At 71.7% G+C, this 57,461-nt stretch carries 50 protein-coding genes and 1 tRNA gene (1 of these 51 running past the window's edge); 15 read left to right on the top strand and 36 right to left on the bottom strand.

The window, feature by feature from the left end:
• Positions 1-472: DUF3459 domain-containing protein (locus H7A73_RS10230; protein ID WP_259362825.1), on the top strand; the 472-nt coding region annotated here is incomplete at its 5' end.
• A gap of 105 nt (positions 473-577) precedes the next feature.
• On the opposite strand, the gene H7A73_RS10235 is transcribed toward H7A73_RS10230, so the two are convergent.
• The 8 genes from H7A73_RS10235 to H7A73_RS10270 form a co-directional block, all read right to left on the bottom strand.
• Positions 578-1,372: a polyprenol monophosphomannose synthase gene (locus tag H7A73_RS10235; protein ID WP_209133493.1), complete on the bottom strand. Its 795-nt coding sequence runs from the start codon at positions 1,370-1,372 to the stop codon at positions 578-580.
• A 45-nt stretch (positions 1,373-1,417) separates the two neighbouring features.
• Positions 1,418-2,152 (bottom strand): class F sortase, encoded by a 735-nt coding sequence (locus tag H7A73_RS10240; RefSeq protein ID WP_182065867.1) that lies wholly within the window; start codon positions 2,150-2,152, stop codon positions 1,418-1,420.
• A complete protein-coding gene (locus H7A73_RS10245; RefSeq protein WP_182065868.1) occupies positions 2,149-3,303 on the bottom strand; it encodes a glycosyl hydrolase family 8 in 1,155 nt (384 codons plus the stop codon). The genes H7A73_RS10240 and H7A73_RS10245 overlap by 4 nt, the downstream gene beginning before the upstream one ends.
• A 99-nt stretch (positions 3,304-3,402) precedes the next feature.
• Positions 3,403-4,227: a DUF4397 domain-containing protein gene (locus tag H7A73_RS10250; RefSeq protein WP_182065869.1), complete on the bottom strand. Its 825-nt coding sequence runs from the start codon at positions 4,225-4,227 to the stop codon at positions 3,403-3,405.
• A 418-nt stretch (positions 4,228-4,645) separates the two neighbouring features.
• Positions 4,646-6,634 (bottom strand): ArnT family glycosyltransferase, encoded by a 1,989-nt coding sequence (locus H7A73_RS10255; protein WP_182065870.1) that lies wholly within the window; start codon positions 6,632-6,634, stop codon positions 4,646-4,648.
• Positions 6,631-8,148, bottom strand: a complete 1,518-nt coding sequence (locus H7A73_RS10260) for a glycosyltransferase (protein WP_182065871.1) — start codon at positions 8,146-8,148, stop codon at positions 6,631-6,633. Before H7A73_RS10260 ends, H7A73_RS10255 begins: the two co-directional genes overlap by 4 nt.
• Positions 8,145-8,669 carry a GtrA family protein gene (locus H7A73_RS10265; RefSeq protein ID WP_182065872.1) on the bottom strand — a complete coding sequence of 175 codons (525 nt, stop codon included), beginning with the start codon at positions 8,667-8,669 and terminating at the stop codon, positions 8,145-8,147. The genes H7A73_RS10260 and H7A73_RS10265 overlap by 4 nt, the downstream gene beginning before the upstream one ends.
• Before the next feature lie 190 nt (positions 8,670-8,859).
• Positions 8,860-9,864 carry an aldo/keto reductase family protein gene (locus H7A73_RS10270; RefSeq protein ID WP_071405490.1) on the bottom strand — a complete coding sequence of 335 codons (1,005 nt, stop codon included), beginning with the start codon at positions 9,862-9,864 and terminating at the stop codon, positions 8,860-8,862.
• Positions 9,865-10,506: 642 nt separating this feature from the next.
• Here H7A73_RS10270 and H7A73_RS10275 point away from each other — a divergent pair.
• From H7A73_RS10275 to H7A73_RS10290, 4 genes are all read left to right on the top strand, one after another.
• Positions 10,507-11,238 carry a hypothetical protein gene (locus H7A73_RS10275; protein ID WP_182065873.1) on the top strand — a complete coding sequence of 244 codons (732 nt, stop codon included), beginning with the start codon at positions 10,507-10,509 and terminating at the stop codon, positions 11,236-11,238.
• A gap of 109 nt (positions 11,239-11,347) precedes the next feature.
• Positions 11,348-11,908 (top strand): YceI family protein, encoded by a 561-nt coding sequence (locus H7A73_RS10280; RefSeq protein WP_027464630.1) that lies wholly within the window; start codon positions 11,348-11,350, stop codon positions 11,906-11,908.
• A 733-nt stretch (positions 11,909-12,641) separates the two neighbouring features.
• Positions 12,642-13,208, top strand: a complete 567-nt coding sequence (locus tag H7A73_RS10285) for a TIGR03086 family metal-binding protein (RefSeq protein WP_182065874.1) — start codon at positions 12,642-12,644, stop codon at positions 13,206-13,208.
• Positions 13,205-14,236, top strand: a complete 1,032-nt coding sequence (locus H7A73_RS10290) for an aldo/keto reductase (protein ID WP_280634932.1) — start codon at positions 13,205-13,207, stop codon at positions 14,234-14,236. The genes H7A73_RS10285 and H7A73_RS10290 overlap by 4 nt, the downstream gene beginning before the upstream one ends.
• 82 nt (positions 14,237-14,318) lie before the next feature.
• Here H7A73_RS10290 and H7A73_RS10295 read toward each other — a convergent pair whose 3' ends face one another.
• Positions 14,319-15,245, bottom strand: a complete 927-nt coding sequence (locus tag H7A73_RS10295; protein ID WP_182065875.1) for an oxygenase MpaB family protein — start codon at positions 15,243-15,245, stop codon at positions 14,319-14,321.
• 95 nt (positions 15,246-15,340) lie between these two features.
• Between H7A73_RS10295 and H7A73_RS10300 the strand changes: the two genes are divergently transcribed.
• Positions 15,341-17,023, top strand: coding sequence for a long-chain-fatty-acid--CoA ligase (locus tag H7A73_RS10300; protein ID WP_182065876.1), 1,683 nt, complete (start codon positions 15,341-15,343; stop codon positions 17,021-17,023).
• Positions 17,024-17,057: 34 nt separating this feature from the next.
• Here H7A73_RS10300 and H7A73_RS10305 read toward each other — a convergent pair whose 3' ends face one another.
• From H7A73_RS10305 to H7A73_RS10320, 4 genes are all read right to left on the bottom strand, one after another.
• A complete protein-coding gene (locus H7A73_RS10305) occupies positions 17,058-18,065 on the bottom strand; it encodes a DMT family transporter (RefSeq protein ID WP_182065877.1) in 1,008 nt (335 codons plus the stop codon).
• On the bottom strand, positions 18,062-19,963 hold the full coding sequence (locus H7A73_RS10310) for an amino acid transporter (protein WP_259362831.1): 1,902 nt from the start codon (positions 19,961-19,963) through the stop codon (positions 18,062-18,064). The genes H7A73_RS10305 and H7A73_RS10310 overlap by 4 nt, the downstream gene beginning before the upstream one ends.
• A gap of 154 nt (positions 19,964-20,117) precedes the next feature.
• Positions 20,118-20,429, bottom strand: coding sequence for a hypothetical protein (locus H7A73_RS10315; RefSeq protein ID WP_182065879.1), 312 nt, complete (start codon positions 20,427-20,429; stop codon positions 20,118-20,120).
• A gap of 11 nt (positions 20,430-20,440) precedes the next feature.
• Positions 20,441-21,844 (bottom strand): PspC domain-containing protein, encoded by a 1,404-nt coding sequence (locus H7A73_RS10320; protein ID WP_182065880.1) that lies wholly within the window; start codon positions 21,842-21,844, stop codon positions 20,441-20,443.
• 114 nt (positions 21,845-21,958) lie between these two features.
• Here H7A73_RS10320 and H7A73_RS10325 point away from each other — a divergent pair, with 114 nt between their 5' ends.
• Together H7A73_RS10325 and H7A73_RS10330 are read left to right on the top strand one after the other, a co-directional pair.
• Positions 21,959-23,194 (top strand): ATP-binding protein, encoded by a 1,236-nt coding sequence (locus tag H7A73_RS10325; RefSeq protein WP_182065881.1) that lies wholly within the window; start codon positions 21,959-21,961, stop codon positions 23,192-23,194.
• A complete protein-coding gene (locus H7A73_RS10330) occupies positions 23,191-23,853 on the top strand; it encodes a LuxR C-terminal-related transcriptional regulator (RefSeq protein ID WP_182065882.1) in 663 nt (220 codons plus the stop codon). Before H7A73_RS10325 ends, H7A73_RS10330 begins: the two co-directional genes overlap by 4 nt.
• A 15-nt stretch (positions 23,854-23,868) precedes the next feature.
• On the opposite strand, the gene H7A73_RS10335 is transcribed toward H7A73_RS10330, so the two are convergent.
• The 9 genes from H7A73_RS10335 to H7A73_RS10375 all read right to left on the bottom strand — a co-directional run bounded on the left by H7A73_RS10335 (position 23,869) and on the right by H7A73_RS10375 (position 33,741).
• The gene (locus tag H7A73_RS10335) at positions 23,869-24,717 is read right to left on the bottom strand and encodes an ABC transporter permease (protein WP_051596514.1); all 849 of its coding nucleotides are present in this window, start codon (positions 24,715-24,717) and stop codon (positions 23,869-23,871) included.
• Positions 24,714-25,715: an ATP-binding cassette domain-containing protein gene (locus tag H7A73_RS10340; RefSeq protein ID WP_182065883.1), complete on the bottom strand. Its 1,002-nt coding sequence runs from the start codon at positions 25,713-25,715 to the stop codon at positions 24,714-24,716. The genes H7A73_RS10335 and H7A73_RS10340 overlap by 4 nt, the downstream gene beginning before the upstream one ends.
• A gap of 59 nt (positions 25,716-25,774) precedes the next feature.
• On the bottom strand, positions 25,775-26,566 hold the full coding sequence (locus H7A73_RS10345) for a hypothetical protein (RefSeq protein WP_182065884.1): 792 nt from the start codon (positions 26,564-26,566) through the stop codon (positions 25,775-25,777).
• Positions 26,567-26,779: 213 nt separating this feature from the next.
• On the bottom strand, positions 26,780-28,366 hold the full coding sequence (locus H7A73_RS10350) for an inositol monophosphatase family protein (RefSeq protein WP_182065885.1): 1,587 nt from the start codon (positions 28,364-28,366) through the stop codon (positions 26,780-26,782).
• Complete coding sequence (locus tag H7A73_RS10355) at positions 28,363-29,487, bottom strand: ABC transporter ATP-binding protein (RefSeq protein WP_259362826.1); 1,125 nt, start codon at positions 29,485-29,487, stop codon at positions 28,363-28,365. The genes H7A73_RS10350 and H7A73_RS10355 overlap by 4 nt, the downstream gene beginning before the upstream one ends.
• Before the next feature lie 13 nt (positions 29,488-29,500).
• Positions 29,501-30,313, bottom strand: a complete 813-nt coding sequence (locus tag H7A73_RS10360) for an ABC transporter permease (RefSeq protein ID WP_182065886.1) — start codon at positions 30,311-30,313, stop codon at positions 29,501-29,503.
• On the bottom strand, positions 30,310-31,350 hold the full coding sequence (locus H7A73_RS10365; RefSeq protein WP_182065887.1) for an ABC transporter permease: 1,041 nt from the start codon (positions 31,348-31,350) through the stop codon (positions 30,310-30,312). Before H7A73_RS10365 ends, H7A73_RS10360 begins: the two co-directional genes overlap by 4 nt.
• Positions 31,347-32,501 carry an extracellular solute-binding protein gene (locus H7A73_RS10370; RefSeq protein WP_182065888.1) on the bottom strand — a complete coding sequence of 385 codons (1,155 nt, stop codon included), beginning with the start codon at positions 32,499-32,501 and terminating at the stop codon, positions 31,347-31,349. Before H7A73_RS10370 ends, H7A73_RS10365 begins: the two co-directional genes overlap by 4 nt.
• A gap of 289 nt (positions 32,502-32,790) precedes the next feature.
• Positions 32,791-33,741, bottom strand: a complete 951-nt coding sequence (locus H7A73_RS10375; protein WP_182065889.1) for a hypothetical protein — start codon at positions 33,739-33,741, stop codon at positions 32,791-32,793.
• A gap of 115 nt (positions 33,742-33,856) precedes the next feature.
• On the opposite strand from H7A73_RS10375, the gene H7A73_RS10380 reads away from it, so the two are divergent.
• Both H7A73_RS10380 and H7A73_RS10385 read left to right on the top strand, forming a co-directional pair.
• Positions 33,857-34,279, top strand: coding sequence for a DUF3054 domain-containing protein (locus H7A73_RS10380; RefSeq protein ID WP_220456603.1), 423 nt, complete (start codon positions 33,857-33,859; stop codon positions 34,277-34,279).
• On the top strand, positions 34,276-35,289 hold the full coding sequence (locus tag H7A73_RS10385; RefSeq protein WP_182065890.1) for a LacI family DNA-binding transcriptional regulator: 1,014 nt from the start codon (positions 34,276-34,278) through the stop codon (positions 35,287-35,289). The genes H7A73_RS10380 and H7A73_RS10385 overlap by 4 nt, the downstream gene beginning before the upstream one ends.
• A gap of 135 nt (positions 35,290-35,424) precedes the next feature.
• On the opposite strand, the gene H7A73_RS10390 is transcribed toward H7A73_RS10385, so the two are convergent.
• Positions 35,425-36,078, bottom strand: a complete 654-nt coding sequence (locus tag H7A73_RS10390; protein ID WP_182065891.1) for a spermidine/putrescine ABC transporter substrate-binding protein — start codon at positions 36,076-36,078, stop codon at positions 35,425-35,427.
• Between the two features lie 70 nt (positions 36,079-36,148).
• Complete coding sequence (locus tag H7A73_RS10395) at positions 36,149-37,063, bottom strand: DUF3097 domain-containing protein (protein WP_182065892.1); 915 nt, start codon at positions 37,061-37,063, stop codon at positions 36,149-36,151.
• 80 nt (positions 37,064-37,143) lie between these two features.
• On the opposite strand from H7A73_RS10395, the gene H7A73_RS10400 reads away from it, so the two are divergent.
• Positions 37,144-38,193, top strand: a complete 1,050-nt coding sequence (locus H7A73_RS10400; RefSeq protein WP_182065893.1) for a zinc-dependent alcohol dehydrogenase family protein — start codon at positions 37,144-37,146, stop codon at positions 38,191-38,193.
• A 104-nt stretch (positions 38,194-38,297) separates the two neighbouring features.
• Here H7A73_RS10400 and H7A73_RS10405 read toward each other — a convergent pair whose 3' ends face one another.
• From H7A73_RS10405 to mnmA, 9 genes are all read right to left on the bottom strand, one after another.
• Positions 38,298-39,020, bottom strand: a complete 723-nt coding sequence (locus H7A73_RS10405; RefSeq protein WP_182065894.1) for a methyltransferase domain-containing protein — start codon at positions 39,018-39,020, stop codon at positions 38,298-38,300.
• Complete coding sequence (locus H7A73_RS10410) at positions 39,017-40,228, bottom strand: type III polyketide synthase (protein ID WP_259362827.1); 1,212 nt, start codon at positions 40,226-40,228, stop codon at positions 39,017-39,019. Before H7A73_RS10410 ends, H7A73_RS10405 begins: the two co-directional genes overlap by 4 nt.
• 108 nt (positions 40,229-40,336) lie before the next feature.
• On the bottom strand, positions 40,337-41,842 hold the full coding sequence (gatB, locus tag H7A73_RS10415) for an Asp-tRNA(Asn)/Glu-tRNA(Gln) amidotransferase subunit GatB (protein ID WP_182065895.1): 1,506 nt from the start codon (positions 41,840-41,842) through the stop codon (positions 40,337-40,339).
• On the bottom strand, positions 41,842-43,389 hold the full coding sequence (gene gatA / locus H7A73_RS10420) for an Asp-tRNA(Asn)/Glu-tRNA(Gln) amidotransferase subunit GatA (RefSeq protein WP_182065896.1): 1,548 nt from the start codon (positions 43,387-43,389) through the stop codon (positions 41,842-41,844). The genes gatB and gatA overlap by 1 nt, the downstream gene beginning before the upstream one ends.
• Before the next feature lie 11 nt (positions 43,390-43,400).
• A complete protein-coding gene (gene gatC / locus H7A73_RS10425) occupies positions 43,401-43,700 on the bottom strand; it encodes an Asp-tRNA(Asn)/Glu-tRNA(Gln) amidotransferase subunit GatC (protein ID WP_182065897.1) in 300 nt (99 codons plus the stop codon).
• Positions 43,701-43,838: 138 nt separating this feature from the next.
• Positions 43,839-46,160, bottom strand: coding sequence for a transglycosylase domain-containing protein (locus tag H7A73_RS10430; protein ID WP_182065898.1), 2,322 nt, complete (start codon positions 46,158-46,160; stop codon positions 43,839-43,841).
• A 262-nt stretch (positions 46,161-46,422) separates the two neighbouring features.
• Positions 46,423-47,853: an alpha/beta hydrolase gene (locus H7A73_RS10435; protein ID WP_182065899.1), complete on the bottom strand. Its 1,431-nt coding sequence runs from the start codon at positions 47,851-47,853 to the stop codon at positions 46,423-46,425.
• Positions 47,854-48,031: 178 nt separating this feature from the next.
• Complete coding sequence (gene ligA / locus H7A73_RS10440) at positions 48,032-50,362, bottom strand: NAD-dependent DNA ligase LigA (protein WP_182065900.1); 2,331 nt, start codon at positions 50,360-50,362, stop codon at positions 48,032-48,034.
• A gap of 66 nt (positions 50,363-50,428) precedes the next feature.
• On the bottom strand, positions 50,429-51,535 hold the full coding sequence (gene mnmA / locus H7A73_RS10445; RefSeq protein ID WP_182065901.1) for a tRNA 2-thiouridine(34) synthase MnmA: 1,107 nt from the start codon (positions 51,533-51,535) through the stop codon (positions 50,429-50,431).
• Positions 51,536-51,591: 56 nt separating this feature from the next.
• On the opposite strand from mnmA, the gene H7A73_RS10450 reads away from it, so the two are divergent.
• The 3 genes from H7A73_RS10450 (at position 51,592) to H7A73_RS10460 (ending at position 53,998) form a co-directional block, all read left to right on the top strand.
• Positions 51,592-52,899, top strand: a complete 1,308-nt coding sequence (locus H7A73_RS10450; RefSeq protein WP_182065902.1) for an MFS transporter — start codon at positions 51,592-51,594, stop codon at positions 52,897-52,899.
• A 166-nt stretch (positions 52,900-53,065) separates the two neighbouring features.
• Positions 53,066-53,146: transfer RNA gene (locus H7A73_RS10455), tRNA-Leu, on the top strand.
• A 144-nt stretch (positions 53,147-53,290) separates the two neighbouring features.
• Complete coding sequence (locus H7A73_RS10460; protein ID WP_182065903.1) at positions 53,291-53,998, top strand: DedA family protein; 708 nt, start codon at positions 53,291-53,293, stop codon at positions 53,996-53,998.
• A gap of 94 nt (positions 53,999-54,092) precedes the next feature.
• Here the strand turns inward: H7A73_RS10460 and rdgB are convergent, their stop codons facing one another.
• The 3 genes from rdgB to murI are packed head-to-tail and all read right to left on the bottom strand — an operon-like array spanning position 54,093 to position 56,262.
• Positions 54,093-54,686 carry an RdgB/HAM1 family non-canonical purine NTP pyrophosphatase gene (rdgB, locus tag H7A73_RS10465; protein WP_027464602.1) on the bottom strand — a complete coding sequence of 198 codons (594 nt, stop codon included), beginning with the start codon at positions 54,684-54,686 and terminating at the stop codon, positions 54,093-54,095.
• Positions 54,683-55,420, bottom strand: a complete 738-nt coding sequence (gene rph, locus H7A73_RS10470; protein ID WP_173035740.1) for a ribonuclease PH — start codon at positions 55,418-55,420, stop codon at positions 54,683-54,685. The genes rdgB and rph overlap by 4 nt, the downstream gene beginning before the upstream one ends.
• Positions 55,417-56,262, bottom strand: a complete 846-nt coding sequence (gene murI / locus H7A73_RS10475) for a glutamate racemase (protein WP_027464600.1) — start codon at positions 56,260-56,262, stop codon at positions 55,417-55,419. The genes rph and murI overlap by 4 nt, the downstream gene beginning before the upstream one ends.
• Before the next feature lie 173 nt (positions 56,263-56,435).
• On the opposite strand from murI, the gene H7A73_RS10480 reads away from it, so the two are divergent.
• Positions 56,436-57,461, top strand: partial view of a nicotinate phosphoribosyltransferase gene (locus H7A73_RS10480; RefSeq protein WP_182065904.1) — the 5' portion only. The gene runs 264 nt beyond the window's last position; the window shows 1,026 of its 1,290 coding nt (coding positions 1-1,026); its start codon is at positions 56,436-56,438; its stop codon lies off the right edge, out of view.

The following is a 57,461-nucleotide window of genomic DNA, read 5'->3' on the forward strand; positions in this document are numbered from 1 at the left end:
GGCCTCGGCCTCGGCCTGTCGCTGCGCGACGGACTTCGGTGCGGCCGGTGCGGGCACGTCGGCAGCGGGTGCTGCCGGGGCCTCGGGCTCGGGAGCCGGTGCCGGACGAGCCGGACCCGGACGGGCCAACTCCAAGCTCGACTGGGCCGACGTCAGCTCGGAGCGCGGTGCGGCGATCCTGCGTGCCTACCGGGTGCTCATCGCCCTGCGGCGCACGGACCAGGCGTTCGTCGACCACCGCTACGAGGCGAACGCCGTCCGCTTCGACGAGGACCGCCGCTGGCTCGTGCTCACGCGCGGGCTGCTCGGCCCCGACGTGGCACCGGTGCACGTCGTGGTGAACCTCGCCGACGACGCAGCCGAGGTCCCGGTGCCCGACGCCGTGGGCGAGGAGCTCTACGGCTTCGGCGCCATCGAGGTCGATGCCGGCGTCGTCCGCTTCCGTGGCCGCGGCGTGGTCGTGCTCCGCTAGCCGACCGCGGGCTGCGCGAGCGAGCCGCAGGCTGCACACACGAACGGCGACGAACCCCCGGGTCCGTCGCCGTTCGTGTGTGCAGGCGTTCGCGTGTCTTCGGCCTCAGCCCGCGTGGTCGGCGACCGCATGCGCGTTCTTCCGCACGGACGGCAGCTTGCGGTGGTCCTTGACCAGGGAGCGGGTCTCGCGGATCCGGCGGTCGATGCCCCACTTCGTCACGAGTGCCAGGCTCTCGCGCACGATGTTGCCGCTCATCTTCGAGACGCCGAACTCCCGCTCGGTGAACGTGATCGGCGTCTCCACGACCCGCAAGCCCGCCTCGAGGGCACGCCAGCACAGGTCCACCTGGAAGCAGTACCCCTTCGACGCGACGCCGGCGAGGTCGATCCGCTCGAACGCCCGCGAGGTGAACACCCGGAACCCACCGGTCGCGTCGCGCACGGCGATGCCCAGGGCGAGACGCGTGTACAGGTTGCCGCCGCGGGAGAGCAGGAGCCGGTACCAGGGCCAGTTCTCGACCTTGCCGCCCTTGATCCACCGGGAGCCCAGCACCAGGTCGTTCGAGTCGGCGAGCTCGAGCATCCAGGGCAGGTACTCGGGGTGGTGGGAGCCGTCGGCGTCCATCTCGACGAGCTTGGCGTAGCCGTGTTCCAGGCCCCACGCGAAGCCGGACAGGTACGCGCCGCCCAGGCCGTCCTTGACGGTGCGGTGCATGACGTGCACCCGGTCGGTCTCGCGGGCGATGGCCTCCGCGATGTCGCCGGTGCCGTCGGGCGAGTTGTCGTCGACGACGAGCACGTGCACGGAGTCGTCGGTCGCGGCCAACGTGCGCTCGACGATCGGCCGGACGTTCTCGGCTTCGTCGTAGGTCGGGATGATGACCAGGGTCTCGCTCATGGTGCTCCTCGTGCTCCACATCGAATGTATCGCGGGCTTGTTGGGTCAATCCGACGACAGGTCTGCGAACACGATCAGATTGTCCGTGTAGTGCCCGGTGGCGGTGTCGAACGTGCCGTCGCAGGTGATGAGTCGGAGTTGCGGGGTGGGGGTGGGGCCGTAGACGTCGCTCGTCGGGAACGCCGACTTCGCGGCGCGCTCGGAACGGTCGACGGTGAAGGTGCGGGTGCTGCCGTCGGACATCCGGACGTGGACCTCGTCGCCGGTGACCAGTTCGTCGAGCCGGAAGAACACCGCGGCGCTCGTGGGACTGTCGACGTGACCGGCGATGACGGCGGGGCCGACCTCGCCGGGGACGATCCCGTCGCTGAACCAGCCCGCGCTGTCCCAGTCGACGGGCGGGTCGAGTTCCCCGGCCGCGCCGCGGTGCAGGTCCTCGAGCGAGGACCGCACCCCGATGGCGGGGATCGACACGCTGACCGGGGTGGCCGTCGAGCGGGCCTGCGGTGCGGCCGGGTCCTGGAACCCCTCGATGCCCGTACCCGAGGACGACGAAGAAGAACGAGACGAAGACGACGACGACTGCGACGGAGACGACGAGGACTGCGGCGGAGACGACGAGGACTGCGGCGGGGACGACGACGCACCACCGCCGATGGTCGACGCGACCGCCACCCCGGCCACACCCCCGACCACCACGACTGCGGCGACCACGGCACCGATCACCACGCCTCGGCGCCGGACGGCCGAGACGCGCCCGGCGCTCCGACGGCCGCTCACGAGCCGCCTCCCACGTCGCCGGCACAACCCCCGAGCACTTCGGAGGTCAGCATGGTCGAACCGATCGCCAACCAGGCGTCCCCGTAGTAGGTCGGTGTGGTCGCCGCCGTCCGGTCGGCCCGCTCGAGGTCGGCGGCAGCCGCACCGGAGGAACCGGCGGCCTGCTCGGCCGCGGCCCGCGCGGTGTAGGCCAGCGCGTTCGTGTCCCGCGTCACCGGGGTGCCACCGAGGTCGAGCTGCGAGGCGAGCTGGGTCGTCCGTCCGAGTGTGGGCGCGAGTGCCGCCGCGAGCTCCCGGTCCGGCGCCGAACACGCCTCGGCGTACCGGAGCGGCGTCCGCATCGCGTCGTACCCGTAGAGCACTCGCCCGTCGCCACCGACGGCCGGCATCGGGTCCACCGATCCGTCGGCGTGCACCTGGGACCAGTCACTGGGCAGGTCGGAGGCGTCCAGTACGGCCGCGGTCACAGCGCGCGAACCCCGGGTCAGCGCGTTCCAGCGGTCGTCCCCGGTGGCGTCCGCCAGCACCGAGAAGGCCGCGGGCGAGGCGTACGAGGCGTTGTACCGGTAGGGCTCCTGATCCGCCCACGGTCCGGGCAGCAGGATCGTGCCGAGGTCGGTCCGGGCAGTCTCGTGCTGGAGGATCGCCGCCGCGATGCGCTTGCCCGCGGCGGTGTACCGGTCGTCGTCCCAGGCCTTCCCCGCGAGCACCAGGGCCCGGGCTGCGTCGAGGTCGGCGTCGCTCGCGGACTGCTCGTCGGCGACGCCCTGATCGGACGTCCACCGCCACGCCAGCAGGTCGTCGTCGGTGAGCAGGTGCGCTTCCGTCCACTCCCAGATCGCGTCGAAGCGCGCACGGTCGTCGTTCGCGTAGGCGATGAGCAAGCCGTACGCCTGCCCCTCGCTGACGGTGTCACCGCCCTGGTCGGTGCGGACGACGCGACCGCCCTCGACGTAGCGGTCCAGGAACGCGGACCGCAGCTGCTGCGGCGAGCGCGTCGCGTCGGGCGCGGTGGTCGAGGTCGGGGTCGCCGTGCCGGGGTCGGCGGTCGTGGTGCTCGACGACCAGGGGCGGACGGCGACGATCGCGACCACGACGGCGACGATGACCGCCGCCGCGGCGGCGACCGGTATCCAGGTCCTGCGGGTCATGCTGGCCTGCCTCTCCGGGGATGGTGGTGGGGGTCGACGGGGAGGCGCGGATCACGTGGGCCGTGCGGCGCACGTGATCCGTGCCTCCAGTCCGGGGCGTCAGCGGAACAGCGAGCGGAGCATCGCGACGGCCGCGTGGACCGCCTCGGTCACCGGCCGGTCGGCGGCTGCGCCGCCACCGCCGGTCTGCACACCGCCGGACGGGGTGGCGGCGGTCGCCGCAGCGTCCGTCACGGGCACGACCGTCAGGTTGCCCTCACTGTCGTCGAGGACGAACAGGGTCGAGACGGTGTTGCCGGCGAGGTCCACCTTGGCGGTGCCCTGCTGACCGCTGCCGGAGACGTCGAGCGACCACTTGCCGGCGTCGACCGTGGCGTACTTCGTGGCGGTGCCGAAGGTGGCGTCCTCGGCGATCGGGGTCCCCTCGGAGGTCTGCACGTCGACCCGCTTCGCGGTGGTGGCGGCCTGCACGAGCCGGAGCTTCGCCTTGCCGTCGCCGGGCTGCTGCAGGTCGTCGGTGAACGCGGTCGTCTTCAGCCCGTCGTTCTTGCCGTAGGCGACGACGGTGCTCGCGTCGCCCTCCTGCACGGTGACGTCGGTGGAGATGACAGGCGTGGAGTCCGGGGCGTCGGCGGCGCGCATCGACAGGACGTAGGTGCCGACCGGCAGCTTCTCGTAGGGGCTGACCTGGCCGTACGTGACGTCGTCGAGCTCGAAGACGGTCTTGCCCCCGGCGAGGCTGGACAGTTCGACGTCGACGCCCTTCGTGTCTGGCGACAGGTGTCCGACGCGGAGCCAGCCCTGGTCGGCCGTCGCGGCGGAGGCGGACTGCGGGGCGGCGAGCCCGACGGTCGCGGCGACGAGTGTGGCGGTGAGCGCGCCGACGACGACGGTGCGGCGGCGGTTCGTGGTGTGTGCGGTCATGATGGTGCTCCTTCGGGTCGAGGTGCGGTTGGCGTGCGGTCGTCGTGTCGAGGTGCGGTTCGTGCGCTTCGTACGGTTCATGCCGGCCGTGCGGCTCGTGCGGACCATCTGGTCCATGCGGTTCGTGCCGGCCGTGCGGTTCGTGCGGTTCGTACGGTTCGTGCGCGCCCCGGGCGAGCGGCCGCCGCCGCGCGAGCGGGCGGAATACCGGGGTCAGCGCCGGAGCCGCCCGGGCATTTCGCCCGCTCGTCCAACGGGCGTTCCGCCCCGACGCGTTCGCGGTGAGGGTCATCGCGGCCGATCCGGCGAGCGGGCGGAATACCGGGGTCCGCGCCGGAGGCCTCCGGGCATTTCGCCCGCTCGCGGGACGTCAGCGCGGCCGCCGCCAGCTCGACCGGCCCGGCCGAGCGATCGCGGGTCACGAGGCGCTCGTCGCGGTCGTCGTCGGGTCGGCCGGGGCGTACGTCACCGTGAGCCGTGCTCCCTCGCGCTCGACCGAGTCCGGCCGGAACGCCTCGGACATGGCGTCGAAGGTCCGAAGGACCCGGGCAGCCGAGGCGTCGTCGCTCGTGTGCAGTACGACGGTCCGGAACGGCTGGCCGGTCTCCCCGGTGCGCGGGGTGAAGCGGCTGACCCGCACGTCCTGGTCGGCGAGTACCTGTCCGAGCGCGATCATCGCCCGCGAGTCGACCTGTCCGGCGCGGAACTGCGACTTCGTGCCGTCGTCCGCACGCAGGGCCGGGTTCGAGGCGAGCTCGGTCCCCAGGGTCTTGCGGACGTCGGTGGCCCGGGTGATCGCGGTCTCGGCGGCACTGGCTCCCTCGGCGTGGATCCGGCGGACCTCGACCTGCTGGTCACCGGTACCGAAGGTGGCGACGGCCGTGGAGTTCTCGATCGCCTGCCGCACGTCGGTGGACGAGTTGCCGCCGGTGCGCATGGAGTCCGTCGTGATGACGTAGTCCGAGTCCTTCCAGCCGTTCGGGGACTGCCGTTCCACCGCTCCGTCGGTGTCGAGCTTGTAGTACCAGACGACGTTGTTGCGGGCGAAGCCATCGTCCACGAGGTCGACCCACATGGCGTCGTCGACCAGCAGACGCGAGGACTTCGGCACGTTGTCGCCCACCCACCGCTCGGCCTGCTGCATGGGCAGGTCGAGGTTGCCGAGCAGGAACCCGCGCAGCTGTGTCCCCCACAGCGGCACCGCGACGACGAGCGCCGCAGCCGTGACGACGGCCCAGGTGATGCCGAGGCCGCGCCGGGCCCTCGGGCCGAACCGGCCCCGGGTGTGGACCCGACCGGCGATCGTCAGGACGGCACGCTCCACGGTGTACGCGACGAGGAGCGCTGCGAACGGGATGAGCATGATGACGTAGGGCACCGGCAGGTACCCGTTCGGCCGGAACATCACCGCGAGCAGGAACACGAGCATCGCGGCGATCGGTCGGACCCGTCGCAGGAAGAGCCCGACGAAGGCCGCGACCGAGCCGAGCACGATGAACACCGGGTCGAGTGCCCACCACTGCGCGGCGGCCTCGTTCGCCAGGCTGCCCACGTCGAACACCGATCCGGAGGCGGTCCGCGACCCGAGCTGGTAGGTGACGCCCTCCCACAGGCTGACTCGTCCGTTGCCCGGCACGAGTTCGCCCTTCACCGCGGCGAGCAGCAGGTAGCCGCCGCCGATCAGCACGAGCACTGCCCCGGCGACGCTGAGCGTGTACCGGCGGGTGCTCGTGTCGGCGCGACGCACGGCCATCCAGATGAGGAACGGCAGCGCGAGCAGGTAGGTCTCCTTGGACAGCACCGCGATGCCGAGGCAGGCAGCGGCACCGGCGAACCCGGCGAGCTGCTGGCGACGGCTCAGCACGAGGACGAACGCAGCGAGCAGCCAGGGCGTCGCGACGTTGTCGATGTACACGGTGCGGTGGTACTGCAGCGCGAGCGGTGACAGCGCGAAGACGAGTCCGGCCGCGGCCGCCGTGATCCGTCCGGCACCGAGACGTCGGGCCAGCACGAACAGCAGGATGCTCGAGACGGCGGAGAAGAACACCATGGCCTCGCGCCCGGCCTCCACCGCGAAGGGGTACCGCGCGAACGCCCCGGTCAGCCCGGTGTACCCGGCGATCTGGATCCATCCGAGCGGCGGGTGGTCGTACCAGTACGTGTAGTGGGTGAGCTCGCCGAGGTTCGTGATCGCCCACGCCTGGGCGGTGTAGGTCCCCTCGTCGTCGATGCGCTGCGGCGTGCCCGACATGTTCCAGGCCTGGACGAGCACGGTGACCGCGACGACGGGCAGCAACCACGTCAGGCTGGCTGCGTGCCGTCGGAACCACGCCCCGATGCCAGAGCGGTGTGCTGCGGCGGCACCGCGGATCGGGATGCCCGTGGTGTCGGTGATGCTGGCGGTCATCGGGTGCCTCCCGTGGTGGTGCCGGCGAACGCACGGTCGGACGACGCCGCGCCCGATCCGGTGACCGAGGACGACGCCGCGCCCGACCCGTCGAGGTCCGAGGCGAAGCCGATGACCTGTCCGTTGCGGTGCTGACCGGTGTGCTCGGTCTTCTCCCACCCGTTCTGTCCCTTGGCGTGCCGGACGACTGCCCGGACCGCCGCGGCGGCGAGGAACACCTGGTACGGCACCAGGCCGAGCACGAGCCGCACGTAGTCGCGGAGCCGGACCTTCTCGCCGTACAGGCGGCCGAACTCGTTCAGCCCGACGACCTCGACGGCGAGCAGCATGAGCGTCGGTGCCACCGGCACGAACGACACGAGGGCGATCGCCGTCGGCACCTTGACGAACAGGATCATCAGGACGCTCAGCGGGATGAGCAGTCCGGTGGCCGCCTGGATGAACGGCATGGTGAGCATGTAGCGGGCGAAGAACCGTTGCCGGAAGGACGGCAGCTTCTTCCACTCCCCCTTGCCCAGCACCTGCAGGAAGCCCTGGTTCCACCGCGTGCGCTGCTTGAGCAGCGAGGCGAAGGTCGGCGGGGTCTCCTCACGGGTGACGGCCTCGGGACTGTAGGCGACGACGACCTTCGCGCCGTCGGCGGAGAGCCGCACGCCGAGTTCGCAGTCCTCGGCGAGGCAGTGCGCGTCCCAGCCGTTCGACCACTCCAGGCGGGAGCGCGTCACGAAGACGGTGTTGCCCCCGAGCGGGATGAACTTGGACCCGGCGTGGAAGTGCAGGCGCGAGCGGAACCAGAAGTAGTACTCCAGGACGTTCCGGAGCGACCACCAGCTCGACTTGAAGTTCATCAGCTGGACGCCGCCCTGCACCACGTCGGCGTCCGTTTCCTGGAACCGCGAGTCGACGAGGGAGAGCAGCCGCGGGTAGACCTCGTCCTCGGCGTCGAACACGCCGACGATGTCACCCGTCGCGTGCTGGAGCGCCAGGTTCATCGCCTTCGGCTTGTTCTTCGGCAGGGTGTCGTCCACCACGACCTTGATCAGCGAGGGGTGCCGAGCCGCCGCGGCACGCACGACGGCGTCGGTCTCCGGGTCGTCCTCCCCGACGATCGCGATGATCTCGAAGTCGGGGTGGTCCTGGGTCGCGAGCATGTCGAGTGTCTGCCCCATCACGTCCTGCTCGTGCCGACCGGGCACCAGGAGCGTGAACCGGTGCGCCGCCGGGAGCGGGGTCTGGCTGAAGCTGGTGGACTTGAGCGCGTCCCGGGACCGCCAGGCGTGCAGCATCCACCAGAGGGTGGTCAACGCGATGATCGTGAGCAGCACGGAGAGGGCGATGAGGGTCGAGTAGCCGAGCCACTCGCCCAGCGACCAGGCGGTCTGTGGGAGCTGCCCCGAGCCTCCCGTCGGCACGTCCGTGGTCCCACGGTTCGGGACGTCCCCGGTCGTGCCAGGGCGTTCGTCGGGCTGGAGCAGCGGCCCTGCGGCCGTCAGCAACGCGGCTGGGATGGTCATTCGGGGAACCCCTTCGGACGAGTGTCGGTGGACCGGAAGACGAGGGCCTTGTACGCGGCGAAGCGGAACGCGGTGCCGAGGACGAGGCCGACGCCGTTGCCGGCGACGTTGTCGGCGAGGGTGGACGTGAAGCCGAGGACGTAGTGCGAGACGAACAGGCAGGCAGCGGCGATGCCGAGGCCGACGAGGTTCGTGGCAGCGAAGAGCAACCCCTCGCGGACGGTCTCGCGGCGGCCGGTCTGGCGCTGGGCACGGAAGGTGATGAAGCGGTTGCCGATCCACGCGACCGAGGTCGACACGATGGCCGACACGATCTTCGCGGCGATGGGACCGTCCGACATGACGGTGGCGCGGAGCAGGTTGTAGACGCCCAGGTCGATGACGAAGCAGACGGCACCGATGGTGCCGAACGACGCGAGTTGCCTCGCGGTGGCGAGCAGGCGTGGGACCGCGCCAGGGCGCACGGTCCGCTCCGCACCGGTGTCGGGTGACACCAGAACGGGGGTATCAGTTCGGGTCATGCCCCCGATTCGGGGGGCCTGGGTGGGTGGTTTGGGTGGGGTACGTGTTTTGCCAGGCCCCTGCCAGATACACGACACATGCCGTTCATCTTGACGATCCGTCAGCTGCGGTGGTCAGCGGCGCGGGGACGACGGACGGGAGGCCCGGTGCCAGCTGGCACCGGGCCTCCCGTCCGTCGGTCGGTCGCGTCTACGCGGGGCGCGACGACGGGGACACGTTCTTGGACGCGTCCCGTTCCGGGATGTCGCCGAGTGCCTCGTCGATCGCCGCGAGGGCGTCCGCGTCGAGCTTGACTCCGGCGGCCTTGACGTTGTCCGTGACCTGCTGCGGACGCGAGGCGCCGACGATGGCCGACGCGACGTTCTCGTTCTGCAGGGTCCACGCGATCGCGAGCTGCGCGAGCGTGAGGCCGGCCTGGTCGGCGACGGGCTGCAGGCGCTGCACGGCTTCGAGGACCTCGTCGCGCATGAACCGCTTGATCATGTCCGCGCCGCCCTTCTCGTCCGTGGCGCGCGAGCCCTCGGGCAGGGGCTGACCCGGCTTGTACTTGCCGGTCAGGACGCCCTGCGCGATGGGCGACCAGACGATCTGCGACAGGCCGAGCTGCTTCGAGGCGGGGACGACCTCGCCCTCGATGACCCGCCACAGCATCGAGTACTGCGGCTGGTTCGAGATGAGCTGGAAACCGAGCTCCTTGGCGAGTGCGGCACCGGCGCGGATCTGCTCGGCGGACCACTCGCTGACGCCGATGTAGAGCGCCTTGCCCTGGCGGACGACGTCGGCGAAGGCCTGCATCGTCTCTTCCAGGGGGGTCTCGTAGTCGTAGCGGTGCGCCTGGTAGAGGTCGACGTAGTCGGTCTGCAGTCGCTCGAGCGAGCCGTCGATCGACTCCATGATGTGCTTGCGGCTGAGGCCGACGTCGTTGTGCCCCTTCGGGCCGGTCGGCCAGTAGACCTTCGTGAAGACCTCGAGGGACTGGCGCCGCTCGCCCTTGAGCGCCTCGCCGAGGACGGTCTCGGCGGCGGTGTTGGCGTACGTGTCCGCGGTGTCGAACGTGGTGATGCCGGCGTCGAGCGCTGCCCGCACGCACTGGGTGGCGACGTCGTTCTCGACCTGCGAGCCGTGCGTCAGCCAGTTGCCGTAGGTGATCTCGGAGATCTTGAGTCCGGAGTTGCCCAGGTACCTGAATTCCATGGCCCCGACGCTACTGGCTCCCGCCGCGGCGTGAGGGGTCCCGCGAGTGCCTGTCGGGGGGGGTGGGGGGGTGTGGCGCGGGCTGGAGGTGCGGGGTGCGGGGTGCGGCGGAATGGGTGCGAGCCCGAGTCCGAGTCCGAGGTCAGGCCGGGGTCGGAGTCGGGATCCGCGAGTGGGCGAAATGCCACGGTGCTCTCGCCAGCGCACCCAGACATTTCGCCCGCTCGTCTGAAGGACGACCCCGGGCTGTGGCTTCCTGCTCCCTTCGATCGCCTCCACCCGGCGAACGGGCGAAACATCGCCGTGCGGCCAGGCGGCAGGCACGGTGTTTCGCCCGCTCGCAGGAACAGCCGTCCCTCCACAGCGGCGAGAGCGGGCAAGCCGTCCACAAAGGAGGCCCGACTCTCCCCCTCGGGATCGGCTCGCCGTCACGCTGTGGAGATGACCGCAAGACGCCGACTCCCGATGGCACTCCGCGACGCTTCGTTCCGAGTACGGGATGCGCTGCATCGAGGCGTGTCGCGTGGCCGACTCGATGCTCGCGATCTCGTCCGCCCGTTCCACGGAATCCGATCGGCGTTCCCGCCTGAGGCCGTAGATGAACGTGCGAGAGCACTCGCTCCTCGACTCCGCCCCGATCAGGTGTTCAGCCACGTCACCGCAGCAGCGATCATCGGCATCCCACTGCCCCGTCGTCTCGAACGCGACCAGCGGTTGCACGTCACGACGATCGGGATCGACCAAGCGCTCCGGGTTGGCGGCACGGTCGGCCACCGGGCGCGGTACGGATCGGTCCGCGCGACGATCGCACGAGGGGTCCCGCTGACCACTCCGGCCGACACGTTCGTCGCACTGGGCTCGATGCTGACGCTCGACGAACTCATCGTCGCGGGCGATGCGCTCGTGGGGTGGCTCGGCTGGGCGACGCTCGACGAACTCGCCCAGGCCGTCCATCGACGACGAGGGATGCGCGGCATCGTGAAGCTCCGCCTCGCGCTCGACGAGATCCGGCGGGGATCTCGGTCTCCCGGAGAGACCCGGACACGGCTGGCACTCGTTCGTCGCGGGCTCCCAGAGCCGTCGCTCAACCACGATGTCGTCGTCGACGGGCAGTGGATCGCATGTGTGGACCTTGCCTACCCCGCTGCCAGGGTCGCGATCGAGTACGAGAGCGATCTGCACCGCACCGATCCCGCGACCTTCCGGAAGGACCTGACGCGCGGGGAACACCTGAAGGACGTGGACTGGTGGCTCGTCAGAGCGACAGCAGACGACCTGGCTCACGGTGTCGAGCGTTTCGTGCACCGCATCCGTCGGCTGCTCGAGGTCGGAACCAGAGGAGCCCACGACACGCGGTTTGCGACCCTTGGGTGAACAATGGTTGACGCTTCAACCAAAACGGTGCACACTGTCGTAGTATCAACTCGATGCAGGCGCATGGAACGCGTCGCACCGCAGACTCTCGTTCGGAAGAAGGACCACCATGACGCTCACCGCTGACACCGTTCCCGGCTACAAGACCGGCACCTGGAAGATCGACCCGACCCACTCCGAGGTCACCTTCTCGGTTCGCCACCTCGCCATCAGCAAGGTCAAGGGCAAGTTCGAGACGTTCGACGCCACCGTCGTCACCGCCGAGAACCCGCTCGAGTCGACCGTCGAGGCCAACATCGACGTCGCGTCGATCAACACCGGCCAGGAGCAGCGCGACCAGCACCTCAAGACGAGCGACTTCTTCCTCACCGAGGAGCACCCGCAGCTGACCTTCCGCTCCACGAGCATCGAGGCGAAGGGCGACGACCTGCACATCGCGGGCGACCTGACCCTGCGCGGCGTCACCAAGCCGGTCGTCCTCAAGGCCGAGCTCGGCGGCTTCACCACCGATGGCTACGGCCAGGTCAAGTTCGGTGCCGAGGCGACGACGAAGATCGACCGCACCGAGTTCGGTGTGAACTGGAACGCGGCGCTCGAGGCCGGCGGCTTCACGCTCGGCAACGACGTCACGATCAACCTCGACGTCCAGTTCGTCCTCCAGGCGGCCTGACCCACCTCTGACGCATTGCCCGCCTGAGGGCACCGAACGGCACTCCCCGAACCCGAGAAGAACGCCCCGACTCCGCACGGAGTCGGGGCGTTCTTCATTGTCGGCACCGCTCCCCCGACCACGAGCGGGCGAAATACCACGGAGCCTCGTCCTGGCTCGTCAGGCATTCCGCCCGCTCGCCGATGCCGGCACCGAAGTCGACGCCGGTCCCCGCGATCACGCCCACGCCGGCGCCCGTGTCGGACGCCACGAGCGGGCGAAACACCACGCCGGTCCCTGTGGCACGCCGGACATTTCGCCCGCTCGCGCAAGGACCCGAGCGGAGGACGCGAGCGACCCCGGCCGAGATCGGAAGCGCGGCCGAGCGGGCGGAATGCCCGGGACACGGCGGGGACGCAGCGCGGCATTTCGCCCGCTCGCGCAAGGACGCGCGAGGACGAGCAACGACGAGCAAGGACCCCCAACGACGAGCACGGGGGCACACGGGGCACACGGGGGCACAAACGGGTCACGGGGGCGAGCAGGGGCACGAAAGCGAGCAAGGGCAGGGCAGACAGCGGGGACGGGCGGCCGAGCGCTGCCGCCGCGTAACGTTGGCACGTGCGACGAGGCGAGGGGAATCCACACTCCACACCCCGAGTTGCACGACAAGCACCAAGCACCAAGCACCAGCACCAGCACCAAGAGCACCAGCACCAGCGCACACGCCCGCACGACGAACAGGAGCACCACCATGGCCACCGACTGGATCGCGATGCAGGCCCTCGCGGCAGCCGAGTTCGGCCGCCGCGTCGCCGCCGTCACCGACTGGGACGCTCCCACCCCCGACTCCGAGTGGACCACCCGCGACCTCGTCGCCCACGTCGTCGACGAGCAGCGCTGGATCCCGAAGCTCCTGACCGGGTGCGACTACGCCCAGGCCCAGGCCGACCTCGAGCCGATCGGTGACGACCTGGTGGCCGAGTGGCACCGGTTCGCCACGGCGGCCACCGACGCCTGGCGGAACGCCCCGCAGGACACCCCCGTGCACCTCAGCACCGACGTCGTGCCCGCCGCGCAGTACCTCACCGAGCAGACGAGCGACATCACGATCCACACGTGGGACCTCGCCCGGGCGACGGGCACCGAGGAGGCCCTGCCCGAGGAGCTCGTCCGCGCGGTGTGGGAGTACTTCGAGCCCCAGATCGAGGACCTCGCCGCCACCGGGCTGTACGCGCCCCCGGTCGACGTCACCGAGGACTCCCCGCTCCAGGTCCGCCTGCTCGCCGTCACAGGCCGCGATGCCAGAGTGACGGCATGACCACCGACACGAGCGGCACCGCCGCGGAGACGAGCAGCATGACCACCGACACGAAGCGCCTCGGCAACTCGGGGCTCGAGATCAGCAGCGTCGTCCTCGGCATGATGTCGTACGGCGACCCGGACCGGGGTTCGCACGCCTGGAGCGTCGGCATCGACGACGCCCGCCCGTTCGTCCGTCGCGCGTTCGAGGCCGGCATCACGACCTTCGACACCGCGAACGTCTACTCCGACGGCAGCAGCGAGGAGATCACCGGCACACTCCTCGCCGAACTGGCTCCGCGCGAGGACGTCCAGGTCTTCACGAAGGTCTTCAACCGGATGCGTCCCGGCCGGAACGGCGCCGGACTGTCCCGTGCGGCGATCATGCACGAGATCGACGCGTCCCTGACCCGGCTGGGCACCGACTACGTCGACCTGTACCAGATCCACCGCTTCGACCCGGTGACGCCGATCGAGGAGACCATGGAGGCCCTCCACGACGTCGTCAAGGCCGGCAAGGCGCGGTACATCGGCGCGAGCAGCATGTGGACGTGGCAGTTCGCCGAGATGCAGCACACCGCCGAGCGCCACGGCTGGACGAAGTTCGTGAGCATGCAGGACCAGTACAACCTGCTCGAACGCGAGGAGGAGCGCGAGATGCTCCCGTTCTGCGAGCACACCGGCGTCGGCGTGATCCCGTGGAGCCCCCTCGCCCGCGGCCGTGTCACCCGCCCCTGGGACGCCTCCGGGTCGGGTTCGCGTGCGCAGACCGACGAGTTCGGCAAGACCCTGTACAAGCAGGACGAGGACGCCAACCGCGCGATCGTCGACGCGGTCGAGGCCGTCGCCACGGAGCGCGGCGTCCCGATGGCGCAGGTCGCCCTGGCCTGGGTCGCCGGCAAGCCCGCGGTCTCCGCGCCCATCGTCGGCGCGACGAAGGAGCACCACATCGACGACGCGGTGGCCGCAGCGTCGCTGCGGCTCACCGACGACGAGGTCACGCGGCTCGAGTCCGCGTACACACCCCGGGTGCCGTCGGGTTTCTGACGCCCCCACGAGCGGACGGGAGGCACGGAGCCGGCTGGCACCGTGCCTCCCCTCCGTCAGGTGGTCGCGGTGACCGCCGTGGTCAGGCGACCACGCCGCCGTCGGTGCGCTGCAGGCGCGCGATACGCCGCCGCGCGGCCCGTTCGGAGGCGGTCTGGTCGTCGAGCACCGCCCCGATCCCGTCGAGCACGAGCTTCGTGGTGCGGACCACCGGCAGTTCGACCGGGCCGACGATCGGCGCACGGAGGCCCAGCAGCGACCGGTGCCGCGGATCGAGCGTGGACACGGCGCCCTGGAACACCGCGCGGTAGCCGGGTCGCAGCAGGCGGGACAGCGGCGGGTCCTTGATGAACCGGACGACGTCGCGGGTGCGCGAGTCGACCAGGAGTTCGCCGCGGTCGAGGTACCCGTTCATCTGGGCACGGAGCTCCGCCTCGGACTCGGGCGGGTCGACGATGCGCATGAGGCGACCGGCCTCGGCCCACTCCCGCACGTACGCGTCGGCGCCCCCGGGGATCGGACCGCCCCAGCGCTGGGCGGCGCGGAGGAACGCGTCGGTGAAGGCGAGGTGCACCCAGCGCGCCAGGTCCGGGTCGTTCGCCGCGTAGGGGCGGGTGGTGCCGTGCGCGTCGACGTACTGCCCACGGACCCGCTCGTGCAGCCGGAGCACCCAGTCGCTGCCGCTGCGAGCGGTCTGCCGGTCGCCGTACGTGACCGTCGCGATCCACCGGCTGGTGCCGGCCAGGCGACCGAACGGGTCCTCGCGGTAGCGGGAGTGGTCAGCGACGCCGGCGAGCGCGCCGGGGTGCAGCGCCTGGACGAGCAGTGCCCGCACACCGGCGACGATGCCGTGGCTGCCACCGTGCACCGCCCACGTGGCGGAGCCCGGACCGAAGAAGCCCGCGTCGGTGCCGTGTTCCAGGTCGTCCATCCAGGCTTCCGTGCCGGTCGAACCACCCGTGAACGTCTGGTTGAGGCGGGACCGGAAGGCGTCGGAGACAGTGGACATGCCGTCATGTTCCGTCCGTCGTCTGGGTACGGGGGTGGCATCGCGCAAAGTGGCCCTCCCAGCGTGCACGGGGGTCGCCCACTAGGTTGGGTCGGGTGAGCATCGACACGCCTCGTCCCTGGCTTGCCTCGTACGCCCCGGGGGTCCCGCACGACATCGAGGAACAGAGTGGTTCCCTGTACGACCTGGTCGAGCAGTCGGCCCGGAAGTTCCCCAGGCAGGTCGCACTCGAGTTCTTCAAGCGCACCACGAGCTACGCCGACCTCGAGGAGCAGATCCTCCGCGCGGCGAACGGCTTGCGGAAGCTCGGCGTGGGCGCGGGTGACCGCGTCGCCATCGTCCTGCCGAACTGCCCGCAGCACATCGTGGCGTTCTACGCGGTGCTGCGGCTCGGCGCGATCGTGGTCGAGCACAACCCGCTGTACACGCCGCGGGAACTCCGCCACCAGTTCGAGGACCACGGCGCCAAGGTCGCCATCGCGTGGGACAAGTCCGTCGCGACGCTGCAGGACTTCCCGGCCGACGTGCACCTCGACGCGATCGTCTCGGTCGACATCACCCGCGCCATGCCCCGGAGCACCCGGCTCGCCCTGGCGCTGCCGGTGTCGAAGGCCCGGGAGTCCCGCGCGAAGCTGACGGCGAAGGTGCGCGGCACGGTCAAGTGGGACGACCTCGCGGACACCCGCAAGCTGTCGAAGCGGCACCCGCGGCCGGCCACCGACGACGTCGCGCTGATCCAGTACACGTCCGGCACCACCGGGATCCCGAAGGGTGCGGTGCTGAGCCACCGGAACCTGCTGGCGAACGCCGCGCAGGCCCGGGCGTGGGTGCCGCAGATCCGCCGCGGCGACAACGTCGTGTACGCGGTGCTGCCGATGTTCCACGCCTACGGTCTGACGCTCTGCCTGACCTTCGCGATGAGCATGGCATCACGGCTCGTGCTCTTCCCCGCGTTCGACCCCGCCCTCGTCCTGACGGCGATCAAGCGCCACCCACCGACGTTCCTGCCGGCCGTGCCGCCCATCTACGCCCGACTGCAGCACGCGGCGGACTCGGCGAAGGTGTCCCTCAAGGGCATCGAGATCGGCATCTCCGGCGCCATGCCGCTGTCGCAGGACATCGTCGAGCCGTGGGAAGCCCGGACCGACGGCTACCTGGTCGAGGGCTACGGCCTGTCCGAGTGCTCCCCGGTCCTGATGGCCAACCCGGTCTCCCCCGAGCGTCGACTCGGATCGATCGGCCTGCCGCTGTCCTCCACCGAGGCGCGCGTGGTCGACCCCGACGACGACACGAAGGTGCTCGGTATCGACGAGCCCGGCGAACTGCAGGTCCGTGGCCCGCAGGTGTTCCGCGGCTACTGGGGCAAGGCGGAGGCCACCGACGAGGTCTTCACGCCCGACGGCTGGTTCCGCACCGGCGACATCGTGGCGATCGACGCCGACGGGTACGTCCGGATCGTCGACCGCCTGAAGGAACTCATCATCACCGGCGGCTTCAACGTGTCGCCGTCCGAGGTCGAGGACACCCTGCTCAAGCACCCCAGCGTCAAGGAGGTCGCGGTCGTCGGCATCACGCAGGGCGGCAACGAGCAGGTCGTCGCCGCGGTCGTGCCGAAGGACCCCGCGGCGTTCGACGGCGCCGCGCTCCGGGCCTGGTCGCGCGAGCACCTGGCGGCGTACAAGGTGCCGCGCCGGGTCGTCGTGGTCGAGGACCTGCCGCGCTCGATGATCGGCAAGGTGCTGCGGCGGAAGGTGCGGGACCAGATCCTGGACGGCTGACGCGCGGGCGTCACCGCTGGCTGGTCGCTGCAGGTCAGCCGGCGCGCCGCGCGGGCAGCGCCAGCACGGACAGCCCGGCCACCACCAGCAGGATCCCGGCCCATCCGCCGAGCCCCAGGCGCTCCCCCACCACGAGCACCGCCAGCACCGCGGCCACGACGGGCTCGAGCAGGGACAGCAACGTCGCGACCGACGCCGTCACCGTCCGGAGCCCGAGCGCGTACAGCGAGTGCCCGATCACCGTCGGCACCAGCGCCAGGTACAGGAACACCGGCCAGTTGCCGGCGTCGCCCAGGAACGGCCCGCCCGCCACCACGGCGAGCACGACGAGCGGCACCGCGGCCACCCCGAACACCGCTCCGACGAGCCCGCGTTCGTTCGGCCCTCGGGCAGCCCGTGCCGCCGCGACCCCGACGTCCCCGCCGACGCGCATGCTGTCGGACTCCGCGCGGACGACGGCGATCGGCATCCGGCTCGTCGCGGCGTGCATCCCCCGCGCCACCGCCCACGAGTACAGCGCGTACGTCAGACCGGCGACCAGGGCACTGCCGACGCCGACCGCGAGTGACTGCCCGCCGCCGTCGTGCTCCGAGCGCGCGAGGGTGACGACGACCATGCCGACCACGCTCACCATGGTTGCGAGGACCCACCGACGGGTGACGCGTCTGCGGTCGGCGACCCACTCGACCAGGCCGGCGAAGACGGGCGACGACCCGATGGCCAGGGTCGTGCCGAGCGCGACCCCGGCGTCGGCGAGGGCCGCGTAGAACGCGACCGCGTAGACCACGAGCGATGCGGCCCCGAGCAGCGCCCAGCCGCGGGTCCGGCGCTGCGTGACGGCACGCAGTGTGCCGCGGCCCGCGGTCGCGGCGAGGACGAGGCCGCCGAGCCCGAAGGTCACCGCACCGAACACGAACGCCGGCACACCGGGGGCGAAGTGCGTCGCGGTCCCGGTGGTGCCCCACACCGCCGCGGCGACCGCGATCGCCGCCAGGCCGCCGACGGGCCCGGAGGCACGCCCCGCGCCCGGTCCGTGGCTCACGAGACGTGGACGCTCGGCCGTCGGTTGACCTCGGGTTCCGCTTCGCGCAGGACCTCGCGCGTGACGGGGGCGACGTCGCCGGCGCCGGTGAACACGAAGCGCAGCGCGTTGCGGATCGGACTGCCCTCGTTCCACTCGAAGTAGATGCTCGGCACCACCCCGGCGATGTCGCGGATGGCGAGGAGCGTCGACGCGATGGTGTTCGGGACGTTGCCGGAACGGACCTTGAGCACGCGGAACCCGTGGATGACGTGGCCTTCGACCACCAGGTCCTCTTCGAAGTCCGAGGAGTCGGCCGGCAGGACCTCGAGGAACATCGTCGGCACGCGGGCCGGGATGCCGGAGTCGCGGCGTTCCTCGCGCCCCTTCGCCCGGTACGCCTCGGCCGTGCCGGCACCGGGTTCGTTCGCGATGATGCAGACCGAACTGAACTGGTCGGCGTCGGCCTCGACGAACTGGCGGGCGATCGCGTCGAGCTCGATCGACGACGCCCGGAGCTCGAACGAACGCCGTACGCGCGAGATGAGCGACACCACGACGATCGCGATGATGAAGATCGCCGCGATCCGCACGCCGTCGGGCCGCTCGATGACGTTGGCGACCGTGGTGTAGACGAACACGACCGAGATCACACCGAACGCGATGGTGCGCTTGCGCTGCTGCTTGCGGCGCGCGGACAGCGTCACCGCGACCGCTGCGCTCGTGATGAGCACCAGCACGCCGGTGGCGTAGGCACCGCCCTGGGCGTCGACGTCGGCCTGGAAGATGATCGTGATGACGAACGCGATGAGCGTGAAGATGATCACGAGGGGACGCACCGCACGCGCCCACTGCGGTGCCATGCCGTAGCGGGGCAGGAACCGCGGCACCAGGTTGAGGAGCCCCGCCATCGCGCTCGCGCCGGCGAACCACAGGATGGCGACGGTCGAGAAGTCGTAGATCGACCCGAACACCCCGCCCATGTACTCGTGCGCCAGGTACGCCAGGGCACGCCCGTTCGCACCGCCGCCCGGCTGGAACTCGCGCTGCGGGATGAGGAACGTCGTCACGATCGACGACGTGATGAGGAACGAGCTCATGATGAGCGCCGCGACGGTCAGCAGCCGCTTGGTGCCGCGGATCCGGCCCTCGGGTCGGTCGCTGGTGTCGTCGCTGGCGTCACCGCGCACCTGGGGCATCACCGCGACGCCGGTCTCGAACCCGGAGAGCCCCAACGCGAGCTTCGGGAACACGATCAGGGCGATGCCGACCATCACGAGCGGGTTGCTGTGCTGCGCCGTCAGCCCGGACCACCAGTCGCTCGCCACCATCGGGTTCTCGAACACGTGCCAGAGGGCGACGATGATGACCACGGCGTTCAGGGCGAGGAACACCGCGACGAGCCCGACCGCGATGCCGATGGCCTCCTTGAACCCGCGCAGGAACACGATGCCGAGCAGGAGCAGCAGCGCCAGGGTGAGCGGCACCGGGATCTCGGTGAACCAGTGCGGCGTGTACGGGTTCTCGGCGATGTGCGCCGTGGCGTCGGCCGCCGACAGGGTCATCGTGATCATGAAGTCCGTCACGGCGAACCCGAGCAGCACCAGCACGAGGAGCTTGCCCGCCCACCACGGCAGGAGCTTCTCGAGCATCATGATCGACCCGGCGCCCCGGAAACTGTCGTGGGCGATCCGGCGGTAGACCGGCAGCGCCCCGAACAGCGTGACGAGCACGAGGACGATCGTCGCGATCGGCGACAGCAGACCCGCGGCGAGCGCGGCGATGGCGGGCTGGTACCCGAGGGTGGAGAAGTAGTCGACGCCGGTCAGGCACATGACCCGCCACCACGGGTGGGTCTTCTCGACCTCGACCTGGTGCGGGCCCTGGTGCGAGGCGCCCTGGTCGGCCCCGTGCAGCATCCACCGGCGCAGGCGGGTGCTGCGGTCGAGGGGCTGCTCGGTGGCGTCGCGCTGGGCGGCCCGCTCGGCGTCTGTCGCGGTCACGTGGATGATGCTAAGCCGTCCGGGTGACCCCCGTGCACACCTCGACGGCCCTGTGCACGGAGCGGGCGGACTACCGCCGTGTGCGGGACAGAGCGGCCACCATCCCCGCCACGACCAGCAGCACACCGGCGGCGATGCAGGCGGCCAACAGCAGGGTCGTGGTGTCCACTGAGAACATCGGCAGCGCACTCACGGCCATCGCGCCGGCGAACACCAGGAGCAGCACGCCCCAGAGGATCGTGCCGAAGCGTGCACCGCCGTGTCGAGGCCCGCGGGCGGGCCCGTCCGCGGCCACCGGCGCAGTCGCCCCGTCGTTCGTCGTGCCGTCGTCCATCGGGCTGTCGTTCGTCGGGCTGTCGTTGGTCGTACTGTCCGTCGTCATCGTCCCGTTCCTCACTCGCCGACCGTGATCGCCCGCGGCACCTCGACGCCACCGCCGAGGATCCACAGGTGCACCGTCGTCGTCTCGTCCGCGTCGGCGGTGCGTGCCGCTCGGTTCTCGAGCGTGGTGGTCCGGAGCACCCCACCGGCGCCGTCGCCGTCGCCGCCGGTGTCGACCCCGTAGCCGACACCGCTCACCTGGACCCGGACCGGCAGGTCGGTCGGCAGCAGGACATCGGCCCCGCCGGCGCCCAGCCAGAGGGTCACGTCGCCCCCGACCGCCGACGGTTCGAGCCCGCGGAGGTCCAGCGTCGGACCGCCGGCCAGCATCGCGAAGTTCCGTTCGGTCCCCGGGGCGGCCCGTTCCACCTGCCACGTGGTGCCGCCGATCAGCGAGACCTGGGTGCCGGCAGGCAGAACCCCGGTGACCACGAGGGCGACCGCGGCGACCGTGGAGAACAGTCCGAGCACGTCGTCGTCACGGCCTCGGACCCCGGCGACGATCGTGGCGACCGCCAGCACGGCGAGCGCCGCGGCGATCCCGAGGACCGGGACGGACCACCCGGCCTGCTGTGCCCAGAACGCGACCCCGGCTCCGGCGACGAGTGCGAGTCCGAGGGACACGGCGACGTACGCAGCACCGGGGCGCCGCTCGGCCCGCTCCGCCCGCCGTTCGGACGCGCGCTCGCGTTCCGCGCGCATCCGCTCCTCGTGCTGCCGTCGCCGGTCCTCGGGGCTCACGGGTGCACCCCACTGCCAGGAGGCCCGTCCTGCGTCCGGCGCGCCGGTCGCCTCCGCGGTCCACGCGTTCCGGGCCGGGCGCGGCTCCTCGGGGCTGGTCCAGAAGTCGCCTCGCGGGGCAGCGGTCGGGTCGGTGCCAGCGCCGGTGCCGGTGCCGGTGCCCGCTGTCCGATCGCCGTCCACCCCGCGTCGGGCCAGGACCACGATGAGCCACACGATCCCGCCGACCAGCACGATGCTCCACGCGGTGGCGAGGGTCGCCTCGAGCCAGCCGGGCATCCCCCAGGCGTCCGGGACCCCCTGCCACCAGAGGCCGCGGGCGGCGGGCACGAAGGTGAGCGCCACGAAGGCGCCGATCGCGATGAGCGCCGGGTCGAGGACCCCGCGGATCATCCGTTCGACGTGGATGCGTCCGGCGGTGTCGGGCAGCAGCGCCCAGCCGGCCGCGTAGGCGAGGAAGACCGGCCCGCCCAGCAGCGCGACGACGATCGTCACGCCGCGGACCACGAGGGGGTCGAGCCCGGTGCGGCGGGCGACGGCGCCGCACACGCCGGCGAGCCAGCGGTCGTCGGTGCGCGCGATGCCGAGGCCGCGGACCCAGTCGAAGAACCGGGTCGTCGAGTCGGCGCTGCCGGCGGCGGTGCCGGGAGCGGAGTCGTGCTGGTGATCGGTCATGGCCACCAGCATCCCGGCAGTGCTGCGCCGACACCATCGGGGTTCCCCCTGACCGGTCCCTGATCCCGGCCCCGGACCCTGCTGCGGCGGCCGTTCCGGTGCCAGGATTGCCCCATGGCCACCGCGACGATGACGCGCCCGACCCCCAGGGTCGTCGGCGGGGTCTGCAGCGGGTTCGCGGCGCACACCGGGTTGCCGGTCGGAGCCGTCCGGCTCGCCACCGCGGTGCTGGTGGTCTGCGGTGGCGCCGGCCTGCTGCTCTACGCCTGGCTCTGGGCGACCGTGCCGAGCGCTGCCGCCGGGGCAACCGCCGGGCGCGCGCCGCTCAAGTCCGTGCTGACCCCGGGCGCCGACGTCGACCAGGACGAGACCACCGCGTCCGCCCGGCGTGCCCCGGTCGTCGAGATCCTGCTCGGCGTGGCCCTGCTCGCCGCTGCCGGCGCCGTCGTCGCGGCACGGATGGGCGCCGCCGTGCCCCTCGAGGTCGTCGTGCCCGGCGTCGTGGTCGTCACGGGCGCCGCACTCGCCTGGCGGCAGTTCGACGCGCTGCGCAACGTCCGCACGGCCGGATCGTCCGCCCTGGTCGTCCGTGCGCTCGGAGCCCTGGTGCTCGTCGTGCTCGGCATCCTGCTGTTCTTCACGACGAGCAGCCGCCCGAACGTCTGGACCGTGCTGACCGCCGCGGTCGCCGTCCTGGTCGGGGTCGCCGTCGTGGTCGCCCCGTGGGTGGTCCGGCTCGTCCGCGACCTCGCCGAGGAACGCGCCGCCCGAGTCCGCGACCTCGAGCGGGCCGAGTTCGCGGCGCACCTGCACGACTCGGTGCTGCAGACCCTCGCCCTCATCCAGCAGAAGGCCGAGCCGGGTTCGGACGCGGCACGGCTGGCGCGGGCGCAGGAGCGCGAGCTGCGGTCCTGGCTCTTCACGGAACAGGCGGAACCGACGCGCGACCTCGGCGCGCAGCTGCGCGACGCCGCCGTGGACATCGAGGCCGAGTACCCCGCCCGCATCGAGGTCATCGCGGTCGGACCCGCCCGCAGCGACCTGCCGGACGGCCTCGTCGCCGCCGCCCGCGAGGCGATGCTCAACGCCGCCCGGCACGCCGGTGGGACCGTGAGCGTGTACGTCGAGACCGCCGGTGACCGGATCGAGCTCAGCATCCGCGATCGCGGCCCGGGCTTCAACGTCGACGCGGTGCCCGCGGGCCGGTACGGCGTCCGCGAGTCGATCGTCGGCCGGATGCAGCGCCTCGGGGGCCACGCGACCATCGCGCCCGGGCCGGGGCGCACCGGCACCGAGGTCCGGCTGACCCTGCCGCTCGCACCCGCGGCCCAGGACGAGGAGCACGCATGACCGAGCCCGCCCCGTTGACCGTCGCGATCGTCGACGACCACTCCATCTTCCGAGTCGGCGTGCGCGCCGGACTGCCACCGGGCCTCCAGGTCGTGGGCGAGGCGGCGACCGTCGACGAGGCCGTGGCGCTCGTCGCGGCCACCCGCCCACGCGTCGTCCTGCTCGACGTGCACCTGCCGGGCGGCGCCGGCGGCGGCGGTGCCGAGGTGATCACGCGGTCGGCGCCGGAGAACCCGGACACCCGGTTCCTCGCGTTGAGCGTGTCGGACGCTGCCGACGACGTGGTGCGGGTCATCCGCGCCGGCGCCCGCGGGTACATCACGAAGAGCTCGTCGAGCGCCGAGGTCGCCGAGGCCGTGGCCCGCGTGGCGGACGGGGACGCGGTGTTCTCGCCGCGCCTGGCCGGCTTCGTGCTCGACGCGTTCGGAGCGGTCAGCGGCGAGACGGCGCAGCACGACGCCGAGCTGGACCGCCTGTCCGCCCGCGAGCAGGAGGTCATGCGGCTGATCGCGCGCGGGTACGCCTACAAGGAGGTCGCGACGGAGCTGTTCATCTCGGTGAAGACCGTCGAGACACACGTGTCGAAGGTCCTGCGGAAGCTCCAGCTGTCGAACCGGCACGAGCTGACCGCGTGGGCGCTGCAGCGCAAGCTGCTCTGAGCGCCCACGCCGGTCTCACTTCGCGCTGATCCTGGTGTACTTGTTCACCGCCCACGGGACGAACACCACGAGCATCACGGCGATCCCGATCAGGACGGTCAGCACGGGGTGCTGCATCGTCCAGATGTCCGGCACCGGGGCGGACCCGACGTTGCCGAACAGCTCCCGCGCGGCCTGCACGAGCGACGACACCGGGTTCCACTCCGCGAACACGCGCAGCACCAGCGGCAGGGTGTCGCTCGGCACGAACGCGTTCGAGATGAACGTCAGCGGGAACAGGATCATGAACGAGGCGTTGTTGATGACCTCGGGCGTCTTGACGCTCATGCCGAGCAGCGCCATCACCCAGCTGAACGCGTAGCTGAACAGCAGCAGCAGGGCGATGCCGGCCAGGAACTCGAGCGGCGACGAGTTCACCCGCCACCCGACCGCCAGGCCGGTGAGCATCATGATCGCCATCGAGATCGAGTTCAGAACGAGGTCGGAGTTGGTGCGCCCGACCAGCACCGCGGACGCCGACATCGGCAGCGTCCGGAACCGGTCGATCAGCCCTTCCTTCAGGTCCTGCGCCATCGCCGACCCGGAGAACGTCGCACCGAACACCACGGTCTGCGCGAAGATCCCCGCCATCAGGAACTGCGTGTAGTCGGTCCCCTGCACCTGGATGGCGCCGCCGTACACCTGGCTGAACAGCAGCACGAACATGATCGGCTGCAGCACGGCGAACACGAGCATGTCCGGCGACCGCTTGAGCTTGATGAGGTTCCGCTTGGTGACGGTCCAGCCGTCCTCGACCCAGACGGCGAGCGGCGAGGTCACGACGACGGGCAGCTGGCGGCCCGGCGCGAGGGACGTGGTGGTCATCGTGCCGTCTCCTTCTGCTTGGTTGCCGCGGGTTCGCCGGCGTCGTCGTCCGTCGCGGCGTGCCCGGTCAGGCGGAGGAAGACGTCGTCGAGGGTCGGTCGTCGCATGCCGGCGTCGTGGAGTTCGATGCCGGCCTCGCCCAGGTCGGCGAGCACGCGCTGCAGGGCTGCCGGACCGGCCTCCACCGCGATGGCACGGGTGCGGCCGTCGCCCGAGGTCTCGACCTCACCGACCCCGGAGCGGCGCAGCACCGTGGTCGCCGCGTCGCCGTCGGCATCGTCGACCAGGGTGACGACCACCCGGTGCCCGCCGACCTGCGCCTTGAGCTGGTCCGCGGTGCCCTCGGCGATGACCGCCCCGTCGTCGATGACCGCGATGTCGTCGGCGAGCCGGTCGGCTTCTTCCAGGTACTGGGTGGTGAGGAGCACCGTCGCACCCTCGACCACGAGGTCCTCGATGATGCCCCAGAGCGCCAGCCGGCTGCGGGGGTCGAGGCCCGTGGTCGGTTCGTCGAGGAACAGCACGCGCGGGTTCATCACCAGCGCCCCGGCGAGGTCGATGCGTCGCCGCATGCCGCCGGAGAAGCCCTTCACCGGTCGGTCCCCGGCCTCGGACAGGTCGAAGACGTCGATGAGCTCCCGGGCACGATCGCGCGCCGTCCTGCGGCCCAGGTGGTAGAGCCGCCCGATCATCTCGAGGTTCTCGAACCCGGTCAGGTTCTCGTCGACCGCCGCGTACTGCCCGGACACCCCGATGGACCGCCGGGTGGCCTGCGGGTCGGCGATCACGTCGATGCCGTCGATCGTCGCGGTGCCCGAGTCCGGTGTGATGAGGGTGGTCAACACCTTCACCACCGTGGTCTTGCCTGCGCCGTTCGGCCCGAGCAGCGCCTTCACGGTGCCCTGTGGCACCGACAGGTCGAGTCCGGCGAGCGCGTGCACCGGCCCGGACTTCGACTTGTAGGTCTTGGTGAGCCCGGAGGCTTCGATGATGGCCATGTCGCTCCTTCGTCGGACACGGTGGGTACCCGGGGGTCCGGCGGAGCGACGGACGTCACTCAGACGTCGAAGTCACCACCACCGAAGTCGCTGAAGCCACCGCCGAAGTCGGATCCGCTGTCGCCCCAGCCCGCATTGTCGAAGCCGCCGCCGTCGGATGCGCCGCCGTCGGACGCCCCGGCATCGCCGGATTCAGCACCAGTGTCCTCCGAACCACCGTCACCCGCAGCGTCGGTACCGCCATCGAACGAACCGGGGTCCGGCAGGAACGCGCTCATGATCGCCGAACCGATGACGTAGCCGGCCACCGTCCCGAGGATCGAGGCGCCGATCATGCTGCCGAACGACGGACCGCCGCGCTGGCCGCCGAAGCGTCCGCCACCGCCGACACCGCCGAGCGAGCGCTCCATGAAGCCCGGCTGACGGATCTCGGAGCGGGTCGCCGACTGGGCGAGCGAGCGGGGGTCGTCACCCCGGGGCGCCTCACCGGGAGGCGCGGTCCGGGTGAACTCGTCGTAGACCATGCGGCGCTGCTCGTCGGTCAGCTTGGCGAAGGCCTCGGCGTGGACCTCTTCGATGCGCTCCGGCGGTGCGGTGCGGAGCAGGTAGCGGTAGCGCTCGACCGCACGCTCGTCGTCGGTCGTCGCACCCTGCTGCTGCGTCGGTGCACCGCCCCACTGCGGGACGCCGTACTGGCCGCCCTGCGGTGCGGACGGCGCCGGCTGCTGGTACGACTGCTGGCCGTACCGGTAGCCCTGCTGCTGCTGCGGCGGCTGCCCCCACTGGTTCTGCTGCGCGTCAGCGGATCGGTCACGCTCCGGACGTCCGAGCAGGCGGTCGAGGAATCCCATGGTCGATGCTCCTTCGGGTGCACGGTGGGCCCGGTCGGACCCGTCGTGGACTGCAACACTACGAACCCCGGGCGTCCGGTGACTGAGCGCCCGCTCAGAGTCGGCCGGGAGGCGCGTGCCGGGCTGGCACCGTGCCTCCAGTCCGCACCGTGCGCACCTGCGCACCCCGGGCACGGTTCCCGGCCCCGTGCGCGCCGCGGCTCACCCCGCGGCTCACCCCGCGGCGAGCGCCGCCGTCCACACCGCGTGCAGCTCGTCCGCGGCACCAGGGTGCGCCACCAGGAACGGCTCCCCCACGGGCGGGAAGCCCTCGACGGGGCCGGCCGGCGTCAGCACGACGCCCCCGGCCTCGTGCACGAGCAGCACCGCGGCCCCGTGATCGACCGGGTTGAACGCCGAGACGCAGCCGCCGATCCCGCGCCCCGCCGCGACCTGCGCGATCGTCAACGTGCCCGACCCCTGCACCCGGAGGGTGCACGACCGGTCGGCCAGGGCGTCGAGGAACGCCCCGAACCCCGGCCAGGGGCGGTGTCCGTCGAGCTCGGTGCCGACGACGGCGCCGGCGAGCGGCCGGGGTGTGTCGTCGAGTCGGAGCTGGCGGTCGCGCAGGGTGGCGCCGCGGCCACGTCGGGCCTCGAGCACCTCGCCGCGCCAGGGGTCGGCGACGACACCGACGAGCGGTCGGCCACCACGGGTCAGGCAGAGCGACATCGAGGTCCAGGGCACGCCGTTGGCCAGGTTGGTGGTGCCGTCGACGGGGTCGAGGAACCAGCGGTGCCGGTCGCCGGGGGCCTCGCCGTACTCCTCGCCGGTGAACCCGTGCGTGGGGAAGACCATCCGCACGCGGGAGCGGACGTGCTGCTCCACCAGGCGGTCGACGTCGGTGACCAGGTCGGCGGGGTTCGCCTTGGTGTGGACCTCGCTGACCGGGTGCTCACGCGTGTAGGCGATGACCTCGTGGGCGATGCGGTGGGCCAGGGCCTGGGCGCGCGAGGCGACCTCGGTCTCGGTGGGCTCGCGGTCGCGCTCGGGCCAGCCGTCGCGCTCAGCCGCGGACAGGGCCGCTCCGATGGAACCGACGTCGTTCGTGGTGATCGAATCGACGCCGAGCCGGGCTGCCCAGACCGCCGGCTCGGCGTCGTCGATCGTCCAGACGGCGACGCGCAGGCCCAGGGCGTGTGCGACCTCGACGGTGCGCGGTGTGAGGAACGCGACGTCGAGGTTGAGCGTCGACGGGTCGAGCGCCTCGAGGTCCGCCGACACGGGCGGGTCGAGCGACTCCCACGCCAGCCAGACGTCGGCGTCGGGCAGCACGGAACGGACGGCCGCCATCGCCGCCGGCGCCCCGCACCAGGCCACCACCGTGGAGCCGGTGAAGCCGGCCACGGTCCGGGCGGCCACCAGGGCGTCCTCGGCGTCCGTCAGGTCGACGAGCAGGGCCGACCGGCAGCCGTCGAGCCGTTCGAGCGCACCGTCGAGCCGCGGGATCCGGTCGAGGCCGTTGCCGAGCCGGGCGACGTCGCACCAGTCGACGTCGGCCACCCGGCGGGCGTCGCCCCACATCCGGCCGAGGGTCTCGTCATGCAGCAGGACGGCGACGCCGTCGGCGGTGCGGCGGACGTCGACCTCGATCACCTCGGCGCCGAGCGCCTCGGCGACCGCGATGGCGGGCAGCGTGTTCTCGCGCCGGACGCGCGGCGCACCGCGGTGGGCGACGAGCCGTGGCGGACGCACGCCGGGCCTCCCGTCCGGGCCGGTGGCGACCACCTGGTCGGCGGGTGCCGACACGGCGGCGCTCACCGGGCGACCTCGAGCAGCACGCCGTCGCGGTGGACGAGCACGTCGCCCAGGCGCACCCCGGTCTCGGTGCCGACCGTCGGCGGTGGCCCGGTGACGTAGGCGCGGAGCTCTGCGCCGTCGGTGCTGAGCACCACCTCGGCGAAGTGCCCGCGCATGAGCACCCGCGCGACGGTCGCACGGATCGGCGAGTCGTCGGTGAGCACGACCTGCTCGGGCCGGACCAGGACCGTGTCGGCCGCCGTCGGACTGACCGACGTGCCCGCGAGGAACCGGCCGGCGACGACGCTCGTCGAGCCGATGAACGACGCGACGAAGCTCGTGGCGGGGCGGGCGTAGAGCTCCGTCGGGGTCGCGATCTGCTCGATGCGGCCGTCGTGCATGACGGCGATCCGGTCGGAGATGCTGAGCGCTTCGTCCTGGTCGTGCGTCACGATCACGGTCGTGATGCCGAGTCGCTGCTGGATGCGGCGGATCTCGTCGCGGACGCTCACGCGGAGCTTCGCGTCGAGGTTCGACAACGGCTCGTCGAGGAGCAGCACGTCGGGCTCCTGCACGATGGCGCGCGCCAGGGCGACGCGCTGCTGCTCACCGCCCGAGATCGCGGTCGGCTTCGAGCCGGCGTGGTGGCTCAGGCCGACGAGCTCGAGCGCGTCGCGCACCCGCTCGGCGACCCGCTGCTTCGGCACCCGTCGGGTCCGCAGCGGGAACGCGACGTTCTGCGTCACCGTCATGTGCGGCCAGAGCGCGTAGTTCTGGAACACCATCGCGCTCGGCCGGCGCTCCGGGCCGAGCGACGTGACGTCGCGGTCCCCCATGGCCACCACGCCGCCGTCGGCGGGCAGGAACCCCGCCACCATGCGGAGCGTCGTGGTCTTGCCGCATCCGGACGGCCCGAGCAGCGAGACGAGCTCGCCCCTCGCGACGTCGAGGTCGATGCCGGCGACGACGTCGCGCCCGCCGAGCGTCTTGCGCAGTCCGCGGATGGTGAGGCCGCCGGATCGGGTCCGGTCCGTCGTGCTGCCGTCGGCCTGGAGGCCCGGAGCGCGTTCCGCGACGAGCGCCTGGTCCGTCATCTGGTCGCCTTTCGTGCTGGTGTGGGTCATCGGGGTCTGTCGCTTCATGGGTTCTGTCGCTTCATCGGATCTGGAAGCCGTCCGCGAGGCGGCCGCCCATGATGTGCTTCCGGGCGAGCAGCAGCAGGACCACGGACGGGATGCTCAGCGCGATCGCGAACACCGCCGAGACCTGGCGCGGGGAGTTCAGGACGAGCGAGTACATCGCCGTCGGCATCGTCATGTACGTCGGGGCTCCGACCAGGTACGTGCCCTGCGCCTCGTCGAAGGACGCCAGGAACGACATCACCATCGCGACGAGGATCCCGGGCCAGGCGATCGGGAACGTCACCCTCCAGAAGGTCCGCCAGCGGCCGGCCCCGGCGTCGCGGGCGGCTTCCTCGAGGGACCGCGGCACGGCCGAGAACGCTGCGGCGGGCAGCCACGTCATGAACACGACGCAGCCGAGGACGTGGACGATCAGGATGCCGGTGACCGTGTTCATGAGGTCCAGCGCGGTGAACATCGCCGACATGGTGACGAAGAGGCCCATCTTCGGGAACGCGTTCGTGGCGAACAGCCCCACGAGCACGAGCCGCCGCCCCGGGAACTCGATGCGGCTGATCGCCCACGCGGCGGGCAGGCAGACCACCGCGGCGACGAGGACCGTGAGCGGTGCGAGGACGAGCGAGTTCTGCACCGCCACGGCCAGGCTGCGGTCCTCGAACACGGTCCCCCACCACTGCAGGGTCCAGCCGTCCGGCAGCAGGTTCGGGTACGTCCACGTCGTCGCGAAGGCCCGGGCGGCCAGCCAGACGAGCGGCCCGAGGATGAAGACGGCCAGCACGACGGCGGTGGCCCAGACGAGGGTGTTCCCGGTGAGTCGCTTGATCACGGCTGCTCCTGCTTCTGCTGCTGCTTCCGCAGCTCGCCGGCGTTCGCCCGGACCGTCGAGCGGAGGTAGAAGACGCTCGCGGCCGCGGCGAACGCGAACACGATGAACGCCATCGCCGTCGACTGCTGCGGACGGTTGTAGGCCTGGAAGTACTTCGAGATGTCCACGCCGAGCATCGTCGGGGCGTTCGGGCCGGTGAAGTACGGCACGGTGAACGAACCGAGGACCCCGATCACGGTGAACGTCGTCGCGATGACGAGCGGGGTCGCGGCCATCGGCAGGAGCACCTGCCAGACGACGCGCCAGGTGCTCGCCCCGGCGTCCTTCGCGGCCTCGACCAGGGCGTCCGGGGTGCCCTGCAACGCGCCGGCGATCATGAGCACCGCGAACGGCAGGCTCGTCCAGACGCTGCCGAACACCACGGCGACGAGGGTGTAGCCCCACACCGGGACGTCGAGGCCGAACTGGGCACCGAGGCTGCGGAGGAAGCCCTGCGCGTCGGTGAAGGTCAGGATCGACCAGCTCGCGATGACCACCGGCACGAAGATCGGCACGACGGCCAGGACGCTGAGGGTCTTGCCGAGGAAGCCTCCGCGGAGCCGCAGGATCACCGCGACGACGACGGCGAGCCCCACGGTCAGGCCGGTCGACAGCGCGGTGACGCCGAGCGTCGCGACCAGGTCACGCAGGAACGTGGCGTTGCCGAGCAGGGTCGCGTAGACCGCGAACGAGAAGCCGCGCACGGTGTCGCCGCCGATGTCGGCGAGCGCCTGGTTCAGGCCGCCGGTGAACCCGAGGCTGAACAGGGCGGCGTTCACCACGGGGACGCCGACGAACAGGACGACGACCAGTACCGGGGCGGCGACGAGGGCGAGGCCCTGCCACCGTCGACGGCGGGCCAGTCGCTCCTGCGCCGTGCGCCCGCCGGCGGGGTGCGCCGGGCCCTGGGCGTGGGGCGGGACGGGCGGGAGGCCCATGGCGGAGTCGCCACGGGCCTCCCGGCCGGTTGCCGGGCCGTCCTGGACGGTCTGGGTCACTGCGGGACCTTCGCGTCCCACGCCGCGTTCATGTCGGCGGAGAAGTCGCTCTGGAACCCGAGGCGGAGCTGCGAGGGGTTCGCGTCGGCGAACTGCTCGGCGACCGACTTCGGCAGGCTGTCGAGCGGGATCACCGGGTAGCCGGAGACGGCGCTCGCGACGAGCTGCTGCCCCTTCGCGCTGAGCACGAAGTCGGCGAGCTTCTCGGCTGCCGCCTTCTTGGCCGCCGGCTCGGTCTTGGGGATGCCGAGGAAGCTCGCGCTGCCGGTGAACGACGGGTCGTCGATCTGCACGGCCTTGACGGTCTTCGGGATGATGCCGGTCTTCTGCGAGGTGATGAACTGGTCGCTCCACACGGGCGCCATCGCGATCTGGCCGCTGCCGAGCAGCTGCACGACCTGGTCGTTGCCGTTCGGGTAGACGCCCTTCTGGTACGTCGACGGGCCGAGGTCCTTCAGGGCCGCGAAGCCCTCGTCCCACTTCGACTCGAGCGACTTGTCGTACTTCGTCTGCATCGTCTCCTGCTCGGCGGGTGTCAGGTACTTCGCGAGCACCGTGGCCACGAACGAGCCACCCGAGCCACCGGACGACGGGGAGTTGTAGGCGAACTCGCCCGGGTTCGCCTTGATCCAGGCGAGCAGGTCGTCGAGGGTCTTCGGCGGGTCCGTGACCTTCTTCGCGTCGTACGCCAGCAGGACGCTCGAGGCGCGGTACGGGATGGCGCTGTCGCCGCCCTGCTGCTTCGTGGCGTCCGGGACGTCCTTGAGGTTCGGGATCGTGCTGTCGCTGACCGTCGCCATCAGCCCGGCCTTGCCGGCGGTGGTGACGAACCCGGCGTCGACGAGGTCGTACGCGACGGACTTGCCGGCCTTGACCGCGGTGGCGAGGTTCGCCTGGGTCTGGGCGTCGTGCTCGCCGTGCAGGTCGATGCTGGTGCTGACGTGGATCTTCGGGTTCGCCTTCTCGAAGGCGGGGATGAGCGACTTGTCCCAGAGGTCCCGGACGTTGGTGTCGCCGCTGATGAACACGGTGAGGTCGGTGGTGCCGTCGGCGTCGGAGGCGTTCGAGGCGTTGGCGCTCTGGACGCAGCCGGAGAGTGCGACGGTCGCGGCTGCCGCGATGGCGAGGCCGGCGAGGACTCGGGTCTTCACGTGGGTTCTCCCTGTTCCGTGGTGCGTGGGGGCGTGCGGGGGTGGGGCGTGCGGGTGTGCGGGCGGTGCGGGCGGGCCGTGTGGGAACGTTCCCGCGCCGAGGTCGAGTGTGGCGCTGCCGGGTGAACTCCGGGTGCCTCCGGCGTCGCCGCCGGGTGAACTCCGGGTGCGGTGGGGTGGGCGCGTGCTGCGCGTCTGGTGCGAGGTTCCGTACTCCGTGCCCGCCCTGGAGCCCGGCACCGAGTACGGAACCTCGCACCGTTCGCGCCGCCCCTCGCACCGTGCGAGGTCACCGTGACATCGGTACCCGGGCATTCCGAAGCTTCGCGCGGAACGCGGGCTCGTCCCACACGTCCTTCCAGCCGTACCGGATCACACCGCGTACCTCGGGGAAGGAGCGCAAGCGGTCCTCGCGGTACTTCTCCGCGATGACGACGTCCTCCGCCGACCGCCCTCCGCGGAGCCCTGGATCGCGGTACTTCACCTCACCGTCGAACTCGATCACCACGCCCTGGTCCGGGAGCCAGAAGTCCACGACGATGTCCGGCTCGCCCGGGGTGGTGAAGCGTCGTTGCAGCACCGGGGTGGGAGCGCCGTACTCGTCCAGACGGACCCGGACCAGCGACTCCCCGACCGAGTCAGCGGCTGCGTCTGCGAAACCGACGGACCGCAGGGCACGGCGCCGGCCCTTCCGTCCCCGCCGGGCGACCCCGTCCAGGACGGCGTCGCGGTCCGCGCCGAGGGCGAGGAGCCGGTCGAGGGCCACCACCGCCTCCGTCATCGGCAAGGTCATGGCGAGGTCCACGGCCGTCCGGTCGAACCCCGTCAGGGTCAGGTCGTCCGTGCGGAACCGCCACGTGGCCGCCATCAACGGGTCGAAGTCGGCGTGCACGACGAACGTGGCGTTGGTCGTCCGAGCATCACGCCCGGGTCTGGTCAGGTGGACTCGTTCCGGCCACCGGCCCACGTGCGGCACACCGATGACCGCTGCCGCTGACAGGTGCGACACGACGAAGCGGGGTCTGATCCGGTCGACGAGTGATCGCACGAGCACGTGGTGCCGCTGCTCGGGGCGGAGGCCCTTCCACCGCTCGGTGTCGGCGTACCGGCCGTGCGCGATGCGGATCAGTTCCCCAGCGCGGGCCCGGACCCGGATCGCCGCGGCCTCGTCGGGTCGTGACTCGTGCGCGACGAGGACCGTGCAGTCTGGGACGGCGGGGAAACGGGGATGAGCAGCCATGCACTGGATGCTGGCGGACACCTCGCACGGTGCGAGTACAGCCGGATCAGCCTGTGGACAGCCGCGTCCGTCCACAGTCGCAAGCGGATGAATCAGCAACTGCGAGAATGAGCGGGTGAACGCACGCACCTGGGGTTGGCTCGCAGCCGTCATCGACGTCGTCCTCATCGTCGTCTTCGCGCTCATCGGGCGCTCGTCGCACGGCGAGGCCAACACGGCCCTGGCACTCTGGACCACCGCCTACCCGTTCCTGGCCGGTTGGGCGATCGGGTACGTGACGAGCGGGGCATGGGCTCGACCGCTGCGCTTCTGGCCGACCGGCATCGTGGTCTGGGTCCTCACGGTCTTCGTCGGTCTGGCCATCCGCGTCGCCACCGGCCAGGGGGACGTCGACGGCAACCCGCTGCCGATCTCGTTCGTCATCGTCGCGACGATCGTGCTCGGGGTGTTCCTGCTCGGCTGGCGCGCGATCGCCCGCGGCGTGCTCCGGTTCACCGGGTCGCGGTCGCGGCAGGACGCCGCAGCGTCCGACGCGTGAACGGCAGCCGCGGTTCCCAGCCGACGATCCTCGACGTCGCCGCACGTGCGGGCGTCTCGAAGTCGGCGGTGAGCCGCGTGCTCTCCGGGACGGGACGGTTCTCGGACGAGACCCGCGAACGCGTCGAACGAGCGGCAGCCGAGCTCGGGTACGTCGCGAACGCGATGGCTCGCGGGCTGGTCAGCGGGCGCACGAACACGATCGGGATGCTCGTCCGTGACGCCTCGTCGATGGTCTACACCGCACTGCACGCCGTGATGGAGCGCCGCGCGTCCGAACTCGGCTACCGCGTCGTCACCACGACGGGCGTCGGGCGGGTCGAGGACGAGAAGTCCGCCCTCGCCGCACTCGTGTCGATGCGCGTCGACGGGCTCGTCGTCTGCAGCGGCCTGATGCCGTCCGCCGACATCGCCGAGTTCGCGCCCCGCATCGCCACCGTCGTCGCCGGTCGTCCCGAACTGCACCCGGCACTCTCGAGCGTCTACTGCGACGAGGTCGACGGTGGGGCTTCCATCGCGGACGCCGTCGCCGACGCCGGCCACACCACGGCCGTGGTGCTCACCGTCCCGCTCGACGATGCGATCACGCAGCACGCGCGGTCCTCGGCGATGCTCGAGCGGCTCCGGGCACGTGGCGTCCGGGTGATCGACATCGACGCGAGCTTCGTGCGGCCACCCGACGACCTCGCCGCCGACCTGGTCGACGCCGTGCAGGAGTCGGGCGTGACCGCGGTGATGTGTCCGACCGACCGGCTGATGCTCGACGTGTGCGAGGCGCTCGCCCGCCGCGGTGTCGAAGTCCCGCGCGACCTCTCCGTCACCGGGTTCGACGGCGTCTACCCGCTGGCGAGCGACTGGATCGGCTTCACGACGCTCGAGCAACCGATCGAGCGCATCGGCCGCGAAGCGATCGACCTCGTCATCGGCCGCATCGACGACCCCGCGCGCCCGGTCGAGCACCGCTCACTACGCGGCACCGTGATCCCCGGCCGCACCCTGCTCCCCCGCTGACACCGGCCCGCCGACCTCGCACCGTGCGAGGAGCCGTGCGAACGGTGCGAGGTTCTGTACTCGGTGAGGCCGGACGGCCCTCGCACCGAGTACGGAACCTCGCACCGAACGCAGCCCCGCGCCCGCGCCGCGCGCCTAGAACAATCCGCTGCGCGGCCCGTCCTCCGGGCCGTCGAACCCGCGGAACATGTCCGACACCAGCGCCTCGATCTGCGGCTCCACGAGCCGTTCGACGGCCTCGGCGATCCGCGGCCGGTGGTCGATGAGCGCCAGGCACACCGCCGTCCCGGTCGAGCGCGCACACTCGTCGGACAGCGCGATCTCGTGCCGGAGCGCGGCCTTCGCCTCGTCGGACAGCGGCTCGCGCGGCGTCTGCTCCCCCGCACCGGTGCCGGCCAGCTCGCCGAGCGTGAACAGGAACGGCGACCCCGGCGACGGCTCGGGGTCGACGTCGAGGCCCTGGAACTCCGGCGACAACCCCTCGGCCGGCTGGTACCCCGCGTGCCGCTTCCGGGCCGCCGCCCGCTCGAGTTCACGCTGCAGCAGCGGCAGGTTCCTCGCCGTGTAGTCGTCGACGGCGTCCTCGACGATGGTCGAGATCCGCCCGATCAGCGCGTGCTGGACGGCGTGCGGCACGTCGGGCCCGAACCCCGCAGCCGCGGCGATCGGGGACCCGGTGCACTTCCGGCAGATGCGCGTGCGCGGGCGGGCGGTACCGATCTGCCAGCGCGGCAGCCAGCGCAGCCACAGGTCGACCGCGCCCCGTACGCGACCGTCGATGCCGTCCATGCCTCAACAGTAGGCCTGGAGGCGCGGATCACCCCCGGCACACCGCGCCCGTCGGGCAATCCGCCGGTTCTCAGGCCCGTGGTTCCGTGACGAAGTCGATCAGCTCCTCGACGCGGCCGAGCAGCTCCGGCTCGAGGTCGGCGAAGGTGCGCACCTGCCCGAGGATCCGCTGCCACGCCCGGGCGATGTCGGCCTGCTCGGCGTGCGGCCAGCCGAGTGCCTGGCAGATGCCCGCCTTCCACTCGATCGAGCGCGGGATCGTCGGCCACGCCTGCAGGCCGACCCGCGCCGGCTTGACCGACTGCCAGACGTCGACGAACGGGTGCCCGACGACGAGCACGTGCGCTCCCCACTTGCCGCGCATCACGGCGTCGGCGAACCGGGACTCCTTCGACCCGGGTACCAGGTGGTCGACGAGCACGCCGACCCGGCGCTCGCGCGTCGGCTGGAACTCGTCGAGCACCGCGGCCAGGTTGTCGACGCCGGAGAGCTCCTCGACCACGACGCCCTCGACGCGCAGGTCGGCACCCCACACCTTCTCGACGAGTTCCGCGTCGTGCTTGCCCTCGACCATGATGCGGCTGGGGAGCGCCACCCGAGCACGCTGCGACTCGACGGCGAACGATCCGGACGCGGTGCGGAGGCGACCGCCGTCGGACGCGTGCCTGACCGTCGGAGCCGCCCCGGGCCTCCTGTCCGGTGGTGCGGCCGCGGCAGACCGGCCGACCGGCGCCGACGGCCGCCCCAGCGTCACCAGCTCGCCTTCGAGCAGGAACTGCCCGGTGAAGGGGAAGGAGCGCGTGCGGCCCTTCCAGTCCTCGAGCGCGATGTTGCCCGCCTCGAGCCCCACCACGGCACCGGCCCACCCGGAGTCCGGGTCCTCGAGCACCATGTCCCGTTCGAGCGGCACCTGCCGCACCTTCTTCACCCCGCGCGAGCGCCAGTCCCCCGAGAGCACATCGCCGCCGTACCGGTCGTCGTCCACCCGCACGAGGGTACTGTCGACGACGGCCCGGACGACGTCGACCGCGCCGGTTCCCCATCATCTCGACGGAAGGCCCGCCCGTGCGCGCAGCGATCATCCACGCCCCGAACGACATCCGCGTCGAGGAGCGCGACCGACCCGGGCTCCTCTCCGGCAAGGACGCCGTCGTCAAGGTCCTCGCGGCCTGTGTCTGCGGATCGGACCTCTGGCCCTACCGCGGCGTCACCGAGACGAAGCAGCCCCGGCCGATCGGCCACGAGCTCGTCGGCGAGGTCGTCGCCGTCGGTGACGACGTCACCGGCCTGCACGAGGGCGACTTCGTCATCTCCCCCTTCACCATGAACGACGGCACCTGCCAGGCCTGCCGCAACGGCATGACCACCGGCTGCGACCACCTGTCCGGATTCGGCAGCACGGACGCGTACGGCGACCCCGTCGGCGGCGCACAGGCCGAGTACGTGCGGATCCCGGACGCCGACGCCACGCTCGTCGCGGTCCCCGGCCCGGTCGACCCGGCCCTGGTGCCGTCGCTGCTCACCCTGTCCGACGTCTTCTCGACCGGCCACCACGCCGCCGTGTCGGCCGCGGTCGGCCCCGGCAAGACCGTCGTCGTGGTCGGCGACGGCGCGGTCGGCCTCTCCGCCGTGCTCGCCTCGAAGCGGCTCGGCGCGGACCGCATCATCGCGATGAGCCGGCACGCCGACCGTCAGGCGCTCGCCCGCGAGTTCGGTGCCACCGACATCGTGGCGGAGCGCGGCGACGAGGGCGTCGCGGCGGTCCGCGCACTGCTCGGCGGCGACCTGGCCGACTGCGCGGTCGAGGCCGTCGGCACCGAGGAGAGCATGGACCAGGCGCTGCACTCGGTCCGGCCCGGCGGCAACGTCGGCTTCGTCGGGGTCCCGCACGGAGTCCCGACGATCGGCACGCGCTACCTGTTCGACACGAACATCGCCATCGCGGGCGGCATGGCCCCGGCCCGGAAGTACATCCCCGAACTGCTGCCCGACGTGCTGTCCGGCGCGATCGACCCCGGTCGCGTCTTCGACCTGGAGCTGCCGCTCGACGAGGCAGCCGAGGCCTACCGCGCGATGGACGAGCGCCGCGCCATCAAGGTGTTGCTGCGCCCGTAGCGGCGCGCGTCGTGGACGCACCGGCAGACGGACGGGAGGCCCGTGGCGGCATCGCCACGGGCCTCCCGTCCGTCGCCTGGTCGCGTCGGGCGGCCGACGCCCGGTCAGGCGTCGCGGATCGCCAGCACCCTGTGCGGCGCAGCCGCCTCGGCCCGCCACCCGCCGGGCAGCACGTCGCGGAGTTCGGGCACGGTGAAGCTCCGGCGGATCGACCGGAGGCCGTCGACGCGGATGAACGTCCCCGCCGCGACGAGCGGTGACGCCAGCGCGTACGCCCGGTAGGCCGCCGGCGACCGCCGGATGTCGGAGTGCAGGCTGCGCCCGCTCGCGAGCAGCTCGGAATCGGCCAGGAACCCCCGCCGCTCCTCGTCGCCCAGGTGGTGCAGCACGTGGTTCGACACGACGACGTCGAACCGCTCACCAGCGGCGACGAGGTCACCGCTCGACTGCTGCCGGAACGTCACACCGGCCGGGGACGACCGTCGTGCCGCGGCGATGGCGCGTTCGTCCGGGTCGACCCCGACGACCTCGAGGTCGAAGCCGTCGCTCGCCGCCCAGCGCACCAGCGAGCGGGCCAGGTCGCCGCCGCCGCACCCCAGGTCGAGCACCCGGCCACGGCCGCTGGCGGGCAGGGCCGGCACGACGTGTGATCGCCAGGCCGCGCGCCAGCCGCTCACGAGCGCGTTCACGACGGCGAAGCGCCGGAACGTGCGCGCGAGCGCACGCGGGTCGCAGTCCGGGTCGTCCATCAGTTCGGTCAGGTCGAGCGCGCGGGTGCGCAGGTCGACGGCCGGGAGGCCCGTGGTGCCGCCGCCCTGACGGCTCACGCGGCGCCCGTGGTCGCGACGGGGACGCGGGTCGGTTCGACGGCGGGTTTCGCCGCGGGTTCCACCGCGGGCGATGCCGCAGGTTCGGCCGCCAGCGACTCCATGGGTCCTGCCGCGAGCGACGCCTCGGTCCGCACCGCGGTGAGCCGTGCGCTCTCGACGGTCAGACCCGGGCCGAAGGCCAGTGCGACGACGGCGCTGCCGTCCTCGAGGCCGGCGTCGACGGCGTCGCGCAGCACGAAGAGCACGGTGGCGCTCGACATGTTGCCGTGTTCGCGCAGCACGCGCCGGCTCGACTCCATCGCGCTGTCCGGCAGCCCGAGGGACTCCTGGACGCGGTCGAGGATGGCCCGGCCGCCCGGGTGCACCGCCCACACCGGCACGTCCGAAGCCGACCCGCCGTCGAGCAGCGGTTGCACGGCGCTCGGGACGTGCAGGCCGACGAGCTTCGGCACGGCGGTCGACAGGACCATCTCGAAGCCCTCGTCCCCGATGTTCCACGCCATCTCGGACGCTCCCTCGGGCACCACGGCCGTCGTGAACTCGTCGAAGCGCAGACCGGCTCCGTCGCGGGCGACCACCGCTGCCGCGGCACCGTCGCCGAAGACGCTGTTCGCAACGATCTGGTCGGGGTCGTTCGAGGCACGGACGTGCAGGGTGCAGAGTTCACCGCAGACCACGAGCACGACGGCGTCCGGGTCCTGGTCGACGAACGCCGCGGCGATCCGGAGCGCGGGGAACGCGGCGCAGCACCCCATGAAACCGATGTGGTGCCGGAAGACGCCCCCGGGCAGCCCGAGCTGCTCGACGACGTCGATGTCGGGTCCGGGCTGCGTGAACCCGGTGCACGACACGGTCACCAAGTGTGTGACGGCCTCCGGCGCGATGCCGGCGCGTTCCACCGCGTCGCGGGCGGCGGCGACGAACAGCGGCGGGGCGAGTTCGCGGTACCGGTCGTTGCGCGAACCGGTGGACGGCGAGCGCAGGGTGCCGTCGTCGTCACGGAAGGCACCACCGGCACGTTCGGAGTCGAGTTCCTCGAGGACGGTGTGCCGCTGGTCGACCGCCGACCCGTCGAACGCGGCGGGGACGAGCCGTTTGCCGAGCCGCCCGAGGTCGGGTTGGGCGGAGAAGAGGTCACGCACCCTGGGCTGGTCGAGGGTCGTCTCGGGGACGGCGGTTCCGATGGCGCGGATCGTTGCGGACACGACTCATCCTGTCACCGGATCGCTGACGCGTCCCCAGGATGCACACGACGACCGGGACGCACGGAGCGCACGGCACCGACCGGTACCGTGCCCTCCGAGGTGGGACTGCTACGACTGCTGCGCGCGCTCCAGCACGAGTTCCCGCACGCGGGCGGCGTCGGCCTGGCCCTTCATGGCCTTCATGACCGCACCGATGATCGCGCCGGCCGCCTGAACCTTGCCGTCCTGGATCTTCGCCAGCACGTCGGGCTGCGCCGCGAGTGCTTCGTCGACCGCTGCGGTCAGGGCGGAGTCGTCCGAGACGACCTTGAGCCCGCGGGCCTCGACGACCTGCGCCGGCGAGCCCTCGCCGGCGATGACACCCTCGAGCACCTGGCGCGCCAGGCGGTCGGTCAGGTCGCCGGACTCGACGAGCGCGATGACCTCGGCGACGTGCTTCGGCGACACCAGGTCACCTGGGGCGGCGTCCTGCGCGTTGGCGACGCGGCTGATCTCACCGGTCCACCACTTTCGCGCTGCCTGTGGTGCGGCGCCGGCAGCGACGGTGCCCTCGACCTCGTCGAGCAGGCCGCCGTTGACGACGTCCTGGAACTTTAGGTCGGCGAAGCCCCACTCGCCCTTCAGACGACGGCGACGTGCGACCGGAGCCTCGGGCAACGAGGCACGGAGCTCCGCGACGACGGCCGGGTCCGGCACGACGGGCAGCAGGTCGGGCTCCGGGAAGTACCGGTAGTCGTCGGCGTCCGACTTCGGACGACCGGCCGAGGTGCGGCCGGTGTCCTCGTGCCAGTGCCGGGTCTCCTGCGTGATCGTGCCACCGGCGGCGAGGATCGCTGCCTGGCGCTGGATCTCGTAGCGGATCGCACGCTCGACGGCGCGGAACGAGTTGACGTTCTTGGTCTCGGTGCGGGTGCCGAGCTTCTCCTGCCCGCGGGGGCGGAGCGAGATGTTCGCGTCGCACCGCAGGTTGCCGCGCTCCATGCGGGCTTCGGAGACACCGAGCGCCCGGACGAGGTCGCGGATGACCTGCACGTAGGCGGCTCCGAGCTCGGGGGCCCGGTGCTCGGCGCCGAAGATCGGCTTCGTGACGATCTCGACCAGGGGCACACCGGCACGGTTGTAGTCGACGAGCGAGTACTCGGCGCCCTGGATGCGGCCGGTGGCACCGCCGACGTGCGTCAGCTTGCCGGCGTCCTCTTCCATGTGGGCGCGCTCGATCGGGATGTTGTAGATCGTGCCGTCGGCGAGCTCGACCTCGACCTCGCCCTCGTAGGCGATGGGCTCGTCGTACTGCGAGACCTGGTAGTTCTTCGGGTTGTCCGGGTAGAAGTAGTTCTTCCGGGCGAACCGCGAGGACTCGGCGATCGAGCAGCCGAGCGCGAGCCCGAGCTGGATCGAGTACCGCACGGCCTGTGCGTTCACGACCGGCAGCGACCCGGGCAGCCCGAGGTCGACCGGGGTGACGTTCGTGTTGGGCTCGCCGCCGAAGAAGTTCGGGGCGTCCGAGAACATCTTGGTCTTCGTCGCGAGTTCGACGTGGACCTCGAAACCGAGCACCGGCTCGTAGCGCTCGAGCGCCTCGTCGAAGTCCATCAGCGCGTCCTTCTGCGCCATCAGATCACACCTTCCTGCGCAGCGGACTGCTGACTCTGGTCGAGGTCCGGGACGGACGCGATGAGCGGCGCGCCCCACTGCTGTTCGAGCAGACGCTCGAGGGCGGCACCGTAGCGGTACAGCCGCGCGTCCTCACGCTGGGGCGCCATCAGCTGCACGCCGACGGGCAGGCCGTCCTCGGGCGCGAGGCCGTTCGGGATGCTCATCCCGGGGACGCCGGCGAGGTTCGCCGGGATCGTCGTGAGGTCGTTGAGGTACATCGCCAGCGGGTCGTCGATGCGCTCACCGATCGGGAACGCGGTTGTCGGCGCCGACGGGCTGACGAGCAGGTCGACCTGCTCGAAGGCGGCCTGGAAGTCCCGCTGCACGAGCGTGCGGACCTTCTGCGCCGAGCCGTAGTAGGCGTCGTAGTAGCCGGCGCTCAGGGCGTAGGTGCCGAGGATGATGCGCCGCTTGACCTCCGGTCCGAAACCGGCTTCACGCGTGGCGGCCATGACGTCCTCGACGGTGGCACCGTTCTCGGGCGTGACCCGGAGGCCGAAGCGCACCGAGTCGAACTTGGCGAGGTTCGACGATGCCTCGGCCGGGAGGATCAGGTAGTACGCGCTGATCGCGTACGCGAACGACGGAGCGTCGATCTCGACGACGACCGCACCGGCCGACTCGAGCAGCGCGACCGTCTCCTGGAAGCGCTGGGTGACCCCGGCCTGGAACCCGTCGCCCCCGGCGAGTTCCCGCACCACGCCGACGCGCAGGCCGCGGAGCGTGTCCTCCTGCAGCCCTTCGCGTGCGGCGGCGGCCATCGAGGGCCAGGCGTCCGGGATGGACGTGGAGTCCTTCGGGTCGTGCCCGCCGATGACGTCGTGCAGGAGCGCGGCGTCGAGGACGGTGCGGGACACCGGTCCGATCTGGTCGAGGCTGGACGCCAGGGCGATGGCGCCGTAGCGGCTCACCCCGCCGTACGTCGGCTTCACACCGACCGTGCCCGTCACGGCACCGGGCTGACGGATGGAGCCACCCGTGTCCGAGCCGAGGGCGAAGGGTGCTTCGTGCGCGGCGACCGCGGCGGCCGAACCACCGCCGGATCCGCCGGGGATCCGGTCGAGGTCCCACGGGTTGCGGGTCGGGCCGTAGGCCGAGAACTCGGTGGTCGAGCCCATCGCGAACTCGTCCATGTTGGTCTTGCCGAGCGGCACGAGGCCGGCGGCGCGGAGCTTCGCGACGGGGGTGGCATCGTACGGCGGCACCCAGCCCTCGAGGATCTTCGAGCCGGCGGTCGTGGGCATGTCCTGCGTGCACAGGACGTCCTTGACGGCGATCGGCACACCGGCGAGCGGCCCGAGGTCGTCGCCCGCGGCACGGCGGGAGTCGATCGACTTCGCCACCGCGAGGGCGTTCTGGTTGACGTGCAGGAACGCGTGCACGTCGCCGTCGACGGCGGCGATCCGGTCGAGGTGGGCCTGGGTGGCCTCGACGCTCGAGACGTCGCGCGCCACGAGGGCGTCGGCGAGCGCCGCGGCGCTCAGCTTCGTGATGTCGTCAGTCACTGTTCTTCGCCCTACTGTTCTTCGCCGAGGATGGCGGTCACGCGGAACCGTTCGCCGTCGGAGTCGGGCGCCCCGGAGAGCGCCTGCTCCTGCGTCAGCGTCGTGCCGACCACATCGGGTCGGGTGACGTTGCCGAGCGGCACGGGGTGGCTCGTCGCCGGGACGTCGTCGGTCGCGACCTCAGCGACCTTGGCGACGCTCTCGACGATGTGCGCCAGCTCCCCGGTCAGCTTCTCGATCTCGTCGGGCGTGAGTGCGATACGTGCGAGGTTCGCCAGGTGCGCGACCTGCTCGCTCGTGATGTCAGGCATGGTGCTCCGTCGATCGGTTCGTGGAATGCCCCACAGTCTATTGGCTGCGTCGGGCGCGCAGGCGCGGCCGTGGACGACGGGCTGGAGGCCCGGGGCCGGTCCGCCGGACCGGCACCGGGCCTCCAGAGGGTCAGAGGGTCACTTCCCGTTCTGGTTCCTCGCAGCCGGAGCCACCGTCGCGGCGGGCGCCGGCGCAGCCGGAGCAGCGGGTGCAGCCGGAGCGGCTGGCGCAGCCGTCGGCGTCGGCGTCGGCGTCGTCTGGGCGTCCTGCGTCATCCCCTGCGCGGACGAGGACCCCGACGATGAAGAAGAAGACGACGACTTGCTCGCCTGCCCCATCATCGCCTGGCTCGGCGCGGGCAGCGCTCCCCCGCCGACGGTCTGGTCCAGGTACGCCATCATCGACTTCCCGACCCCGAACTTCGCGCTGTACCCGGTGGTGCCCTGCAGGAACGGCCAGTTCGCCAGGCTCACGTTCCCCTGCACGTTGCCGACCCAGGTGGCGTTCGTGTACTTCGTCGACGACGCGACCAGCCAGTTCTGCACGTCGCCGTCGGTGGTGCCGGTCTTCGCGAACTTCGGCACGCTGTCCCCGGGGTTCGCGCTCGCGGCCGTCCCCGACCCGGACAGCACGCCCTGCAGCGCGTAGTCGACGGTGCCCGCGACGTCCGCCGAGACACCCTGCGTGCAGGACGACGGCGTCGGCGTGATCTTCGTGCCGTCCGCCTCGGTCACCGAGTCGATCGCGGTGGGCGTGCACACGACGCCACCGTTGGCGAAGCCCGCGTAGGCCTCGGCCAGGTCGATCGGCGACAGCTCGTTCACGCCGAGGATCGAGGATGGCGTCTGCGTCAGGTCGCCGCCGTCGGCGCGGTGGATGCCCATCGACTGCGCGAGCTGGGCGATCTTGCACAGGTCGAGCTGCTTGCCCATCTGGGCGTAGGCGGTGTTGATCGACTCGACCGTCGCCGCCTCGACCGACATCGACGACGGCACGCTCTCGGCGTTCGCGACGTTCCAGGTGCCGCCCGCGACGTTCTGGCAGCTGTTGGTGAACTCGGCGTTCTGGAACTGGTGCTCCGAGGTGGTGACCGAGTCGGACAGGGTGTGCCCGCTGGCGAGCCACTCGGCCAGGGTGAACACCTTGTAGGTCGAGCCGGTCTGGAACCCACCCGAGTTGCCGTACCCGGAGTCGGCGCTGTAGTTCACCGCGGTGGCGCCGGCCGCGGCGTTGTCACCCTGCGTGTACGTGGTGTTCTGGACCATCGACATGATCCGGCCGGTCCCGGGTTCCACGGTCACGTTCGAGCCGCCGACGTCGACGCCGGCCATCGTGGACGGTACGTAGGTGGACAGCGCGGACTGGGCCTGGCCCTGCAGGTCGAGGTCGAGCGAGGTGTGGATCTGCAGGCCCTTGGTGTCGAGCGTGGCGATGCGTGCCGCCGCGGTCTTGCCGAAGGCGGGGTCTTGCAGCACCTGGTCGCGGACGTAGTCGCAGAAGTAGCCCGCGTCGTGGTTCGTCGCGGCGGTCGAGCACCCGTTGGCGGTCTCGGTGATCTTCGGCGTGACCGGCGTCGCGATCGCCTTCGTCATCTGCGCCTTCGTGATCGACCCGTGCGCCTGCATACGGCGGAGCACGTAGTCGCGGCGTTCCTTCGTCAGCGCGTACCCGTTGGCCTTGCCGTTGTCCTTGTCGCTCGGCACGTCGATGCGCAGGTTCGACGGGTTGTTGAGGATCGCGACGAGCGTGGCCGACTGCACGAGCGACAGGTCCTTCGCGTGCACGCCGAAGTAGTACTCAGCCCCGGCCTCGGCACCGTAGACCCGCCCGCCGAGCCCGACGATGTTGAGGTACCCGGTCAGGATCTCGTCCTTCGAGTACTTCTTGTTCACTGCGATCGCGTACCGCATCTCCTGCAGCTTGCGCTGCGGCGTGACGCCGGCCGCGTCCTGGTAGCAGGCCTCGACCTTCTTCTCGGTGGCGGCCTGGTCCTTGCCGGTGAGCTCCTCGCACTGCTGCACCAGGACGTTCTTGACGTACTGCTGCGTGATGCTCGAGCCGCCCTGCACGTCCCCGCCGACGACGGTCGCGGCGACGCCCCGGAGCGTCCCGAGCACGTCGATGCCGCCCTCGTCGTAGTAGCGCGGGTCCTCGGTGTCGATCGCCGCCTGCTTGAGCGAGTCCGCCATCTGGTCCGCCGTCACGTTCGTGCGGTTCTCGGCGTAGAACGAGGCGATCTTGACCTGCTTCCCGCCCTGCTCCGCGTACACGGACGACACCTGCTGCGGGGTCTGCACGTCGAGGTAGGTCGGCAGGTCCTCGAAGAACGAGACCGCCCCGGACGTCCCCTCTCCCGCGACGGCGACCGCCGGCGTCACCGCGACGGCGACGAGCATGCCCGCGAGCACGGACATCACCACGAACATCAGGAGAGCACCAGGCCATCGCACCACACGCATGACGGCACCGTAGGCAGCAGGGCTGTACTGGTTCTGCCCCGGAACGAGTGCAGGCTGCGGTCGCGTTCAGGTTGCCACCCAGCCCGCTCCGAGGACGCGTCGCGATCCGCACGGGTGCACCGATCCGGCCGGGAGGCCCGCCATGCCTCCCGCACGTCGGCCGCCGGTCACGATCGGGTCACGTCCACCGCGTCGCCTCGACCGGCGGGTCCACCCGGTCGGTCATCGGGCGGTCGGGTGGATCCCGGTCCGTCACGGGCGGTCAGTCACGGGGCTGCAGGTCCTGCGGACGCACGAGGTACATGTCCGGCGAAGCGCCGACGATGTCGTCGCCCCCCGACCTCCCGCGTCGGACCTGCTCGCGCACCAGGTCACCGCGACCGATGCCGATCAGGGCGACGTCGTGCAGCGATGCCGTGCCCGGCTTGAGGTAGTCGTTGTGCCCCACGGGTCGCCGGAACACGTCACCGGCCGACAGCGCGTCGGCGCCGCCGGCCAGGTCGAGCACGGTCGACCCGAACGACGCCCCACCCGGGTCGGTGCCGAAGTACCCGGAGCCCGCGATGGGGTCGCTGTGCGCGCCGCCGACGAAGACCTGCCCGGTGGCGACGGCGAGGTCGGCCGCCGTCCGGACGTCGCTGCCCGGCGACCCGAGCACGGTCAGGGTGTCGGCCGTCATCCGGCCGGACGCCAGGGCCGTCATCGCCGTGGTCGAACCGTACGAGTGCGCGACGATGTTCACCCGCGGTTGATCGCCGGCGCGGATCGCGCGCAGGCCCGCGACGGTCCGTTCGAGCCGCTCCGCCCCGGTCCGTGCGAGCCCGAGTGACAGGATGTTCGACAGGTCCGGCGTCCGGTACCCCATCCACGCGACGACGGCGACACCCGACCCGTTGCCGGTCGCGGCGAGTGGGGCCAGGGTGGCCTGCTCGCGGGACAGGTCGTTGGCGGTGTTCGTGAAGTCGGTCATCTGCCCGGTGACCGTGAAGAACATGCCCGGCACCACGACGGTGACGTCGGCTGCGGTGTCGAGGTCGCCGATGCTGATCGCCGCACGCCCGGAGCCCCGGGTGTCGAGTGCCACCAGGAAGCGCCGCGGGTCGCCCGGTTCCTGCACCAGGGAGTCCCGGACCTGCCCGAGCATCGCGGCCCGGGCTGCACCCACCTGGGCGTCGGCGAGGCCGGACGTCAGCGTCGCCCGGTTGGCCTGGTCGCGGACGGCGTACGGCACGCCCTCGAGGTTCCCGACCAGGGCGGGCGCGTGCACGAGGAGTCGGTCCTGCTCGTCGGCGGGCAGGTGCGACCACCACTGCGCGACGGTCTGCGCGGGCGGCGGATCGTCCTGCACCGTCGCCACGACACGGCGGTCGGTGGCCGCGCTCCGCAGGTCTGCGGCGCCGAGCGCGCCGAGGTCCTCGACGAACGCGCGCCCGTGTGCGGCGGCGAGGTCGTCGACCCCCGCCGCTGTCGTGGACGACACCGCTGCCACCACCGGCATCGCCACGGGCGCTGACACGGACGCTGACACGGACGCCGACGCCGACGCCGACGAGAGCCGGTCGTCGGCCGGGATGATGCGGGTCGTGGCGGTGCTGGCGACCGTGACCTGGTGCGCCGGGGGCATGCCTGGGGCCTCGATCACTCCGAGCGAGTGCACCGAGGCGGTGAGCAGAGCCGCAGCGATGAGCAGCATTCGGGTCTCCCCCGGGAAGGCCGTCCCGCCGTCCCCCTGCAGACGACGGGTGATGCTCGGTCGAGTCTATGGAGATGTCCACGGATCATCCATGCGCGATGCAACTTGTCCCCCGAACTGGGCGCGTTCGACGGCGCGCCGCGCTCAGCGGATGCGACCGGGCATGCTGCGCGCCCCGCTAGTCCTCGGTCGTCGGCGCTTCCGGTTCGGCGAGCGCTGCCGGTCCCTCGGTCACGAGCAGGTGGAACTGCTCGGCGTCGATGATCCGGACGCCCAGCTGCTCGGCCTTCGTGAGCTTCGAACCGGCACCCGGACCGGCCGCCACGAAGTCGGTCTTCTTGCTCACGCTCGAGGCCGCCTTGCCGCCCGCGGTGATGATCGCCTCCAGTGCACCTTCGCGCGTGTAGCCCTCGAGCGACCCGGTCGCGACGACGGTGACGCCGCTCAGCACGCCGCCCTCGACGTCGGCACTGCCCGGGCCGGGGTGGCCCGGGGTGGTGAACTGCACGCCGGCCGTGGTCCAGCGGTCGATGATCTCGCGGTGCCAGTCGACGTCGAACCAGGCGAGCAGGGCGTCGGCGATGATCCCGCCGACCCCGTCGACGGCGGCGAGTTCTTCGCGCGATGCCGAACGGATGGCGTCGAGGGAGCCGAAGTGGTTCGCGAGGGCTCGGGCGGCGACGGGTCCGACGTGGCGGATGCTCAGGCCGACCAGGATCCGCCACAGGGGCTTCGTCTTCGCGGCGTCGATGTTGGCGAGCATCTCGAACGCGTTCTTCGACGGGTAGCGGCTCGGCTCACCGGTGTAGTCGGTGCCCCGTGCCTCGGGGTCGAACGGGGGGTCGGTCTTCTTGCGCGCCCGACTGAACGGCGTGACGCGCTTCGGGGTGCCGTCGTCGTCGACCTTCTCCATGCCGGTCTCGGCATCGCGGACGATGACCTCGATCGGGACGATGTCCTGCATCGTCAGGTCGAACAGTCCGGCCTCGGTGACGAGCGGCGGGGTCTCCGGGCGGAGCGGCTGCGTGAGCGCCGCGGCCGCGACCTCGCCGAGCCCCTCGATGTCGAGCGACCCGCGCGAGGCGATGTGCTCGACCCGACCGCGCACCTGCGCCGGGCAGCTCTTCGCGTTCGGGCAACGCAGGTCGATGTCGCCGTCCTTCGCGGGGGCGAGCTCGGTGCCGCACTCCGGGCAGTTCGTCGGCATCACGAACTCGCGTTCGGAGCCGTCGCGGAGCTCGACCACCGGGCCGAGCACCTCGGGGATGACGTCGCCGGCCTTCCGCAGCACGACGGTGTCACCGATGAGCACGCCCTTCGCCTTGACGACCTGCTGGTTGTGCAGTGTGGCCTGGCGGACGACGGACCCGGCGACCTCGGCCGGGGCCATCACCGCGAAGGGGGTGGCACGGCCGGTGCGCCCGACGCTGACCACGATGTCGGTGAGCGTCGTGTGCACCTCTTCCGGCGGGTACTTGTAGGCGATCGCCCACCGCGGCGCCCGCGACGTCGACCCGAGCTCCTCGTGCAGGGCGAGGTCGTCGACCTTCACGACGACGCCGTCGATCTGGTGCTCGACGGACGAACGGCGTTCCCCCGTGGTCCGGACGAAGCCGTTGACCTCGTCGATGGTGTCGAACACCCGGTAGTGGCTGCTCGTCGGGAGTCCCCAGGTCTGCAGCAGCTCGTACACCTCGGACTGGCTGCGGACGTCGGTGCCCTGCTCGAGTTCACGGACGGGCCAGGCGCCGATGCCGTGCACGAGCATCCGCAGACGCCGGAGCCGGTCGACCATCAGTGCCCGCTTCGCCTCGGACTTGCCCTCTTCCTTCTGTCGGAGGGACCCGGCGGCGGCGTTGCGCGGGTTGGCGAACACGCGCTCCCCCGCCTCGCGCTGGTTCGCGTTGAGCTCGTCGAACTCGGCGACCGGGAAGAAGATCTCGCCCCGGACCTCGACCAGGGGCGGGTGGCCGCTGCCCGACAGGCGGTCCGGGATCGTCCCCATCGTGCGGACGTTGCCGGTGACGTCCTCGCCGACCACGCCGTCGCCACGGGTGGCGGCGGAGACGAGCCGACCGTGCTCGTACCGCAGGTTGATCGCCAGGCCGTCGATCTTCAGCTCGGTCAGGAACCGCACCCGCTCGTCACCGGCGTCCCGCTGCACCTTGCCCGCCCACTCGGTGAGCTCGTCGGGACTGAAGACGTTGTCGAGCGAGAGCATGCGCTCGGCGTGCTCGACCGGCGCGAACTGCGTCGTCTGCGCCTGCCCGCCCACCGTCTGCGTCGGGCTGTCGGGCGTCAGGAGTTCCGGGAAGCGCCGTTCGATCGCGTCGAGGCGGTGCACCAGGGCGTCGTAGTCGGCGTCCGACAGGGGCGAGGCGTTGCCCTCGTAGTAGTCGTGGCGCAGCTCGTCGACGCGGGCGCGCAACCGGTCGACCTCGCGCGCGGCCTGGGCGGCGTCGAGCCCGTCGGGGTCGATGGTCTCGAACGTCGCGTCGGTCTCGCTCATGGCATCAGTTCTACCGTGCACCACCGACGCGGCGTGCAGCGAGCGTGTGCCCCGGGAGCGGCGGGGTCAGGCGTCGACGGGGACGGCGCTGACCGTGGTGTCGATCGTGCACTGGCCGAGCACCCGCGTGCCGACGTAGACCACGGCTGTCTGCCCGGGAGCGACCCCGTGCAGCGGCTCGTCGACGTCGATCACGAGCACGTCGTCCTGCACGCGGGCCGTCGCGGGCACCGGGTCGGCGTGCGCGCGGATCTGCACGTCGCAGGCGAACGGCGTCGCGGGGTCGGCCGGTGCCGTGCCCGCCCAGGTGAACCGCGACCCGGACATCGAGGTGACGGCGAGGGCCTCCTTCGGGCCGACGACGACGGTGTTGTCCTTCGGGCGGATCTCGAGCACGAACCGGGGCTTGCCGTCCGGTGCCGGGCGCCCGAGGGCCAGGCCGCGGCGCTGCCCGACGGTGTAGCCGGTCGCGCCCTCGTGCGATCCGACGACCGTGCCGTCGCGCTCGACGACCTCACCGGGGGCGGTGCCGACGCGGTCCGCCAGCCAGCCGCGGGTGTCGCCGTCCGGGATGAAGCAGATGTCGTACGAGTCCGGCTTCTGGGCGACCGTCAGCCCGCGCTCGGCGGCCTCGGCCCGGACCTCGTCCTTCGACGGGGTCGCGCCGAGCGGGAACATCGCGTGCTGCAGCTGCTCGGCGGTCAGGACCCCGAGCACGTACGACTGGTCCTTCGCCCACGCGGCCGACCGGTGCAGCTCGCGGGAGCCGTCCGGACCGGTGACGATCGAGGCGTAGTGCCCGGTCGCGACGGCGTCGAACCCCAGCGCGAGTGCCTTCTCGAGCAGCGCCGCGAACTTGATCCGCTCGTTGCAGCGCATGCAGGGGTTCGGGGTGCGGCCGGCCTGGTACTCGGCCACGAAGTCGTCGACGACGTCCTCCTTGAACCGGGCCGAGAAGTCCCACACGTAGTACGGGATCCCGAGGGCCGACGCCGCGCGCTGCGCGTCCATCGAGTCCTCGATGGTGCAGCACCCGCGGCTGCCGGTGCGCAGGGTGCCGGGCATCCGGCTCAGGGCCAGGTGCATGCCCACCACGTCGTGGCCGGCGTCGACCGCCCGGGCTGCGGCCACCGCCGAGTCGACACCACCGCTCATCGCCGCAAGAACACGCATGCGTCCAGGGTAACCCGCCGACGAAGCGGTACCGCTGGCGTACCGTTGGTCGGGCGATGGCCACGACGGGGAACGACTCATTCGACTTCCGGTCCGTCCTGCTGTCCGGGTTCCTGCCCGCCGCGCTCTTCGCGATCGGCGAGGGCGCGATCATCCCGATCATCCCGATCGCGGCCGACTCCCTCGGCGCCAGTCTGGCGTTCGCGGGCTTCGTCGCCTCGCTCATCCTGGTCGGGGAGCTCATCGGCGACGTGCCGTCCGGCATCGTCGTCGCCCGCATCGGCGAGCGGAACGCGATGATCGGCGCCGCGCTCGTGTCGGTGGTCGGGCTCGTCGTCGCCACGACGGCCGCGAACGCCTGGGTCCTGGCACTCGGGGTGTTCCTGGTCGGCGTCTCCACCGCGGTGTTCGCGCTCGCCCGGCACGCCTACATGACCACCGCGATCCCCCTGCGGATCCGGGCCAGGGCGCTGTCGAGCCTGGGCGGTGTCTTCCGCTTCGGCTACTTCGTCGGCCCGTTCATCGCCGCCGGCGTCATCCACCTGACCGGGACCACCGGCAGTGCCTTCTGGATCCACGTCGTCTGCTGCCTGGCGGCCGCGACCGTGCTCCTGGTGCTGCGCGACCCCGCGACGGGCACACGCGGCCTGCGGTTGCCGCCACGGGCCTCCCGGCCGTCGGCCGACCAGGCGACGGACGCGAGCGGCCACGCGACCGAACCGCCCGCCGACACCGGCGCGCAGTTCGTCCAGCAGGAGGCGCAGGGGCTCTTCCGCACCATCCGCGCGAACGGGGCGGTCCTGCTCCGGCTCGGCAGCGGCGCCGGCCTGATCGGCGCGATGCGCGCCGGACGGCAGGTGATCCTGCCGCTCTGGGCGGTGAGCGTCGGCCTCGACGACTCGACCGCAGCACTCGTGATCGGCATCGCCGGAGCCGTCGACTTCGCGCTCTTCTACACGAGCGGGCAGATCATGGACCGGTGGGGACGGCTCGCGAGCGCGCTGCCCTGCATGCTCGGCCTGAGCATCAGCTACTTCCTGCTCGCCTGGAGCGGCCACCTGGACGCCCGGGTCGGCTGGTTCGTCGCGATCGCGATGGGCATGTCGCTGGCGAACGGGGTCGGCTCCGGCATCCTCATGACGCTCGGCGCGGACCTCGCACCCCGCGACGCTCCGGCGCCGTTCCTGGGGGCCTGGCGGTTCACCGGCGACTTCGGGTCGGCGGCGGCGCCGCTCCTCATCTCCGGCGTGACCGCCGTCGCGTCCATCGCCGTCGCGAGCGGGGTGATGGGCGTGCTCGGCCTGGTCGGCGCGGGCATCCTGCTCCGGTACGTGCCCCGGTACCTGCCGCGCCCGCTGCGCTGACGCGCTGTTGTCCCGTGCGAGGTTCCGTACTCGGTGGCACTCGGCCCGCCCCGCACCACGTCCGGTTCCTCGCACCGGGTCGCGGAGCGCGCACGGTGCGTCCCGCGGCCTGGAGGCCCGGTGCACGTCCGCCGCGCACCCCGCGCTCGGTAGACTGCCGCTGCTCGCGGGAGTGGTGGAATCGGTAGACACGCAGGATTTAGGTTCCTGTGCCCCAGGCGTGAGGGTTCGAGTCCCTCCTTCCGCACCGAGTCCCTCCTGGCGCACCGTTGCGGTCATCCGCACGCCTCGAGCAGGTCAACCCTGCGAGGGATGGCCCGGACACTTCCGGGCGGTACCCTCATCCCGCGGGAGTCCTCCCCGTGACTCCCGCTCCACGACCGGAAGAACCATGCACTCCGTCGCACTCGCCCTGATCCCGTGGCTCGATCCGCAGTACATCCTCGACCACTTCGGGGCCATCGCCGTGCTCGTGGTCTGCGCGATCGTGTTCGCCGAGACCGGTCTGCTCATCGGCTTCATCTTCCCGGGCGACAGCCTGCTGGTCATCACCGGCCTGTTCGCCTTCGACCGCGGCGGCGAGATCGGCGGCATCCCGATCTGGGTCGCGGCGCTGATGATCGGTGCCGCCGCGTTCCTCGGCGGCGAGCTCGGCTACTACATCGGCAAGAAGGCCGGGCCCCCGATCTTCGAGCGGAAGGACAGCGGGCTCTTCTCGAAGGCGAACGTCGAGCGCACCAACGCGTTCTTCCACCGCTTCGGCCCCCTGGCCGTGATCCTGGCGCGGTTCGTGCCGGTCGTCCGCACCTTCGCCCCGATCGCCGCGGGCGTCGGCCGGATGGACTACAGGAAGTACTCGCTCTACAACGCGATCGGTGCCGTGGTCTGGGGCGTCGGCGTGACGTTCCTCGGGTACTTCATCGGGCACATCCCCTTCGTGGCGCACATCGTCCGCGAGTACATCGACATCATCCTGCTCGCCGCGGTCGTCGTGACCGTGGTGCCGATGGCGCTGACGTACCTGCGCAACGCCCGCAAGGCGAAGCGCGCGAACGAGGCCGAGGCCACCACCGCCCCGACGGCCGACCCGACGCTCTAGCCGCAGCGCCGGCGTACGACCGGAGTCGCCCCGGACCACGTGATCACGTGGTCCGGGGCGACTCCGTCGTGCGGAACGACACGAGCGTTGGAACTCAGACGCCGAAGTGCTCCCGCACGATCGGCGCGATGCCCCGGAACGCCTTGCTGCGGTGCGACAGGGCGTTCTTCTCGTCGCGGGTGAGCTCCGCCGACGAGCGGTCGGCGTCGTCCGGTCGGAACACCGGGTCGTAGCCGTGGCCGCCGTCACCGACCGGCTCGGTCAGCACCTCGCCGTTCCAGACCGCCTCGACGACGTGTTCCTGACCGTCGGGCGTCACGAAGGCGGCAGCGCACACGAACGCGGCGGTGCGCTCCACGACACCCTGCAGGTTCGTGAGCAGCAGCGCGATGTTGTCGGCGTCCGAGCGGGTCCCGGCGTACCGGGCCGAGTGGATGCCCGGTGCGCCCCCGAGGGCGTCGACCGCGATCCCGGAGTCGTCGGCGAGCGCCGGCAGCCCGGTGTGCGCGACGGCGGCACGAGCCTTGATCAGGGCGTTCGCGGCGTAGCTGTCGCCGTCCTCGACGGGCTCGGGGCCGTCGTACCCGACGAGTTCGACCCCCTCGCCCAACGCCGACCCGAGGATCTCGCGCAGCTCGACGACCTTGCCCTGGTTGTGGGTGGCCAGGACCACCTCGCGGGACGTCACGCCAGACCCAGGACCGAGCGCTGGATCGCCGCGAGCGACTGGTTGCCGGCCAGGCCCAGGTCGAGCAGCACGTTCAGCTCGTCGCGGTCGAACGGCGCGTGCTCGGCGGTGCCCTGCACCTCGATGAACTTGCCCGACCCCGTGGTGACGATGTTCATGTCGGTGTCAGCAGCCGAGTCCTCGGTGTAGGCCAGGTCGAGCATCGGCTCCCCCTTGACGATGCCGACCGAGATGGCCTGCACGCTGTCGGTGAGCGGGGTGGCCTTCTTCGCGATGAAGCCCTTGGCGCGGCCCCACTCGATCGCGTCGGCCATCGCCACGTACGCGCCCGTGATCGACGCCGTGCGGGTGCCGCCGTCGGCCTGCAGCACGTCGCAGTCGATGACGAGGGTGTTCTCGCCCAGGGCCTTCGTGTCGACGACCGCGCGGAGCGAACGCCCGATCAGGCGGGAGATCTCGTGGGTGCGCCCGCCGACCTTGCCCTTGATGGACTCGCGCTGCATGCGCTCGTTCGTCGACCGCGGCAGCATCGAGTACTCGGCGGTGACCCACCCGGTGCCCTTACCGGCGAGCCAGCGGGGCACGCCGTTGGTGAACGACGCGGTGCAGAGCACCCTGGTGTTGCCGAAGGAGATGAGCGCGCTGCCCTCGGCCTGCGTGCTCCACCCCCGCTCGATGGTGACGGGACGGTGGTCGGTGGCGGTACGGCCGTCGACGCGGAGGTTGTCGGTCATGGGGTCCTTTCGGTGCGGGGCAGCGTGATGGCCCCCGTCTGGAGGTGGCCGACGCTCGAGACCTCGGGACCGAGGAAGCGCCGGGCGAGCCGGATGAAGCCGTTCTTGTCGTCGCCCGTCGCCTCGAACGAGTACGTCGGGGCGGTGGTCGCGGTGCGCTCGAGCCCGTGCTCCACGAGCCGGCGGTAGACGTCGTTCGCGGTCTCCTCGGCGCTGGAGACGAGCGTGACCTCCGGACCCATCACGAACTGGATCGCGGCGGACATCAGCGGGTAGTGGGTGCAGCCGAGCACGAGGGTGTCGACGTCGGCGGCACGGATCGGGTCGAGGTACCCGGCCGCGATCTCGCGGAGCGACGGCGACGAGGTGTCCCCGGCCTCGACGAACTCTACGAACCGGGGGCACGCGGCGGTGGTCAGCGTGACGTCGGCGGCGACCGCGAAGGCGTCCTCGTAGGCGCGCGACGCGATGGTGCCGACGGTGCCGATGACCCCGATGCGGCCCGTGCGGGTCTGCTTGACGGCTGCCCGGGCCGCGGGCTGGATGACCTCGACCACGGGGATGCCGTACGCCTGCTCGTACCGTTCGCGGGCGTCGCGGAGCACGGCGGACGAGGCGGTGTTGCACGCGATCACCAGGGCCTTCACACCCTGCTCGACCAGGTCGTCCATGACCTCGAGCGCGTAGCGGCGGACGTCGGCGATGGGCTTCGGGCCGTAGGGCGAGTGCACGGTGTCGCCGACGTACCGGATGCTCTCGCGCGGGAGCTGGTCGATGATGGCACGGGCCACGGTGAGGCCGCCGACCCCGCTGTCGAAGACTCCGATCGGTGCATCCGTCACGGCACCAGCGTACCGACGCCCGCCGACCAGCACCGACGCGACCACGCGCGCCACGCAGGCCGGGCGCACGGGGTGATCCGGGCCTCCTCACCGGCACGGCCGGCCCGCCGCTGGCGCGTCGCGCCGGAACCGTCGGTGGGCCTCCAGAGGGTCACGTCACTAGTGTCGGAGAGGTGACCACCGCGCTCCTCACCGACCAGTACGAACTCACCATGGTCGACGCCGCCCTCAAGGACGGGACCGCCGATCGCCGATGCGTCTTCGAGGTCTTCGCCCGACGGCTCCCGGACGGCCGCAGGTACGGCGTCGCTGCCGGACTCGGTCGGTTCCTCACCGCCCTCGCCGACTTCCGCTTCGGCGACGAGGAGATCGGGTTCCTGCGCGACCGCGGGGTCATCGACGCCGGCACCGCAGCCTGGCTCGCCGACTACCGGTTCAGCGGGGACGTCCGCGCCTACCGCGAGGGCGAGGTCTACTTCCCGAACTCCCCCATCCTGCAGATCGAGGGCACCTTCGCCGAGGCCGTCGTGCTCGAGACCCTCGCGCTCAGCATCTTCAACGCCGACAGCGCCATCGCGAGCGCCGCCGCCCGCATGGTGTCCGCCGCCGACGGCCGCCCGCTCGCCGAGATGGGCTCCCGCCGCACCGGCGAGTGGAACGCCGTCGCCGCCGCGCGTGCCGCGTACATCGCCGGCTTCGGTGCGACGAGCAACCTCGAGGCCGGCCGCACCTGGGGCATCCCCACGATGGGCACCGCGGCGCACGCCTTCACCCTGCTGCACGACTCCGAGGAGCAGGCGTTCCGGTCGCAGCTCGACGCGCTCGGCAGCGGCACGACCCTGCTCGTCGACACCTACGACATCGAGGCCGCGGTCGAGACGGCCGTCCGGCTCACCGACGGCGAGCTCGGCGGCGTCCGGATCGACAGCGGCGACCTGCCGTCCGTCGTCGCCGCCGTGCGTGCGCAGCTCGACCGCCTCGGCGCGACGGGCACGAAGATCACGGTGACGAACGACCTCGACGAGTACACGATCGCCGCACTCCGAGCCGCACCGGTCGACTCGTACGGCGTCGGCACCTCGGTCGTCTCCGGCTCCGGGCACCCGGCTGCCGGCATGGTGTTCAAGCTCGTCGCGCACCGGGACGCGGACGGCGGCGACTGGGTCCCCGTCGCCAAGAAGTCGGCGGACAAGGCGTCG

The organism is Curtobacterium sp. ME12, from assembly GCF_903970855.1.
Lineage (GTDB): Bacteria > Actinomycetota > Actinomycetes > Actinomycetales > Microbacteriaceae > Curtobacterium > Curtobacterium poinsettiae_A.

Excerpts from the sequence above, each read along its gene's own strand:
- H7A73_RS10235 (WP_209133493.1), bottom strand. The coding sequence starts at position 1,372 with ATGAGCGAGACCCTGGTCATCATCCCGACCTACGACGAAGCCGAGAAC.
- H7A73_RS10245 (WP_182065868.1), bottom strand. The coding sequence starts at position 3,303 with ATGACCCGCAGGACCTGGATACCGGTCGCCGCCGCGGCGGCGGTCATC.
- H7A73_RS10250 (WP_182065869.1), bottom strand. The coding sequence starts at position 4,227 with ATGACCGCACACACCACGAACCGCCGCCGCACCGTCGTCGTCGGCGCG.
- H7A73_RS10255 (WP_182065870.1), bottom strand. The coding sequence starts at position 6,634 with ATGACCGCCAGCATCACCGACACCACGGGCATCCCGATCCGCGGTGCC.
- H7A73_RS10260 (WP_182065871.1), bottom strand. The coding sequence starts at position 8,148 with ATGACCATCCCAGCCGCGTTGCTGACGGCCGCAGGGCCGCTGCTCCAG.
- H7A73_RS10265 (WP_182065872.1), bottom strand. The coding sequence starts at position 8,669 with ATGACCCGAACTGATACCCCCGTTCTGGTGTCACCCGACACCGGTGCG.
- H7A73_RS10270 (WP_071405490.1), bottom strand. The coding sequence starts at position 9,864 with ATGGAATTCAGGTACCTGGGCAACTCCGGACTCAAGATCTCCGAGATC.
- H7A73_RS10280 (WP_027464630.1), top strand. The coding sequence starts at position 11,348 with ATGACGCTCACCGCTGACACCGTTCCCGGCTACAAGACCGGCACCTGG.
- H7A73_RS10285 (WP_182065874.1), top strand. The coding sequence starts at position 12,642 with ATGGCCACCGACTGGATCGCGATGCAGGCCCTCGCGGCAGCCGAGTTC.
- H7A73_RS10290 (WP_280634932.1), top strand. The coding sequence starts at position 13,205 with ATGACCACCGACACGAGCGGCACCGCCGCGGAGACGAGCAGCATGACC.
- H7A73_RS10295 (WP_182065875.1), bottom strand. The coding sequence starts at position 15,245 with ATGTCCACTGTCTCCGACGCCTTCCGGTCCCGCCTCAACCAGACGTTC.
- H7A73_RS10310 (WP_259362831.1), bottom strand. The coding sequence starts at position 19,963 with ATGCTGCACGGGGCCGACCAGGGCGCCTCGCACCAGGGCCCGCACCAG.
- H7A73_RS10315 (WP_182065879.1), bottom strand. The coding sequence starts at position 20,429 with ATGACGACGGACAGTACGACCAACGACAGCCCGACGAACGACAGCCCG.
- H7A73_RS10320 (WP_182065880.1), bottom strand. The coding sequence starts at position 21,844 with ATGACCGATCACCAGCACGACTCCGCTCCCGGCACCGCCGCCGGCAGC.
- H7A73_RS10325 (WP_182065881.1), top strand. The coding sequence starts at position 21,959 with ATGGCCACCGCGACGATGACGCGCCCGACCCCCAGGGTCGTCGGCGGG.
- H7A73_RS10330 (WP_182065882.1), top strand. The coding sequence starts at position 23,191 with ATGACCGAGCCCGCCCCGTTGACCGTCGCGATCGTCGACGACCACTCC.
- H7A73_RS10335 (WP_051596514.1), bottom strand. The coding sequence starts at position 24,717 with ATGACCACCACGTCCCTCGCGCCGGGCCGCCAGCTGCCCGTCGTCGTG.
- H7A73_RS10340 (WP_182065883.1), bottom strand. The coding sequence starts at position 25,715 with ATGGCCATCATCGAAGCCTCCGGGCTCACCAAGACCTACAAGTCGAAG.
- H7A73_RS10345 (WP_182065884.1), bottom strand. The coding sequence starts at position 26,566 with ATGGGATTCCTCGACCGCCTGCTCGGACGTCCGGAGCGTGACCGATCC.
- H7A73_RS10355 (WP_259362826.1), bottom strand. The coding sequence starts at position 29,487 with ATGAAGCGACAGACCCCGATGACCCACACCAGCACGAAAGGCGACCAG.
- H7A73_RS10375 (WP_182065889.1), bottom strand. The coding sequence starts at position 33,741 with ATGGCTGCTCATCCCCGTTTCCCCGCCGTCCCAGACTGCACGGTCCTC.
- H7A73_RS10390 (WP_182065891.1), bottom strand. The coding sequence starts at position 36,078 with ATGGACGGCATCGACGGTCGCGTACGGGGCGCGGTCGACCTGTGGCTG.
- gatB (WP_182065895.1), bottom strand. The coding sequence starts at position 41,842 with ATGGCGCAGAAGGACGCGCTGATGGACTTCGACGAGGCGCTCGAGCGC.
- gatC (WP_182065897.1), bottom strand. The coding sequence starts at position 43,700 with ATGCCTGACATCACGAGCGAGCAGGTCGCGCACCTGGCGAACCTCGCA.
- H7A73_RS10430 (WP_182065898.1), bottom strand. The coding sequence starts at position 46,160 with ATGCGTGTGGTGCGATGGCCTGGTGCTCTCCTGATGTTCGTGGTGATG.
- H7A73_RS10435 (WP_182065899.1), bottom strand. The coding sequence starts at position 47,853 with ATGCTGCTCATCGCTGCGGCTCTGCTCACCGCCTCGGTGCACTCGCTC.
- ligA (WP_182065900.1), bottom strand. The coding sequence starts at position 50,362 with ATGAGCGAGACCGACGCGACGTTCGAGACCATCGACCCCGACGGGCTC.
- mnmA (WP_182065901.1), bottom strand. The coding sequence starts at position 51,535 with ATGCGTGTTCTTGCGGCGATGAGCGGTGGTGTCGACTCGGCGGTGGCC.
- H7A73_RS10450 (WP_182065902.1), top strand. The coding sequence starts at position 51,592 with ATGGCCACGACGGGGAACGACTCATTCGACTTCCGGTCCGTCCTGCTG.
- H7A73_RS10460 (WP_182065903.1), top strand. The coding sequence starts at position 53,291 with ATGCACTCCGTCGCACTCGCCCTGATCCCGTGGCTCGATCCGCAGTAC.
- rph (WP_173035740.1), bottom strand. The coding sequence starts at position 55,420 with ATGACCGACAACCTCCGCGTCGACGGCCGTACCGCCACCGACCACCGT.